General features: G+C 55.0%; 34 protein-coding genes and 1 tRNA gene (1 of these 35 running past the window's edge). 16 read left to right on the top strand and 19 right to left on the bottom strand.

The annotated features are described in order from the left end of the window. On the bottom strand, positions 1–120 hold the 5' portion of the coding sequence (locus tag WA354_RS22540; RefSeq protein WP_472815271.1) for a HAMP domain-containing protein. 6,186 nt of this gene lie to the left of the window's left edge; 120 of the gene's 6,306 nt are visible here — the first part of the coding sequence; its start codon is at positions 118–120; its stop codon lies off the left edge, out of view. A 327-nt stretch (positions 121–447) separates the two neighbouring features. Here WA354_RS22540 and WA354_RS22535 point away from each other — a divergent pair, with 327 nt between their 5' ends. Then, a complete protein-coding gene (locus WA354_RS22535) occupies positions 448–1,209 on the top strand; it encodes a WecB/TagA/CpsF family glycosyltransferase (RefSeq protein ID WP_472815270.1) in 762 nt (253 codons plus the stop codon). A gap of 126 nt (positions 1,210–1,335) precedes the next feature. Here the strand turns inward: WA354_RS22535 and WA354_RS22530 are convergent, their stop codons facing one another. The 7 genes from WA354_RS22530 to WA354_RS22500 form a co-directional block, all read right to left on the bottom strand. Next, positions 1,336–2,637: an MATE family efflux transporter gene (locus WA354_RS22530; protein ID WP_472815269.1), complete on the bottom strand. Its 1,302-nt coding sequence runs from the start codon at positions 2,635–2,637 to the stop codon at positions 1,336–1,338. Between the two features lie 75 nt (positions 2,638–2,712). Next, positions 2,713–3,387 carry a class I SAM-dependent methyltransferase gene (locus tag WA354_RS22525; protein WP_472815268.1) on the bottom strand — a complete coding sequence of 225 codons (675 nt, stop codon included), beginning with the start codon at positions 3,385–3,387 and terminating at the stop codon, positions 2,713–2,715. A 45-nt stretch (positions 3,388–3,432) separates the two neighbouring features. Further along, positions 3,433–4,755 (bottom strand): O-antigen ligase family protein, encoded by a 1,323-nt coding sequence (locus tag WA354_RS22520; protein WP_472815267.1) that lies wholly within the window; start codon positions 4,753–4,755, stop codon positions 3,433–3,435. A gap of 27 nt (positions 4,756–4,782) precedes the next feature. Then, positions 4,783–5,814 (bottom strand): polysaccharide biosynthesis/export family protein, encoded by a 1,032-nt coding sequence (locus WA354_RS22515; RefSeq protein WP_472815266.1) that lies wholly within the window; start codon positions 5,812–5,814, stop codon positions 4,783–4,785. Beyond that, positions 5,807–8,161, bottom strand: coding sequence for a GumC family protein (locus WA354_RS22510; RefSeq protein WP_472815265.1), 2,355 nt, complete (start codon positions 8,159–8,161; stop codon positions 5,807–5,809). Before WA354_RS22510 ends, WA354_RS22515 begins: the two co-directional genes overlap by 8 nt. A 109-nt stretch (positions 8,162–8,270) precedes the next feature. Beyond that, entirely contained in the window at positions 8,271–9,476 is a 1,206-nt protein-coding gene (locus WA354_RS22505) for a glycosyltransferase (protein ID WP_472815264.1), read from the bottom strand. Between the two features lie 125 nt (positions 9,477–9,601). After that, a complete protein-coding gene (locus WA354_RS22500) occupies positions 9,602–11,086 on the bottom strand; it encodes an exopolysaccharide biosynthesis polyprenyl glycosylphosphotransferase (RefSeq protein WP_472815263.1) in 1,485 nt (494 codons plus the stop codon). Between the two features lie 472 nt (positions 11,087–11,558). Here WA354_RS22500 and WA354_RS22495 point away from each other — a divergent pair, with 472 nt between their 5' ends. Next, positions 11,559–12,827 (top strand): GH39 family glycosyl hydrolase, encoded by a 1,269-nt coding sequence (locus WA354_RS22495; RefSeq protein ID WP_472815262.1) that lies wholly within the window; start codon positions 11,559–11,561, stop codon positions 12,825–12,827. Between the two features lie 49 nt (positions 12,828–12,876). Here WA354_RS22495 and WA354_RS22490 read toward each other — a convergent pair whose 3' ends face one another. Beyond that, positions 12,877–15,519, bottom strand: a complete 2,643-nt coding sequence (locus WA354_RS22490) for a choice-of-anchor D domain-containing protein (RefSeq protein WP_472815261.1) — start codon at positions 15,517–15,519, stop codon at positions 12,877–12,879. A gap of 323 nt (positions 15,520–15,842) precedes the next feature. Between WA354_RS22490 and WA354_RS22485 the strand changes: the two genes are divergently transcribed. From WA354_RS22485 to WA354_RS22440, 10 genes are all read left to right on the top strand, one after another. Continuing rightward, positions 15,843–18,035, top strand: a complete 2,193-nt coding sequence (locus WA354_RS22485) for a hypothetical protein (protein WP_472815260.1) — start codon at positions 15,843–15,845, stop codon at positions 18,033–18,035. A 91-nt stretch (positions 18,036–18,126) separates the two neighbouring features. After that, on the top strand, positions 18,127–18,708 hold the full coding sequence (locus WA354_RS22480; protein ID WP_472815259.1) for a hypothetical protein: 582 nt from the start codon (positions 18,127–18,129) through the stop codon (positions 18,706–18,708). 26 nt (positions 18,709–18,734) lie between these two features. After that, positions 18,735–20,168: a nucleoside/nucleotide kinase family protein gene (locus WA354_RS22475; RefSeq protein ID WP_472815258.1), complete on the top strand. Its 1,434-nt coding sequence runs from the start codon at positions 18,735–18,737 to the stop codon at positions 20,166–20,168. After that, positions 20,162–21,307, top strand: coding sequence for a phosphotransferase family protein (locus tag WA354_RS22470; RefSeq protein WP_472815257.1), 1,146 nt, complete (start codon positions 20,162–20,164; stop codon positions 21,305–21,307). The genes WA354_RS22475 and WA354_RS22470 overlap by 7 nt, the downstream gene beginning before the upstream one ends. Positions 21,308–22,654: 1,347 nt before the next feature. After that, on the top strand, positions 22,655–24,568 hold the full coding sequence (locus WA354_RS22465; protein ID WP_472815256.1) for a right-handed parallel beta-helix repeat-containing protein: 1,914 nt from the start codon (positions 22,655–22,657) through the stop codon (positions 24,566–24,568). 245 nt (positions 24,569–24,813) lie between these two features. Beyond that, entirely contained in the window at positions 24,814–26,073 is a 1,260-nt protein-coding gene (locus WA354_RS22460; RefSeq protein WP_472815255.1) for a glycosyltransferase family 4 protein, read from the top strand. Between the two features lie 237 nt (positions 26,074–26,310). Continuing rightward, positions 26,311–26,712: a hypothetical protein gene (locus tag WA354_RS22455; RefSeq protein ID WP_472815254.1), complete on the top strand. Its 402-nt coding sequence runs from the start codon at positions 26,311–26,313 to the stop codon at positions 26,710–26,712. A 128-nt stretch (positions 26,713–26,840) separates the two neighbouring features. Beyond that, positions 26,841–28,091, top strand: coding sequence for an efflux RND transporter periplasmic adaptor subunit (locus tag WA354_RS22450; protein WP_472815253.1), 1,251 nt, complete (start codon positions 26,841–26,843; stop codon positions 28,089–28,091). Beyond that, positions 28,092–31,280, top strand: a complete 3,189-nt coding sequence (locus WA354_RS22445) for an efflux RND transporter permease subunit (RefSeq protein ID WP_472815252.1) — start codon at positions 28,092–28,094, stop codon at positions 31,278–31,280. It abuts the gene before it with no gap. A gap of 6 nt (positions 31,281–31,286) precedes the next feature. Further along, positions 31,287–32,726 (top strand): TolC family protein, encoded by a 1,440-nt coding sequence (locus WA354_RS22440; protein WP_472815251.1) that lies wholly within the window; start codon positions 31,287–31,289, stop codon positions 32,724–32,726. A gap of 19 nt (positions 32,727–32,745) precedes the next feature. On the opposite strand, the gene WA354_RS22435 is transcribed toward WA354_RS22440, so the two are convergent. From WA354_RS22435 to WA354_RS22415, 5 genes are all read right to left on the bottom strand, one after another. Next, entirely contained in the window at positions 32,746–36,018 is a 3,273-nt protein-coding gene (locus WA354_RS22435; RefSeq protein WP_472815250.1) for an error-prone DNA polymerase, read from the bottom strand. Further along, positions 36,011–37,516: a DNA polymerase Y family protein gene (locus tag WA354_RS22430; protein ID WP_472815249.1), complete on the bottom strand. Its 1,506-nt coding sequence runs from the start codon at positions 37,514–37,516 to the stop codon at positions 36,011–36,013. The genes WA354_RS22435 and WA354_RS22430 overlap by 8 nt, the downstream gene beginning before the upstream one ends. After that, positions 37,513–38,337, bottom strand: a complete 825-nt coding sequence (locus WA354_RS22425) for an ATPase domain-containing protein (protein WP_472815248.1) — start codon at positions 38,335–38,337, stop codon at positions 37,513–37,515. The genes WA354_RS22430 and WA354_RS22425 overlap by 4 nt, the downstream gene beginning before the upstream one ends. Positions 38,338–38,513: 176 nt before the next feature. After that, on the bottom strand, positions 38,514–39,872 hold the full coding sequence (locus WA354_RS22420) for a tryptophanase (RefSeq protein ID WP_472815247.1): 1,359 nt from the start codon (positions 39,870–39,872) through the stop codon (positions 38,514–38,516). Positions 39,873–39,885: 13 nt separating this feature from the next. Beyond that, on the bottom strand, positions 39,886–41,226 hold the full coding sequence (locus WA354_RS22415; protein ID WP_472815246.1) for an AGE family epimerase/isomerase: 1,341 nt from the start codon (positions 41,224–41,226) through the stop codon (positions 39,886–39,888). Between the two features lie 251 nt (positions 41,227–41,477). On the opposite strand from WA354_RS22415, the gene WA354_RS22410 reads away from it, so the two are divergent. Beyond that, a complete protein-coding gene (locus tag WA354_RS22410) occupies positions 41,478–42,449 on the top strand; it encodes a hypothetical protein (RefSeq protein WP_472815245.1) in 972 nt (323 codons plus the stop codon). A gap of 395 nt (positions 42,450–42,844) precedes the next feature. Next, positions 42,845–44,029, top strand: coding sequence for a hypothetical protein (locus tag WA354_RS22405; RefSeq protein WP_472815244.1), 1,185 nt, complete (start codon positions 42,845–42,847; stop codon positions 44,027–44,029). Positions 44,030–44,136: 107 nt separating this feature from the next. Here WA354_RS22405 and WA354_RS22400 read toward each other — a convergent pair whose 3' ends face one another. From WA354_RS22400 to WA354_RS22385, 4 genes are all read right to left on the bottom strand, one after another. Then, positions 44,137–45,849, bottom strand: a complete 1,713-nt coding sequence (locus WA354_RS22400; RefSeq protein WP_472815243.1) for a mechanosensitive ion channel family protein — start codon at positions 45,847–45,849, stop codon at positions 44,137–44,139. Between the two features lie 37 nt (positions 45,850–45,886). Beyond that, positions 45,887–48,604, bottom strand: a complete 2,718-nt coding sequence (locus WA354_RS22395) for an MGH1-like glycoside hydrolase domain-containing protein (RefSeq protein WP_472815242.1) — start codon at positions 48,602–48,604, stop codon at positions 45,887–45,889. 662 nt (positions 48,605–49,266) lie between these two features. Beyond that, on the bottom strand, positions 49,267–52,713 hold the full coding sequence (locus WA354_RS22390) for a TonB-dependent receptor (RefSeq protein ID WP_472815241.1): 3,447 nt from the start codon (positions 52,711–52,713) through the stop codon (positions 49,267–49,269). A gap of 478 nt (positions 52,714–53,191) precedes the next feature. Beyond that, positions 53,192–53,281: transfer RNA gene (locus WA354_RS22385), tRNA-Ser, on the bottom strand. A gap of 200 nt (positions 53,282–53,481) precedes the next feature. Between WA354_RS22385 and galA the strand changes: the two genes are divergently transcribed. Next, a complete protein-coding gene (galA, locus tag WA354_RS22380) occupies positions 53,482–55,998 on the top strand; it encodes a beta-galactosidase GalA (RefSeq protein WP_472815240.1) in 2,517 nt (838 codons plus the stop codon). A gap of 102 nt (positions 55,999–56,100) precedes the next feature. Here galA and asnA read toward each other — a convergent pair whose 3' ends face one another. Beyond that, positions 56,101–57,240: an aspartate--ammonia ligase gene (asnA, locus tag WA354_RS22375; RefSeq protein ID WP_472815239.1), complete on the bottom strand. Its 1,140-nt coding sequence runs from the start codon at positions 57,238–57,240 to the stop codon at positions 56,101–56,103. A gap of 259 nt (positions 57,241–57,499) precedes the next feature. Here asnA and WA354_RS22370 point away from each other — a divergent pair. Continuing rightward, positions 57,500–57,671, top strand: a 172-nt coding sequence (locus tag WA354_RS22370) for a glycoside hydrolase family 78 protein (RefSeq protein WP_472815274.1), incomplete at its 3' end; no start/stop codon positions are given.

Genomic DNA, 57,671 nt, shown 5'->3' with positions numbered 1-57,671 from the left:
GGTTTTGAGGCTCTGCAGGATGGAGGTCAGACACTCCGACATCGGTGGTTCCAACGCGCTGATTGGGTACCGGTTATCTCCATCATGCCCGCTTAGGGGCGGTTCAATGGTCGTCGACAAGTCGGGTGCTCCTCGGTGGGATCTGGCAAATCAGCACTCGTTTTTAGAGCCACGGGCGCCTCCCCTGTTTACCCGTCGAAGCGCACGAATGCTGGATTGCAGCGAAAAGATAGATGCGTTCCCTCAATCGCAGGTTGCCTAGGTTGACTATCAGGCGGGATTTTCGCGAACGTCGGTCACGCGTCGCTGGGCCGCGATGAATCTCACGATCGAGTCGAACGGTGAGGACTTGACCCGCCCAACCGAATCCGCATCAAACATCATACATATGCGTATGTGGGCGATCTGCGCGTTTTTACGGCATTAGAACAGCCAAAGGAAAGGTACATGCCTAGCGTCCTGGGAGTAGATATTGCGGCCTCGAATTACGATGAGGTCGTGGAGAAATGCACCGCGTGGGCGCAGGCCCGCGAATCAAGAACCGTAGTGTTCGTTGACGCTCATGGCATCATGCAGGCTTACGACAAGCCGTCATTCCGTGCAGATATGAACTCTGCCGACCTGGCCAATCCGGACGGGATGCCCATAGTCTGGGCGCTTAGAGCTTTCGGTGCGCCGCAAGCGAGCCGGGTCTACGGGCCCGATGCGACGTTGGCTCTTCTGGGGGCCGCACAACAATCGGGCATTCCTGTCGGATTTTACGGTGCCAGTGCTTTGACGCTTGCGAAGCTTATCGTCGAGGTAAAGAGAAGATTTCAAGGGATCCACATCGCGTTCCAGATGTCCCCTCCATTTCGCCAATTAACAGACGAAGAGGACGAAGCCATCGTGCGCCAGATCGGCGATGCGGGAGTCCGCTGGCTTTTTGTCGGCCTCGGCTGCCCCAGGCAGGAAAGATGGATCATGGCGCATAAAGGGCGCATTCCAGCGGTGCTTTTCGCGGTGGGGGCTGCATTCGACTTCATTGCCGGTACCAAACCTCAGGCACCGCGCTGGATGATGCGCAACGGGCTGGAGTGGGCCTTCCGGCTTGGATCGGAACCACGCCGTCTCGCGGGACGCTATTTCAGAACTATTCCACGGTTCATGGCTTTGGTCGGCTACCAATGGTTTACGCGCAACGTCAGGCAGGCCGCAAAAGCCAGCTGAAGCAAATCGCTGACGAACAATGCGCTACACCCGCCGATCTGCAAGTTGGCTTTGAAACGGGGAAGAAGCAACGCGAGAGGCGCTTGCCTTCACGATAGACGGATCGCGGATTCGACTGTCCGTGTATCAGGACTTCAACTCGGCAGTGCCCGCAAAGAACTTGCCATTCGCAGCCGACGATACGCGCAACCAGGCGATCGCGAGGTAAACAAGATTGCCAAGTTGGCCACAGACGGCCGCCATCACGATTCCAAGCGCGCCGTAGCCGCGGACCATCGGATCGACGAGTGACATGCTCATCACCGCTGCGACGACTGACGAAATCAGAATGGGGCGCGTGCTTTCCATTGTGCGAAATAAGAAAGTGAGTTGCCGAATTGGCCACGCTAACAGAAAGTAAAGCATCTGGAGGTTTAATACACCCGCATATACGCGCAATCCATGGCCATAGAAAAAAGAGAGAAAACGGCCTGACAGAAAAGAAGCTGCCGAGAAGAGCAGAAGCAGCGCTACAAATCCGGCTGCGCCAAAGCGGAAAAGGAATTTTGCAGCTCTATGGATTCCGCCGCGCCGCATCTCTTCACCGGCGCGAATGGGCACGATGTTCTCCATCGCTTGGAAAGCGATGTTGACCGGACCGATTACATTCTGCGTAGCGCGTACTCCGCCGGCGGCCTGGGGTCCGGCAACGCTGGCGCCGACAAGCATGGCGCCCTGGTAGACGAGCCACTGCAACTGATTGGCAATTCCAAGATCGATGGAGAGACTGCGAATGCGCCGCCATGCGCTTTGCGCTTCTGGGCGGCGGCTTCGCAATCTCTCAAGCACTGCACCGATGACGAAAGCCAAGCCGGATGTGAGAGCGATGGCTCCAAACGCAGAGCCGACGGTGAGCCAATGCGTAGCCCACAATATTGTCAGCACCACAACTTGTCCGCCGTAGCTGACAGCGTCGTTCCAGACCGAAGACCGCGCTTTGCCAATGGTGAAGTAATAGCGACGAAGCCAATCCTGCAAAAGGAAGAACGCGACCGCGGCAGAGAAGGGAACCACAAAGCCGGGAGGAACGCCGCTGCGATCAACCGACATATAGATGACCGTTGCTGCGACGGTCGCCAGGGTTGCGATCGCGCAGAAGACGAGCTGTACACCATATACTCCACGAACGAAGTCGCGCCGCTCGTCGTCAGTCGCGCAGAGCGAACCGAGCGTGATCATGGGAGACGAGATGAAGCTGAGCTGAATACTATTTGCGAGAAGGAGGATGACGTAGGCAATGGTGAACTTGCCGAATGCAACGAGGCCAAGCCCGCGGACGAGGATTATCCCGGTCAGGAAATTAGATGCACTAACCAGAATCTGGTCGGCGACGGTCTGTGCGCTTCTTCCGCGTGAGAACTTCTGCAGCCGCAATCCTCGGAGCTTCACGAGCTCAAGGCCTCCGTTTGTCAATGACGATCGCGGCGGACCAGTCGCGTGGGCCGAGTGAGAGAGAATGCGTGGTCAAACCAGCAGTACTCCGATTCCCATCGCGCCGCTACCCGTCTTGTGAATAAATTCGCTGTGCCTGTAGTTGGGCTTGAGCTCTTCCCACAAGCGATGCACCTCACGCGAACCGCCAGACTCCGCGATATCGTGAAAAGCTATTAGGCCGCCTTCTCGCACCAAGGGGGAGTACATCGTGAAGTCCGCTCGGACCCCCTCGTAGGTGTGATCGCCATCGATGAAGAGGAAATCGAGTTCGTTGTCCTTCAGAATATCTCGCACGACCTGCTCCGTCTCGGGCAGATGCGAGTCCTGGCGAAGAAGGAAAAGCGACTTCCCGTTGCGTACGAATTTGCGCAGCAGCGGCTTTTGCAGAGCCCCGTAAACCTTGCCCAGGAAACTGAAATGAAAATCAAGGCTAATAACAGTCGCATGAGGATCGGCAAGTTGGGAAAATACAAAGAGCGTTCCGCCGCGATAGGTCCCGATCTCCATGATGTACTTGCACTGCTGTGCCTTGACCATCTTCGCAAGTTCGAGAAATTCCGAGCGAATCTGCTGGGATTGGATGGCGGGGCAACCCAGGGAAATATCCACGAGGTCGGCAGGTGAGGCGGTCATGGGAATGTTATCGATGGTGCGCAACAGCGGTGGAACTGACGATAAGCTGCGAATTGCCTCTGCAACTGTCATTTAGTTTTCCTCGTATACTCTGGAATAAATCAAAATCTGCGCCGATTAACCGGCCGCCTGACGTCGCGGCTCAAGTGCGCCGGTCGACCACCGGACAGGTCTGGGTATAGTGGCAGGTGGTCGCGCGAGTTCTCGCACGAGATCAACATTGGTGATGATGCATAGGAAGATCGCTACTTCGTACCCCATCCACCCCAGCAGGCCCGTCGACATAATGGTCGTCATCCAGACGTGAATGATGAGCACGTAGGTCCCGGCAAATTCCGGGTGAAGATTCCAAGCGGTCCACGATCGGAAGGACGCTATAACCAGCAACGCGGTCCCAAGGAGGAAGCCGATGATCCCGAGGCCGGTGAGCACTTCAAGGAATCCGTTGTGTAGAGAGCTCATCTCTTCGAGATATAAGTTGCCGATGTGTGAGATGACCGTTTTGCCGCCGACACCGCCGCCGACACCAAGCAGAGGATACTGTTGGAACTGGCGGACTGCCGCGGTCCAGACGACCGTTCGACCGCTGAGCGTGACGAAACTCGAAGAGGCCTGGTGGCCCTGGAGGCGCGTTACGATTTCGGTAGAGAACAGGATCCCCATGATACCGACTCCGCCGACACAAAGTATGCCGATTACCTTCGATCGCTTGAAAATCACGAGGAGCACTGAGAGCAGGAGTATGCCAAACGAAGTGCGGCTGGCAGAGACGCTGAACAAGGCCAGCGCGTACAGAAGTTGGGGAAGCGCAACACTTCCTCGGAGACGATGAGCCTGCCACTCGGCAATCACAACAAGCACTAGCGCGCTGGCGACGTATCCGAGGCCATTCCCCGAAAGGAACGGAGCCTGCGCGGTTGTGCTGCTGATGAGACCTGGCCGGTTTTGCACGAAGGCGTGAAGACGAAAGCAAAAACCGATCACGGCCAAAGAACCCAGCAGGGACATGACAAGCAGAGTGATCTGGCGCAGACCTTCAATACGCGCGATTGCGTTTTGCCCGCGCGATGCTTCGAAAAACACCATACCGGCCAGCAGCAGTTCCGCGCTCTTGCCCAGGGTCTGTATGGGAATCTGCGACCACATGGTCGAAAGAAAATAGAGCCCTGCGAACGCCAAATAACCGAGGCGCAAATCCGTATCGCGCATGGGAGCCACGCGCGGCTTGAATAGCAGTATAAGAAAAGCAATGACAATCGCAGGAGTTCGGATGAGTAGAATTGCTGCCGCGCTACTGTGACCCGCACCTCCACCGGAGAGATCTTCCACCTGAAGCATCGCGCCCAACAGAAGGCAGAAGAGCGCGATGCCAGGTAATCCTGCGACGCTGAAGGCAGAGCGCCAGGATTTCAGATTCCAAGGAAAGACTGAGAATGCCATCGAGCTGTTCATTGATTGTCCAATGCCTTAATGTACGACGTAGATTGCTGCGGCCGAGGTCTGTCCAATAACGCCCATTGTTGAGCTGAGAACCGTCTTCATCTTGCTTACGGGGACATAGACGATGTCTCCAGCGGCCAGCATCAAGGGGGACTCTTTTCCGTCCATGATCTTTTTGTAGGACACAGGGATCTCAATCATCTTGCCGTCGGGCTGCTTTTGAACGACGCGGAGAGCGTCAACCTTAGCCTGCATGGACAGACCCTGGGCCAGTGAAACGGCCTGCGCCACGTTGAGTTCGCCTTGCTCCTGCATGGCGTACCCGCCGGGGCGATTGACTGCTCCGAGAACATATACAATCCCGGCACGCTTAACGATGACCGTGTCTCCCGGATGGACCATCACATCGCGGATTTCAGTCGCGTCGCCGCCCCTCGCGTAGTGGTACGACTTTGTTGGGGGATCGCCATCAGCACGCTTCACCTCGATTACGTTTCCGGCAAGGTTCGTTTCGCCGCCGGTCATCCCGATTACTTCGAGAAGGCTGTGTGGAGCGAGCAGTTCCACTTTGCCGGGATTCTGCACTTCTCCGATGACGGTTGCGGTTGTCGTGGCGAACTGTTGCACATCAATGCTGACTTGCGGGTTCTTGAGAATGCCTTGATCGCGGAAGGCTTTCTCAATAGCCGCCTTGGCTTGGACCACTGTATCGCCACTGACATGCACTGGCTTGAGGAAGGCAACATTCAGGTTGCCTTCATTGTCGATACGTACAGGGCCGGAAAAATCCGGCTCGTCATAGACAACAAGGTTCAGAAGGAACCCAGGTGCAAGTTTCAGGCTTGCGAAGTCCTCTGGAACACTGATAACCGAACCTGGACTGTTTGGATTCGACTGAGGCCTTGTCTCGAGCTGAGGCGATGGACTCTGCTGGGTTCCATTCGGCTGAACGGACTGCGCGAAGGCTGCGGGATGGAACGCGAGTGCCGGGACTATGAGGATGGCGGCCAGTGCAGCCTCTGCGATCGCGGGGGTGAGTGGATGCTTTGCGTTATGCATCGAGGTAGTCTCCATTTCCGTGGTGGCCATAGGCGTCGAAGTAGTCGATGGAGTTGGTATCAACTCCATTGAGCACAATGCCTACAGCGCGGGACCCGGTCATTTCGAGGATTGAGGACAGACTCTTGAGCACCGTGCGCGTCGTCTGTCGAGCTCGAACGACCGCAATGGTTGCGCCGAACTTCTCGGAAAGCACGCGCGCATCTGTGAGTAAGAGAATTGGCGGACTGTCTGCGATGATCAAATCGTATTCACCGGTGAGAGTGCTGAGTAGCTCATCGAATTCGTTGGATTCAAGCAACTCGGCGGAGGCGAGTGTCTCGGAGCCCGCAGGAAGCAGCGCCAGCGTGGGCAAGGTGCGATGCGCGTAAATACAGGACTGGACCTTTGCCTTGCCGATCAGCACGTCGCTCAAGCCTGGCGAGCAGGGGCGATCGAAGAAGTCGTGCAGGTGCGGTTTACGCATATCGGCATCGAGCAAAAGTACGCGCTTTCCCGCAAGCGCAAATGCGACCGCAGTGTTGTAAGCAACCGTTGACTTTCCTTCGCCGAAGAGGGGGCTGGTCACGAGCAGGGTGCGCAGGCGGCCGGACTGAGAAGCAACGTGTATTGCGGTGCGAAGTGCCCGGAAAGACTCTGCATTTGCGGATCGCGGATCGTTAATGAGAGGGCTGGTCTCGAGATTGGCACCGCCCACGGAGCTCAACCTGGAAGATAGGGAGCGCACTACCGGAGACGCAGGGATATTTCCCAGCATAGGCAGGCTCGCGCCGCTCTGCAATTGCAGCCCTACCGTAACGGTGTCATCCAAATGCTCGCGGACGAACGCCGTGGTTACGCCGGTGAACAGTCCAGCAATGAGTCCGAGAGCGATATAGAGTGGCGGATTGGGACGCTTGGGGACTGACGGCGGACGAGCCGGATCGGCGACACTGATGTTTGTGGCCCGGAGCGCTGCTTGAATATTCAGTTCCTTCAGTTTGCCGTAGAGCGAGTCGTAGAGCTGGCGGCTTGCTGCGGCTTCCTGTGAGAGGGACTGGAGCTTTACAGCGCTGATGTTAAGGTCGCCGGCTTGTTTCTGGGCTTGGTTGAAGGCTGCGCGAATGCCGTCTTCGCGCTGTGCAGCGAACAGATACTGCTGCCGCGCCCGTTCATTGATGCGCGAAATCTCTTCTGCGATTTGAGTGTTGACGGTGTCGAGCTGGCTCTTCGTCTCGATTAGGTGCTGGTTGTTCGGGCCGTACTTTGTGAGCATGTCGTTGTAGGTGACACGCAGGGCAGCCTGCTGCTGGCGGAAGCTGCGTAGAAGCTCAAGGCCAGCTCCTGATACTGCGCTTTCCGAGGCTGCGTTACTGAGGCCGGCATCTCCGGCATTGGCGGCAAGCGATGCCACGGCCTCGGGATCCTTTGTTTGGGTGAGTTTGTAGATAGCCTCTTTGGCAATGCGGTCTGCCTGCGCGGCCGTGAGTTGTTGATTCAAGGAGTCAAGCGTATCGAGGACGGGGACGTGAGTTGTTCCGCCTGTGCCGCCGGTTTCGCCGAGGGCTCCAAGCACCATGCCATTCAGTCCGGTCTGCTGTTCGAAAGTAGCGAGCTTGTCCTGGGTGCTTTCGTAGTTAGCCTTCAGTTCGTCAAGCTGGTCAGAGAGCCAGCGCTGGGCATTGGATGTAGCCTGCGAACGCGCCTCATAGGTTACATACTCCTGCACAATTGCGTTGGCAATCTGGGATGCGCGATTGGGATCCGGATTCAGATACTGCACGGTAATGAGGCGGGTATCCGGGGTATTCTCCACTTTCAATTTTTTCTGGAAGATCCCGAGGATCCGATCCCGGGTGTAGGGAGCCTGCTCCAACGGAAGCCCACGCTTCATCTCGTCTTCGATATGAGCGTTTGCGCCATCAATGTAGCCGAGCAGCGAGGGCTTGAACTTGAAAGGGGGCTCGTTTTCAAGATGAAGATCGCGGACGACTGCGAGCAGCACGTTTGGGCTTTTCAACACACTCATGTGTGTTGCGATATCCCCCTTGACGGCATCCATAGTGGAAGGCAGGGGATCGGAGTTCGCACGCAGGCTCGTTTCCGCAGCGTCAGTCTTCTGGACTTCGATAGTCGCCACGCCGAGATATTGCCGGGTCATAAGTACGCAGGCGATTAAAGCCAGCAAAGCGCCCAAGAATCCCGCGGCCCAGATGGATTTCTTGCGCTTTCTGATAACGCTCCAGATTCCCTTGAGCGACTCACCCTCGCCAAATTGGAAAGAGAAATCGTCGACCCGCTTTGACGCGGGTTGCGCCGGCACATACGGGGCAATCATGCCCGTGGTTGGATCGTTGGAGAGAGACATTGGCTGAGCGCCTCCTTTACTTACCTGGTCATCACTGATGACGAATTGAATAGTTCGTTCAAAACAAAAATTCGGAAGACAGTTGAGGGTATGTGCCTAATTCTAGGAATCATGTCCCTGCCGGGATGGGCCTTGAAGGCACCATCTTTCCGGCAAGCATCACGGAGCGGTAGATCGCGAGCAGAATCGAGAGATTCCTCTCGCCGGCGTAGTGAGATGAAAAACAATGGCGTGCTCTCGCGCGCATCTCTGGGAGCGCCCGGCGATGAATCAAATCGCGAAGGAGACTTCGCAAAGCGTTCGCATCTCCTGCCGGAAAGAGTGCACCCGTTTCGCTATCGGTGATCATTTCGGGGTAGCAGCCGATATGGGACGCAATGACGGGTGTGCCGACAGCGAAAGACTCAATCACCACGCGGGGCATCGCCTCGTACCACTGCGAGGGGCACAGCAGCGCTGCAGCATCGCGCATCAACTCGAGTACTTCAGCGCTGCTTTTCGGGCCGAGCCACTCCACGTTCGGCAACGCGGCGACGGCATCGCGCACTTCGCCCTGAAGAGGGCCGGTACCGGCGATTTTCAGGATGGGCAGATCAGGGGAATCTTTCCAGCAGTTAAGAAGGACGCGAAGCCCTTTCTCCTCGGTGAGTCTCCCTGCATACAGAAAGTGACCGCCTCGGCCAGTTCCCGCTCCGGGATCGGGGTCGATGAAATTAGGTTTCACGACGATCCTGTCGTCGGGCAAGCCGCCTTCGATCAGCTTGTTTTTCGCAAACTCCGTGAGGGCGATGAAGCGATCGATCGACCGGCGCCATGTGCCGAGCGAGGAGTGGACGAGCATTCCAGCCGTGGCTACCGCGCTTCCTGGACAACTGTCCCGGTAGCATGCGTGGGCGACGCCCGAAACGCGAAACGTCGTGCCTACGCAGTCTTCGCAGATGTGGCCATCACGAAACAGCGTCGCATTTATGCAGAGCAGGCGATAGTTGTGCAGTGTGTGGACGACAGGCACACTGAAGCGGGAGCAGATATTGAATATAGATGGAGAGATGGTCGGGAACCAGTTATGCACGTGGACGAGATCAGGTCGAAACTCAGCCAGAGTCCTTCTAAATCTGGATAGGGCGGCAGTCGGCAGGCCAAACTGGGCTGCTGAAACCTGGATCTTCGAAACGAGCCCTTGAATCGCATCGTTGTCGGCATCGAAGCGCCGAACCTCGATGCCATTTCCGGCAAGGAGGCGAACCTCCGCATCGACCACGGCATCCTCTCCGCCACTCTGCTGATATCGATTGTGAACCATCAGAACTTTCATGTCTTCCTGTGTGCCTTCTGACTGACTACATCGACGCTTGAACTGCGATTCGAAGCCGTTTCCATCAACCGATCCGACCTACGCGCAATGATGAATTGCGATTGAAGTTGCTCTGAACTTGTTCATTAGATCCCTTTTGCGGCATACACCAGGGTGTGGAGAAGGATGGCAACATCCATCAGCACAGTTCGGTTCTGGATGTAATAGAGGTCATACTCAATCGATTGGTGAATCGCGTACTGCCGGTCTGCGCTCAACTGCCAAAGCCCGGTGATGCCTTGGGGTACGGTGAGTCGCGTTGCTTCCCAAGGACCATATTCCTCGGTGATGAATGGCATTTCCGGCCGAGGGCCAACGAGGGTCATGTCGCCGTTGAGTACGTTGATGAGTTGTGGAATCTCGTCGAGACTGGTCTTGCGAAGAAAGCGGCCGACGCGTGTGATGCGTGAATCAGTATGCTCGTTCGGAGAACGGGCATACTTCGGCGCGTCGACCTTCATGGTGCGAAACTTGAGGATCTCGAAAGATCTTCCATCCTGACCGACGCGAGTTTGCCGGAAGAAAACAGGTCCTTTTGATTCGCACCGAATGGCAATTGCAAGGAGGGCCCAGATGGGCGCGCTCAGCAGGATCAAAATGGAGGAGCATGCGATGTCGATGAGACGCTTGGTAATTTTGTAAAAGTTGCCTGGATCGTTGGGTTCAGTGGTTGCAATGAAAAGCCCATCCATTTCCCATACGCGGGTGGGGCACTTGTTGGCGAGAATTTCCTGATCATCGACAAGAGACAGCGTGCAATTAGCAGATTGAGCGACTTCTCTGAGAGTCTTGAGCGCGTGATCGGAAATACTGGAGTCGCAGACGAAAACGTCCTTGATCTTGAGGCGGGTGAGCATTTCTACACTCAGAGCTTCATGAAAGATGGGGCGGGAATCGCGCTGAAAGTAGTCGTAGCTGTAGATGGCGTCGCTATGCTCACTTTCGCTGGCAACGAACCCCACGGGTTCGATGCCCAGCATCGGCGAATGGAGCGCCCCGGTGAAGAAGCGGCGGGCCGTGCGACGTGAACCGTAGATGAGAGAACGCCGTTGCGACAGGGCCGGAGCGATCCGTTGCCTGACAGCCTCAAGCACCCATACTCGTCCAATCGCGAGTAGTGCTGTGCCGCAGATCCACGCACCAAGCATGGCCATGCGCGGAACGGGGTACCTGGCGACGATGCACAACACCAGGGTAACCATGACTGCCTTAATTGAGACGCGGAGCACGGTCTCTGTTTCCTTGACATGCAGGAGACTGCAAACACGCGGATAGGCGTTGTCGCTCTGCAGAAGGCAAAGCACAAGGCCGGTGTACATTAAGGATCCGATAAGAAGGGATTGCGTGCTCAGTTCAAAAGTGTGTGTGCGTTGGAACAAGTGGCCGATTGTTCCGCCGACGATGGTGCCGGCGACGAGAAGCAGAATGTCTGCAGCGATCCGAACCAAAGGGACAGAAAGTGCCGAAGGGGACCAGTCGTTTCGTGCTCGTGCGTGAATGACAATGTCGATTGGAGTTGGTTCAACCCGTTCACTTCCTTGGGGCTGATACGGAATTGCTTTTGTGTTCATCCACAATGCCTCAAACAGTCAGTTGGCGAGTCTTGCATTAGCGGCAAACAAAAAGATGGAAGTATGATTCGAGTCATGCCGAATCGCAGGTCTAGCTTGTTCATTCAAGGGTCAAGCTCAATGTCGCCTCATTTGCGTATCGGCTAATCTAACTAGTCTTTCGTACGAACCAACCGGAAACGCACACAGCATCGATCTCGTACGCTGAGGGCAAAAATCGATAATCAACATCCATAGCCCCAAATGAGGCGGGAGGCGAATAAAGGATTTGATGCGAACAGAACACAAGGGTTTGATAGGATGCGAGGAAAATTACAGGAAGGTAAATGTGATGAATGCATTGGAATTGAGCGTGCGGAACGCGTCGGACTGGGAACCTCCGCCAGAGGGAACAGCAAAGAGGAACTTCGCGGCATCTTAGTGGTTGGCTTCGAATGGAAGCAATTCACGCATCAACAAAGGAATGAGAACTATGGGTGCAGGACTCGTCGTAAAGCGCGTGGGATCGCTTGCTGCCGGAATAGGCATGTTTCTGCAGTCACATGCAGTTGAGGGATTTATGGCATCGCATTCGGCGAGATCGGCAGAATTGAGGTCGGCCGGTTTCGCGATACAGTTCGTGGGCATGCACACTCTCTCGCCCACTCGTCATTGGCCTGCGTTGCGCTTTGGAAGCATTCGGCCTGCAGGAGCGTCGTGGGGTGCCCTCGAGCCGGCGAGGGGGCAATTTGACTGGCACTCGTTGGATACCTGGGCCGCGGAGGCCCAGAGCCATCACGTTCAGCTCGACTATGTATTTGTGAATACCCCGCGGTGGGCGAGCACGCGTCCTGACGAAGCGTGCATCGGCAAGAAAGTTGGCTGTGCGGCTCCGCCCAATCTGGATGACTGGGCTGAGTTTGTAACGGCACTTGTAACTAGATATCGAGGCAAGATTTCGAGTTACGAGTTATGGAATGAGCCGAATGGTTCAGGGTTCTGGACCGGAACTCCGAAGCAGATGGTTGAGCTGGCGGCACGAGCGTATCCAATCATCAAGTCAATTGATCCTTCGGCAATCGTTACAACGCCTGCTGTATCGTCGTCGGGGTGGCCGCTTTCACACGACGCGTGGCTCGATCAGTATCTTGCCGCGGGCGGCGGGAAGTTTGCGGATGTAATTGCATGGCACGGCTACGCAGGGAGAAACGATCGCCCTGCACTTCCTCCGGAGGGGCTATCGGAACAGATTAAGGCGCTACGCAACGTACTTGCGAAGCATGGTCTGAGCCAGTTGCCGATCTGGAATACGGAGGGAGGCTGGGGGAAGGACGCACAGCTGCCCGATCAGAACGCGCAGGCCGCTTTTGTGACGAAGTGGTTTCTGATCAATTTCACTAATGGGATCGCTCGCGCCTATTGGTATCAATGGGATAACCCCGAGTGGGGTACCCTGTGGCGCGAGGGAAGCGGTATGACGCCTGCTGGAAAGGCTGCTGAGCAAGTGGTTGACTGGCTCGACGGTACCACAGCGGTTGCTCCATGCCGGGAAATGCACGGTTCATCAATATGGGAATGCGAGCTCGTTAAGGGCAGCACACTTTATCGCGTGGTGTGGAGCGCGGATGGCCAGGCATTCTTCAACGATGTTGACGGTGTTGTCGCGGTGACACTCGAAGATGGCTCGAAGCAGGCCACCGATCATCAACCAATTCCAGTGACATCGCGACCGATTCTAATCGAGTACGCGGGAACAAAATGAGTCGGAAGCTTGCGGTCGGCCAAGAGCCGCAAGCTCCCGTCAATCAGACTCACTTGAAAGCAATGGCCTGAACTGAGTATGGAGGAACATCTATGGTTGCGGTGCGACTAGCTCCCTGGGAAGTAAATGCTATCGGAGTCGAGGTGATCTCCGATCCGTTTTGAATCTGATACAAAGTGCCCTGCGTATCGCTGAATCCCGGATTGGCGAGCGTTACCGAGATTTGTGGATACGAGGTTGAGGTCGGATTGATGATAACGACCGAGTCCTGTGTGGATGTGAAGAAGGCGGTGGTTGCCAGACCTCCGCCGCCCGTCGGAGTGGAAATGCTCTTCGCCATATATCCCCCCCCGGCCAAACTGAGATAATCATTCGCCCCGAAGAGCTGATAGGCGTAGTACTGCGGATAGGGGACCGGCGTTGCACCGGCCGAATACAGACAATCCATGTTCGTGTCGTGGACGCCGATCAGGCAGAAGTACGGATAGGCGTTCCCCGCGAAGTAGTAGAGCTTGTCGGGTACGTGAGCGCTGCCGTTGTAGACAGAATCGAGCATGTCCGTAACGTAAAGAGCATTCCACACCGGGGCGTAGGTGCTGTCGTTGCGGCAGCAGTCTTTAAAGAATGCCCAGTTGGAATTGTACTCAGTGACATAGACAGGCGTCTTGGCTCCGCCAGGCTGCTTGCCAAGTGCGACTTGGGCCAGAGTCTTGTTGTAATTCGCAAAGGCGCCCGTACTTGGATCCTGCGTCATTTCGTACAGCGACGGGACGCCAGTGTACCGATCCCACTGCGCCTCAAGCTGGCTTTGGCCAAAGATGTACTGGTGATAGCTGACGAAATCGACGTAGGGGGCGGTAGAGGCGCTCGTAAGCAGCGTAGAAATCCATAGCTGCGAATATCCCGAGAGCACAGGGCCTCCGATGCGGATTGTGGCCCCGTCTTGGGCGGCCTGCGCCTTCATTGCGGGCGCTGCGGTGGCGTAGATGTTCATGTATGTGCCCATCTGGTTAACGGTCGCGCACATGCCGGTGGCATTTGGCTCGTTCCAGATTTCGTAATCCTGCACCACTCCCGGGAACTTGCTGTCGAAGTGCGCGACATATGAAGCGGCGATCTGTGCCCACTCGCTGATGTTCGTAGGTGCTGCGAATGAACTGCCGGCACACTTGCCAGAGGTTGGCTGCAGCCATGTCGGAGACTGATTGAGTTGGATGAGCGCGTGTTGCCCCGTACTCTGGAGAGCTTCGATCATGGAATCAATCTGAGTCCAGTTGGGAGTTTGCGTGGCGTAGACGAACGTGATGAGACCGGACAGCCGAGCTTCGGTAAGGCCAGCCTGCGTCAGCAACTCACGATCTGAGGTTCCACGAAGTGCCTCGCCGCGTCCGTAGCCGAACATACCGGCAGGAACAGGGGCGGTGGTTTTGGCGCGGGAGTTAAAGTCGGCCGTGATGGCGGTGAACGTCGTGACTACTGCACCGCTGGTCTTGTTCAATCCGGAGTCCGTAACCCTCACCGTATGTTTTCCAGGAGTTGGTGGAGCGGTATAAACACCGTCGTTGGAGATAGTGCCAATAGTACTGTTCCCACCGGCGATGTTATCTACCGTGTAGGTGACATTGCTGACAGGCACCAGACATTGCTGTGCCTGAAAGGTCTGGTGGCCCCCCGTCGGAATCGAAGAAACGAATGGGTAGATCTCGAAAGTGGGACTGTCGTTAACAGAGATTACGGACAGGCCGGAGACAGAGCTTGACGCCTGACTCACCGCCTTGATGGTATGAGAGCCCGCATAGGGCGGAGCGGTATAGAGTCCCGACTGGCTGATGGTGCCGACCGTGGAGTTTCCGCCAGTAATGTTGTCGACCAACCAATTGACCGCATTATTGCTTTCACTGGTGACTACGGCAGCGAATTGTTCTGTCCCCGATGGCAGTACACACGGCGCGGAGGGTGTAACCGCAACGGCTGCGGGAGGAGTGCCGGATATCCCCGTGCCCTGCAGCGGAACAACGATCGGGCTCCCGGCAGCGTTCTCGGCGATGGTGAGATTCGTTATGCGTTTTCCGAGGGCTTGGGGATCGAATCTGACCTGTATGGTGCAGCTGGCGCCCGTGGCAAGCGTTCCACCCCCCTGGCCATTTCCGCAGTTTGTTGTGAACGGGTAATCGGCAGACGATGTGATGGAACTGAATGTCAGAGCAGAGCCTTTGTTGGTAAGCGTAACCGCCTGCGGCGTGCTCGGAGTCGAAACGATCTGATTGTAAAAGTAGATTCCGCCGACCGGCGGTGCGTAACTCACCGTGGACTTCACTCCATTGCCAGTGAGCGAAATGAGCTGGGGAGAATTGCCTGCGCTGTCCGTGATGGTCAAGCTCGCAGAGTAATACTTCACCGTGGTCGGGCTGAAGGTTACCGAAATCTTACATGTCTGGTTAGGTGCGAGAGTTGTCCCGCAGTTGTTCGTCTCGGAAAACGGAGCCGGAAGCTGCATGCCAGAAATCGACAGCGAACCGGTCTGATTGTTGTCGATGGTGACCGTCATCGGCGCACTTGTCGTTCCTATCGCGGTGTCAGAAAAGGGAAGGAGCTTGGGGCTGACGTAAATGTTTTGTGCTCTCGCGGCAAGACTCGATGTGAGGAGAATCGAGAGACATAGCCAGAGACGAAAGCAACGCATATTCCGCATGAGGCACTCCGTAGTCAAGATTTGAAGACTTATGTATGCGCGGGCGGCGGTACGGGGGTAAGTTTCGGCAATCTTCGCGGCACGCGTTACATCTGAATAGCCGATTTGCTGCTCTCACTTTGATGCAGACAGTTGCGTGCGAAGTTGGCTCGCCTCCGCATTCGAACGAGATGGGCGATGATCTTGGTCCGAACTCGCCTCACGCCCCGTCAGAGCAATCTTTTTTTCGAATTCTCGCATCTGAAATGATTCGTCCCCGGTTTTTCACGGTTGAGTTCTCTGCTGTACAAACCAGATGTTTTCCAGAAAGGCCGATTTCGAAAATGAAAGTGTCTCGGATTGGTTTCCTGGTTCTCTTGATGTTCGCTGCAGGCTGCGGCGGGTTCAAGGGCATCGTTACCCCAACGCTCAGCGCAATATCCCCTGCGACGGTGATGGCAGGTAGTCCCGGATTCACGCTGACTGCGACAGGTTCCAACTTCATCAAGGGCACACAGATCTTATGGAATGGCGTGGCGCAGGCCACGACCGTTCTTTCTAACACGCAACTCTCCGCAACCATTTCAGCCGCGCAGATCGCGAATCCGGGGACTGTTGCGATCCGGGCGATGAAGCCGGACACTACAACCTCGGGCGAGATGACGTTGACGGTCACCGGCGGCAGCGGTTCGCAGACGTTCAGCCTTACCTCAATCAACCCCTACACGGTTGCGGCGGGGAGTGCTGCGCTCACGTTGACGGCTACAGGTGTGGGATTTGCAAATGGCGATTCGATCACGCTAAACGGCGCTGCGATCTCCACTACGTTCGATTCAGCAACACAAGTGCACGCCACCGTGCCCGCTACAAGCTTGGCAGCCGCATGTACGATTCAGGTGGCAGTGCAGGATGCAAGCAAGAACTCGACGAATCAACTTCCCTTCATCGTCACGGGCGGGACTGCAGGCACTCCACCCACGCTGACTTCGCTGAGTCCGAATACTTCCTATAACAACGTCCCTTCTGTGGCACTGACCGCGAATGGTACGGGGTTCGTGAGCGGCAGCGTGATTGTCTGGAATGGGACTGCGATGCAGACCACCTTTGTCTCGTCAACAGAGCTGACGACGACCATCCCCGGCACGGCGTTGACGATGGCCGGTACAGAAAATGTGTTTGTGCTGAACCCAGACAGCACCGTTTCGAACACTCTTCCCTTCACCATTACCGTGAATCCTGCAACGACTCCAACGCTCACGAATATCAGCCCAACCAAGACCGCGGTTGGGAGCGCCGGGTTTACGCTGACGCTAAACGGAACGAATTTCGCGCCGGGCTGCGTGGCATATTTCGGCACGGACGCTTTGCCCACGACCGTCGTCAGCGATGTACAGCTTACGGCGCAAGTGCCTGCGTCGGATTTGACCGCGGTTGCCGAGGTTCCGGTCACAGCCAGGAATACCCAGTCGAATGCATCCAACCCGATTCCGTTCCTGGTTGGAATGAATATCTTCTTCGGCGAAGTCAACGACCTGCTGTGGGATCCAGCGCGAAATATCATGTACATTTCGCAGCCGGGAACATCGAGCAAGAACCCCGACACGGTCATCGCTATCGATCCCGTTTCCCTATCTGTGCAGTGGACCTACTCTCCAGGCACGGGAAGCGAACCCGACCATCTCGCCCTGTCGGCAGATGAGAAGTATCTCTATGTAGGGCTGGATGGGAACGGAACCGTGGAGCGATTGGATTTGGGTAATCAGCAGGGAGTGCCAGACATCAGCATTCCCCTCGGCACGGACTCAAACCTGGGGCCGTATTACGCGATGGATATTGAGGTTGACCCCGTCCAATCCACAACGATCGCGGTTGCGCGGGGAGTTCCACCAATCGTCTCGATTGTGCAGGCGGCTGGCGGCGTAGCAATCTACGACAACGCCACTCAGCGCGCGTCGGTCATCTCTCCGACCACCCAGGCTGGAGACGTGTTGCTCGACACGATTCAGTGGAGCCTTGACGGTACGGCAATCTATGCGGCTAACAACGAGAACTACGAGGGAGACTTCTACCAGCTATCGGTGTCGGCGAATGGAGTCGCTCTTGTCAGCGACCATCCTAACTTCTTCCCCGTGCCGAACCTGCGCATCCATCTCGATCCGTCTACGAAGTTGCTCTATGGGGACGATGGCCTGGTCGTGAATCCCGCCACCGCGGCGCAAACCGGCAACTTCGTTTCGTCGGGCGTCATGGTCACGGATGGAACTCTCGGCAATGCCTATTTCGTCGGTCAGTCTGCCACGGACATCCAGACGGTGGCATATGAGGTTGAGTCTTTCAATCTGAATAAATACAGTCCCGTTGCTCAGCTTTCCCTGTATCAGGTCAATGGACTGCCGCAACATATCGTTCGGTGGGGATCCGATGGGCTTGCGTTCGCGACGAAGAAAGTGACAAATTGCGTGGTTTCTCCGTGCACCATCCAGGACGGGCGCATGTACATCATCTACGGGCCGTTTGTTACCCAGACCGCGCCTTGATTGGCGTCTGACTGGAGGAGGGCGACTGGCGGTTTTGTCCTTCAGAAGGTTCTGAAAAGGTTCTGCAATCGAAAAAGTTCAGGAGTAACGCGTGATCCAAAAACTGTTAGTCCTTGGCAGTCTGATTCTTGGTTGCGCGTGGGCCCACGGGCAGGTTGAGGACAGTGCTACCGCGGGCGTCGTGCCATTGTCGGTCGGTGGCACTTTCAGTTTTTTCGACGCCAGCTATCAAGGCTACAAAACTTCCGGCTTAGGAGCATACATCGACTACTCCCCACTGTTTGCTGGAGATATTGGAGTAGAGGGAGAAGGTCGTTGGCTGCGATTTGGCGGCCCGCAAAGTTTCAGTGAATCTACCTACCTCGCGGGGCCTCGCTACCGGTTCTACAAGAGCGACAAGTATCAACCTTACGCCAAGGTGCTCGTCGGAGCAGGCGAGATCAACTTTCCTTACGACCTGGCTCATGGCGGATATTTTGTATTGGCTCCCGGCGGGGGAATCGACATCGCCTTGAAAGAACACTGGAAGTTCAGGGCGGATTACGAGTTCCAATTTTGGCCGAATGCACCTGGTATCCCAGGCATCCAGACAGGATCCGTGTATCCCAATGGAGTGAGCATTGGATTCACGTACAGGCTCTTCAGGTCTCGCTACGTGTTTCAACCGCGCTAGAGCCCGCAATCCGAATCGGAGGACCAGTGAGTTTGCAAGACCAGATCGCAATCGATTCCGCAAGCAAACTTTGTGATACGGCACAAGTCAAGGCGAATCTTGCGCGTACTCTGCTTGCGGCCCTGACCAATGACTGCAAGGCTTACTGTGTGCTTTCAGGCTACGATCATCTGCCCGACTCGTTCGATACGGACATCGACTTCATGGTGGATAGCGGAGATTTTGATCGGATGCCCCAGATCATCGAAGGAGTGGCGAAGAAATCCAACTCGAAGCTATTTCACACGGTTGGACATGAACTGAGCGCGAGGTCATATTCACTTGGGTTTCAGGCGGGCGAGCGGCTGATCATTGTTCAGCCCGATGCGACGGCGGACTATCGCCATTTTGGTTTGCTGTGGCTGCGTGCGGACGAAGTATTGGCGGGGCGGCGGCAGCATGCGAATGGTCTATGGATACCAGCGCCACCGCATGAATTCGCATACTACCTGATCAAGCGCCTGAACAAGCGCACTTTCGATGCGCAACACGGCCTGAAGCTTCATCGCCTCTACCTTAAGGATCCAGCCGGCTGCGACAAGATGATTGCGCGGTTCTGGAAAGGAAGCAGCCGGACTTTACTGATCCGGATGGCATCCACCAACGATTGGGTGAGGATGGAGTGGGGCCTGGAGTTTATCCGATCGGAGCTGATGCGAAATTCGGAAGAGTCGTTGGTGACTAGGATGGCCTCAAGCCCCCGCCATGCAATTCATCATCTGCGGCGAATGATGATGCCCACAGGTGGCTGGATCGCGATCATGGGACCGGATGGCGCGGGGAAATCAGTGGTGATTGATGCGATCCAGCAACAGTTCAGATTCGCGTACGACAAGGTCAAATGTTTTCACCTGCGGCCGAAGAGTTTGCGGCGGGGGGCGGCGACGCAGCAGGTCGTGACAAATCCGCACGGCAAACCTCCACGCAGCCCTTTGCTCTCAGTGCTCAAGATCCTGTTTATGATGGCGGATTATTGGCTTGGGTATGCGTTGCAGATTGCGCCGGCAATGCGGCGTTCACAGCTGATTGTTTTCGATCGTTATATCTACGATCTTCTGGTCGACAGCAAGCGGGTTCGATATGGCGGACCTCAATGGCTGCTTCGATTGGCCGCGTGTCTCGTTCCTCATCCGGATATGGTGATTCTTCTCGATGCCCCGCCGGATGTACTGTGGGCCAGAAAACGGGAAGTTCCCTTTGACGAGGTCATGAGACAGCGGGACGAGTATTGCAAACTCGCGCGCAGCCTTCCTTTCGCCACCATCGTGAATGCCGCACAACCGCTTTCTGATGTTATTCGCGACGTGGACTGCGCCATTGTAGAACACTTCGAGCGACGTACGAGGGAACGGCTTAGATCGAAGGTCGGGGCAGTTCAGACCGATCATGCGCGCGTTGAAGCTCCGCGGCCGCAATGCTGATGACTACTGAGCCGGCTTCTCAGCTAACGGCGGCGGAAGTCGTGGCACGCAGTTTTTGCGAAGATGAATCCGTCGGCGCACGCCAGCGGGAAGACTGTAGCACGCATGTCATCTCGCAAGGAGCAGAGCCCCGCTGGATCATCATGGGGAGCCCAGGCAGTAGCTTGCCCGTATTGCGTAGCTGGGCGCCATGGAAGACGGTGTCGCGTTTGAGGTGGAAGGCAGTGCGTATCGCCGCCGCTGTGAATGCGCTTCCGATGATGCCAGGCGTGCGGAACGGCGTTGTTCGCGTCGATACATGCTATTGGCGATCGAATCTGCAATGTTTTCCGAAGGAATGGAACGCGGTGATCCACGTGGGCAACCCGTCGCACACACGGAAAGCAATCCTCTTTCTGATTGAGAGCGGAAAGCAGGTGGTATGCGCGGCGAAGATTCCACTCGCGGCAGACGCCAGTCAGGCCATCTTCAACGAGGCGGAGATGCTCAGGGTTTTGCGGCGGCTTGATTACCTGCCGAGGGTTCTATACGAGGATCGCAGTCGAGGAATTGTGGCGCAGTCCTGGCTGCATGGTAACCCGGTTTCGCGCGGATTCACAGAGGCGCATATCGAACTCCTCAATTCATTAGCCTGCGGCGATGGCGTTTCGCGTGTTTGTGATTATCGTACGGAATTGGCTTTGGGGTTCGAATCATCAGATCTTCCCTTCGATAGGTCGGTGCTGGCGAGAGGCATGGACCTGCTCGATTGCGATCTGCCACTTCGGCGTTTCGTCGAGCACCGGGATTTTGCGCCGTGGAATTTGAAATGGATTCGCAAAGGGGTCTTGGGGCTCCTCGATTGGGAGTGGGCCATTGCGGATGGTCTTCCATGGCAGGATGCTTGCCGCTTCTTCTATCTCGATGATGTGCATTTTGGAGGAGCTGGCCGAGTCTGGGAGTCGATCAATTCAAACCACCTTCTTGCGAGCTATCGTAGTCGGTTTGATATTCCGCCTGCAGTTCTTCCCGCTCTCACTATGCGGTACCTGCTGGGAGAGTTATTGATGGAGTGGCGGGGCGGAAATGCGTGGCTGGCCTCGTATGCGTTCAAGCAGATTCGGTTTCTTCTTGACGCGGTCTCTCCAATTCAAGCTTGAATTGGCAATCGCTGTTCTCAGACGGTCGGCTGCAATTGTCTCCCGACCTGGGCAAATTGACTCACTCTTAACATTCGCCAAACCATCAAGTTAGTCGTGTTCGTGTTGGCTCGCGCCCATGCGGAAGTAATCTTCGACAGGCGGGAGCAATTGCCGTATCCTACGCTCAGGTTCCTTAAGTTGTGAACAGACACTGAAACGCGGTTTGGCGTGCAGACACTTGGACGGCAATTATGAGCGTGCGGCAATCCAGCACTACTCGAAAGAAATCAGCACGATTCCGGCAATTTTTTGTTGCAGGGATGCGACATGATTTGTATGATGCACGCAAGGCCTCACCACGGGTTCCCAAGCACGATCTGATCGCAACCGCAAGAGCGATCATACTGATTGCGTTCGCAGGAGGAGTAATTTGGTACCTCCTATGGACATTAGCCATCAGTTTTATGGGAAGACGATAACCCGAGAAGCCAGCAAGCCCGCACGACATGCAAGAGAAAGACGGAGATCGCATCAGCTCGTGTCATGAGCATCCGAGCGATGTGATCAATTCCGAACTGTATTGTTTATGGTGCCATTAGGCCTATTGTGTTCTTGTTGCCAAACCCTTGCGTTGAGCTAAGTATCGAGGCTGATTGAAAACGCCACCTGAACCCCTGCGACGGTGGTGCCCAAACAACATAGCCCCGAGCACTCTGCAAGGCACGTCTTGGTTAATTTTGAGCACCGAAGAGGCATTTGTTGCGCACTAAATCGACCCTTTTTGAACGCTCTTTCGCGACGCTGGGTTGCTCCGGCAATAATGGGCGTACCGGTTTATCAATCCGTTTCTTCCTGTCTATAAATAGATGCACTAAGTTGCCTCTTGCAGAGGCGCAAAAGCAAAATTATTTCTTCGTGCAAGTATCTTCCCCAGAGCTTCGCACAACAAGTTCGCGCTTTATACGGCCTCAATTGACACCTGCGGATTTCTGTCCGATTCGAGCAGGATATTCGCAGTTGCAGGTTTCAGCAGAGTCGCGGAGGAATCGCCTTGGCGACTCGTGTTCCGTGGCCGGATCGTTGAGCAGACCGGTAAACTCGCGCGGGCTTCGCATCAGCCTCACAAAGACTTCCCCACAACAAACTGATCCTCCGGCAAGGTAGCGCATTTTGATCTGGCCCCCGGGGGGGCTATTGCACCATTCGAATCTGGCTGCCTTGGCTTGAACCTGCTTTCCGGACGGAGATCAGGAAAGCACCGCGCGTTGCACGGGGCGAATGAAGATCCCGGACCTTCGCAGACGGGACATTACTAACGCTGCTTTAACCGTTGTTCCAGTTTTCTTACCCGCAGAGGCTCTAAAAATGCACTTTTCAAAGACTGTTTCCGTATCCATCCTCCTGGCTCTGGCTTTTGCTGGAAGCCGCGCGTATACCCAGGCAAGTGTTACCGAGAACCAGACGGCATATGTTTATGTGAACGGTTCGACCGGATCGAACTCGAATTCGGGTTCAAGTTCCTCGCCGCTGAAAACTATTCAAGCTGCAGTGAACAAGGCCAACACAAACAATCAAAAGAAAATCGGGACAAAGATCATCGTCGCGTCCGGAGTCTATCGGGAATCGGTAGTGGTCAACCCCGTTTACGCCGGGTCAACGGTACCACTGACGATCCAGGCATCAGCGACTGGCGGCGCCGTCATTGCGGGTTCCGATGTCTTGACTGGTTGGACATCAGTTTCAGGGCATCCCTATACCTACTACCATTCTTGGAACAACAACTTCGGATATTGTGCAGTGCCCTCCGGTTGGCCATCGAACTTTCCCAGCGTGGCTCGACGCACCGAGATGATCGTAGTAAACGGCGTCGCCTATACGCAGGTGATGTCAGAGTCGCAGTTGCGCGGAGGAACTTTTTTCGTAGATGAGGCGACTAACCAGATTCTGGTGACCGTACCCTCGTCGACAAGCATTTACAGTGCGACAGTCGAGGCTGCAGTTCGAGACTCAACCATCACGGTGAATTCTCGCTCGAATGTGGTGCTTCGCGGATTGGTGTTTCGCCATGGAAGGACCTGCATCAATCAGAGTGCGGCAAACATCAACGGAAGTTCAGAGGTGCTGCTCGATCGTGTGCAGGCAAACTGGAACGCTTGGGGCGGTCTGGCAGTCAATTCCAGTTCGCACATTACGGTGCAGAACTCGATTGCGAGTCACAATGGAGGCGTAGGATTCCAAGGCTACAAGGACCAGTACGCGCTCTTCAGCTACGACGAAAGCGACTTCAATAACTGGCGTGGCGCGCAAGGGGCGCTCTACAACTGGGGCATGGGCGGAACGAAGCTGATGCTGATGAGGGATACGACCGTTCAGGACCACTATGCGTATGGCAACCAGGCGCAGGGCCTCTGGTTCGACACCGACAATAAGAATATTACTGTCAACAATGCCACCGTGGCGGGAAGCATCATGTCGGCCTTGCAACTCGAGGCAAACGAAGGCCCGATCACCGTCGAGAACAGCCACTTCTGTACAAGCCTCGCTGGAACAACTGTTCTGAACAACGAGAAGCTGACGATGAAGTACAACACCTTCTATAACAATGGAGGCTTCGGACTGTACCCCGGCGAGATATTCATTGCTGGTAGAGCGGGAGGTCACGTCATTTATGACTGGCAGACCGGTCAGTATTACAACCTCTATACCAGTGGTACCGTATTGACAGGCAACAACTTTCAAAATGCCACTGCCGGTCAGGTCGTATTTGGAACATACTTGAGTGGGTCGGATTGGTCCACCTTCGCCAACTCACTTGTAGCGAGTGGCAACCACTGGTACGACCCGAACACCTCCTATTCCTTCAAGCTTCCCAGCAATCATATTGTGAACTTCTCTGCGTGGAAGAGTTCCGTGGGGACCGACTACAGCTCGAACTGGGCATCCGTCTCTTCCGCTAGCGCGTGTGCGATCCCAAGCCAGAGTTATAAGGACTTCGATGTGAATGTGGATCAGACGAGCTATTCGATGTCATCGGGTCACTTAACTGCCGCGGCAAAAGTTGATAACTATGGCTGGGGAACAGTAAGCCTATCTGTAAGCGGTCTGCCATCAAATGTTACCGCATCTCTGAGTCAGTACAGCGTGTACAACGGAACGCTCAAGCTGTATCTGTCAGCCACACAGTATGCGGCGAATCAGACGGTCCCGATCACGATTTGGGCTATTAGCGGCAGCCGAGTGCACTCGGTGACGTTTAACGTGCACATCGTGCCAGCCTGACTTCGAACCGTCACCGTTCTTAGATCGAAATGGCCAAGGACTCCCAGGCTGAGCGCTTGGGAGTCTTTCTTTCGGACAAGCGCAAAGCAGTCGAAGCTTTGCGGAACTGCGAGCACAAAGGCCTTTTCTTTCACCGTTTACAGCGGAATCCGCATCCAATTCTATACGTTGTCGAATACGCTCAATGACGCAACCTTCGGCTGTTCACCAGGTTTAGCCGGGCACGGTTTTCAGGACGCCAGGGTATGAAGGTTCTCTTGTCCGCTTATGCTTGCGAGCCAAATAAAGGCTCTGAGCCCGCCGTCGGATGGAACTGGGCATTGGCCCTGACGCGGCGCGGTTACGACGTTCACGTCATCACTCGCAGCAACAACCGAGTGCCGATCAAGCAGGCGCACATCCAGCCGGACTCGCGACTGACGTTCCACTACTGCGATCTTCCTCGATGGCTGCGATTCTGGAAGCACTGGCCTGGCGGTATCTATGTCTACTACCTGCTCTGGCAGATCGGGGCCTATCGAAAAGCCAAACGGCTCCATGCGACAGAGCGGTTCGATATTGTGCAACACATTACGTTTGTCTCGTATCGACAGCCCTCCTTCATGGGAGGACTTGGCGTTCCGTTTATCTTCGGGCCAGTGGGTGGCGGGGAAGCAATGCCAAGGCAATTTCGCAAGTCTCTCCCATTACCTGGCAAATTGGCGGAATCGCTGCGCGACACAGGCAATCGGCTGATTAAGTTCGATCCGTGGATGCGAAGCACATATGCGCGCGCGCAGGTCATCGCATGCACAACTGGCGAAACACTAGCTGCAATTCCTGGCCGATTTCGCAATAAGTGCATTGTGCAGCGCGCAATAGGAATAGATCGTCCGGACTGCTCCGCCGCCGCCCCAGAGGTACAGCGGACATCGAAGCCTGTGCAACCTCGATACCTATTCGTGGGGCGACTACTTTATTGGAAGGGATTGCACCTGGTACTCCGCGCTATGGAGCAGGTGAAAGCGGAGATTCCTGACATCAAGTTGCGTGTGATTGGAGAGGGGAAGGATCGGAGATGGCTTGAGCACGTTGCGTTGTGCGCGCATGTTGCGGATATCGTCGAATGGGTGGCAGGAAAACCTCACAACGAAATGGACATCGAATATCGAGACAGCATGGGCCTTATCTTTCCGAGCCTTCACGACTCGGGAGGCATGGTCGTTCTGGAGGCACTGGCCGCTCGTCTACCGGTGATTTGCCTGGATTTAGGCGGCCCCGGTTCGATTGTCGATTCATCGTGCGGCTTCTCATTGAAGGTCGGATCGAAATCAGAGCGCGAAATCATCGAGGAACTTGCGTTGAGCATCCTTCGATTGGCTAGGGAAAAGGATTTGCGGAACTGCCTGGCGCAGGGGGCCCGAAACAGGGCCCGTGAACTGACTTGGGATGAAGCCGTTGATGGTATTTACTCAGAGCAGTTGATGGCAGACAAGATTGCGGAAGCGTATCCTATAAACATCTGATACTAAATGCTTTGTGCGAACTATCCGGCGCGAGCGAGGCGCGAAAAGTATCCCAGTTGGTGTCTGGGCGGGAATCGGCGACGATACCGCTCCCGTTAGCGCGGCTTTGTTTTTGCGGCCAATTCATGAAAGGATAATTGTGATGGGCAAACCTCTGCAGGGTTTGTTCTGTCAAAATGGTGCACCAGCTGGGTGATTCCCCTGTGCTCAGTTACAACGCAAGCAGATTCAGGACTAGTGAGCGAAATCTCTAAATCGCACCACTCCTCAACCCGACTCTCCATGCTTTTGGTGATGCTGGGGGTGTGCGTTTTTTTTTGGGGGCTCGGCTATAAATTATCGTTGTACGACTTTCATAGAGCGAGCATTCATCGAATTCCAGAAGCAAAGCTCCTGTCCCGCAACGAAGATCCGGATGCGACCGATAGTGTTCGGCTTTGCCTTGCCAAGTCAGAATCGTCCCAGCAGACCTCCGCGTACACCTTCATGATTTTCTTTCTTTTGGCAGGCGGTATTGCCGGATTGAAAGCTGGATGGGACAGACAATATTTTGGGTTTCTCAAGCCATGGTGCTTGTGTTCTCAGGCTATTCTGAGCGCATTATTCGTTAAACCTCCTCCGGCCATCTCCGGGCTTTAATCCCATATTCAAAATCCAAATGTTAATTCCAGGCCTTATCTCCTGGAGTGGGTGATCTCTTCAGAGCGGTTGCGCGATTGATCGATCGCTGACGCCACATAGGACCTCAAGAAAAGGTGTAAATCTACATGCGAAAGCTGCCTTGTTTCATTTTTGCATTCACGATCATGCTGGCATCCGCGCTGACGTTTGCCGGATGCCACTCTGGGGCCAAAGGTTCCGATGCCAACGCGGCGGAGACGCCGTCAGCCACGGTGGTGGCAGTCGCGAGAGGCTCAATTGTGCACAAGTTGAATCTGGCTGGTCAGTTTCAGCCCTATCAGGTGATCGATGTTCACGCGAAAGTTTCCGGCTATATCCGCCACATCTACGTCGATATAGGCGATAAGGTGCACCAGGGCCAGGTGCTGGCGATCCTGGAAGTGCCGGAGTTGGACGCTCAACTCCGTGGAACTGGCGCGGAATTGGCTAGGAGCAAAGACGAGATCACGCGCGCCGAGCATGAGGTGTCGCGAACTGAATCGGAACATTCAGCACTTCACAATGACTACAAACGTCTAAAGCAGGCCTCAGCCTCACAGCCGGGATTGATCGCAGAACAGGAACTGGATGACGCGCAATCGAAGGACCTGGCGTCGGAAGCACGCGTAGATGCCGCTAAGTCCGCCCTGGCAGCGGCAAAGCAGCAATCAGAGGGGGCCAAGGCCGACAATGAGCGGGTTGGCGATCTTGCCGATTACACAAGGGTCACGGCCCCACTTGATGGCGTCATCATCTGGCGCTATGCAGATACGGGCGCGTTGATTCAGGCCGGCACCTCTTCCGATACCCAGTCTTTGCCAATCGTGAAGCTCTCGCAAAGCACTCTGCTTCGACTGCGTTTACCCGTGCCGGAAGACGCGGTCGAGTTTATTCATGAGGGAGCCACAGTTACGGTCAACGTGGATGCGATACACCGTTCGTTCGAGGGCAAGGTGGTGCGCTTTACGCGCAATTTGAATCTTGCTACCAGGACAATGGAAACGGAGATCGACGTCGATAACAAAGATCTTTCGCTCACGCCGGGAGAGTACGCCAACACAACCATCGAACTCGAACGCCACGACAATGTCTTGACGGTTCCGGTGCAGTCGGTGATTCGGAATGGCAGCCAGCAGTCGGTCCTGGTAGTGGATGCGTCGCATCACGTTCAGACACGCAACATCGTGACAGGGCTGCAAGGCTCGAACCTTATCGAGGTGAAATCAGGCCTTGCGGAGGGCGACCTCGTCATCACCGGCAATCAATCAAACTATCAGCCGGGCGAAAGCGTGATGACGAATCTCCAGCCTAGTACTGCCTTGGATATTGATGAAGAAAAGTCGGGGGGGACAAAGTAGATGCCAAAGTTTGCATTGAAATATCCCTTCTTCATCATCATGGTGTGCCTCGTAATTGTGGTCCTGGGCGTCGTGAGTATCGCCTCGATGCCGGTGGACCTGTTTCCGCAGATAGACATGCCGGTAGTGGTCGTTGCGACATTCTACTCAGGTATGCCTCCGGAACAGATCGAGGCCGATATTACTGACACGTTTGAGAGATTCTTCACACTTGGCAACAACATTGATCACATTGAATCGCGCTCTTTGACCGGAGTGAGTCTGATCAAGATTTATTTCCAGCCCGGTACAGATGCGAATGCGGCTCTCAGTAACATTTCAAATCTAGCCATGGCGGATCTGCGAAGGTTGCCGCCCGGCACTTTGCCTCCGGTCGTTCTGGGAATGGACGCATCGAGTCAACCTGTCTGTCTCGTGACTCTGAAAGGAAGGGGGCTAAACGAGACTGATCTGAAGGATCTGGCGCAATTTCAGGTGCGCAACCAGATTGCCAGCGTGCCCGGAGCATCTGTGCCGCAACCCTTTGGCGGACGCTATCGGCAGATCATGGTTTATGTCGATCCACTGAAGCTTGAGGCTCACAATCTGAGTCTCATGGACGTGGTCCGTTCGGTAAACGATTCGAATCTGATTCTACCGGCCGGCGATGTAAGGATCGGACCCAAAGACTACAACATCTATGCCAATAGCCAGGTGCCGACTCCTGAACAGATCAACGACCTTCCGCTCAAGTCCGTTGGAAATTCCTCGGTGCTCGTCGGCGATGTAGGGAAAGCGGAAGACTCGGGGACGCTCCAAACCAACATCGTTCGCATTGATGGTCAGAGGTCGGTATATGTTCCTGTGCTGAAGCAGGGAGGCAACAGCAACACCATCACCATCGTGAACGGCATGAAGGCCGCGATTAAGGACCTGGTGGATATACCATCCACTCTCAAGACAGCAGTTGTATTCGATCAATCGCAGTTTGTTAAATCAGCACTCAGAAATCTCGGCAATGAGGGCGGGATCGGCCTGGTGCTGACCGCTTTGATGATCCTCCTTTTCCTTGGAAGCATCCGCGCTACGTTCGCTGTTCTCCTGTCCATTCCTTTGTCAGCCCTGGCCGCCTTTATCTGCATTCGGATCGGCGGTGGATCTATCAACACAATGGTCCTTGCCGGTCTTGCGCTGGCTTTTTCGCGCCTGATCGATAACTCAGTAGTGGTGCTCGAGAATATCTTCCGACACTTGGAAATGGGGGAGTCACCCCAAGTGGCGGCAGAGGCGGGCGGAAGGGAAGTGCAGTTACCCGTGCTGGCCGCTACCTTCACCACTGCAATCGTCTTCTTTCCGGTTGCGCTGCTCTACGGAGTGAGCCGGTACTTGTTCACGGCTCTCGCTCTCGCAGTTGTCTTTTCGCTATTCGCTTCTTACATCGTGGCCATGACCGTCGTACCGCTATACTGCGCACGATTTATCAAGCCTTCAGAAGCGCATGCCTCGGAGGAAGAGGAAATCGATGCGGAAGGTCAGATTGAGTTTCGAAGAGAGGTGAAGCTTTCCTTTTTCGAGAAGATCGTTCGCACTTTCAATCACCGCTTTCAGCGCATGCTGGAGCTTTACGTGGTTGCAGTGAACCGATCGATTTTGCGTCCCGTCGCCAGCACAGTCGGAATTCTCGGCGCGGTGGTGCTGACTTTTGCTCTCTTTCCGCTCCTGGGGCGAGCCTACTTCCCGCGGACAGATCCTGGACAGTTTGTTATCAACATCAAATGTCCTAGCGGGACGCGACTCGAATTGAGCAATAAGTACGTCGCACAGGTGGAGAACGAAATTCGTCAGGTTATTCCCGATCACGACCTGGACATGATTGTATCCAACATTGGCATCACTCCCGATCTCTCTTCTATTTACACCAGTAACTCCTCAATGGATACAGCGTTTGTGCAGGTGAGTCTGAAGGAAGATCACAAACTGGGTAGTTACGAGTACATGAGGCGTGTTCGCAAAAAGCTCGCAAGAGATATGCCGACGCTATCAACCTACTTTCAAGCCGGCGGGTTAGTCGACTCGGTCATCAACCAGGGATTGCCCGCGCCAATCGACGTACAAGTCAGCGGAAATGACATGGATCAGTCTTATGAAATCGCCAACCGGATTGCAACTAAAATCAGGGGTTTAAAGAATGTAAGCGATGTTCTGATTCCACAGAACCTTCGCTATCCCGGTCTAGAGCTGAGCATTGATCGCGAACGTGCAAGCCTCATCGGCCTGTCGCCAAAAGAGGTTGTGGACAACGTGATTACCGCGCTCACGTCGAACGGAATGATCGCGCCCAGCTATTGGATCGATCCGAAGACCGGAAACAACTACATGCTTACGGTTCAATATTCCGATAACAAAATCGGCAACATGAGCATGGACGACTTCAAGCAAATCCCTTTGCATGCAGCGAACGAGGTGGATTACACGCCGTTGAGTTCCGTCGCAAATATCGCGGAGATTAATACACCGACCGAGGTGGACCATTACAAGATACGCCGAGTGATTGACGTCTATGTAATGCCCTCGACTGAAGCTCTTCAAAAAGTCAACCAAGAGGTGCAGGACGTAATTGATGGCACCAAGACGCCTGGAAATATCCGTATAACGGTGCGAGGTTCCGTCGTCAGCATGAACGAGTCGTTCAAGCGATTCGCAATTGGCTTGATCCTTTCAATCCTCCTTGTCTACCTGATCCTGATGGCGCAGTTCGCATCCTTCCTTGATCCATTCATCATTCTCATGGCGATTCCGCCGGGGTTGGCGGGTGTGCTGCTTATTCTCCTTCTAACCGGCAGCACCATGAACATCATGTCCCTTATGGGCGTAATCATGATGGCCGGAATCGTCGTGTCCAACAGCATTCTCATTGTGGAGTTTGCCGGTCATCTTCACGAAACAGGTCTTTCAATTGCGGAGGCAGTTGTCCAATCGTGCAGAATCCGATTACGCCCCATCTTGATGACATCGCTGGCGACGCTTCTCGGAATGATTCCCATGGCGCTTGGTCTGGAGGCCGGAAGCGAACAATATGCGCCATTGGCTCGAGCAATCATCGGTGGACTTGGCGTGTCCGTTGTCCTCACGGTCTTCCTTGTGCCCGCAGTGTACTTGATCGTTCACGGTCGCAAGGATAGACAGATTACGGCAGAGGGAGAGGCATAAGCAGACATGACGATTCGATTGAAGACGCCCATGCGTTGGGCAGCCCTTGTATTTCTGGCAATTCCTTTCACTGCTGATGTAATTTCCCAGACGGCTCGTCATCGCGCAGAGATTCCGGATGCGCCCCCGCCCCGATTGATTGCTGAGGCTGGAGCACAATCTACCTCTTTCGGCGGTGCGTCCGGTACTCAGGCCCCAGGTGCTCCCTCTTCGGGAGCGATGCAGCGACTCACGCGAAGCCAGGCCGAGCAGATGGCGCTCAAAAGCAATCCCCAGGTCACAGTGGCACGCCTACTTGCGCTGGCACAGCACCAGGTATATCGAGAAAACAGGGCCGCGGAATTACCGACTGGTACTGCAGCAATAACGGCAGTTGAAGCGGAAGATGCTAGTCGCATCTCCGCAGGCGCCCTCACGGCGTCGCGATTGTTTACGCACGCAGGCGCAGGCGGGGGATTTTCGCAACTGCTGACAGATTTCGGCAAGACTAGGAATCTGGTGGCGTCCGCGGCGCTTCAGGAAAAGGCGCAGACGGCGAATGCGGTGGCAACCCAATACGATATTGTGCTTGCAACCGACCAGGCGTTTTATAACGCCCTTCAAGCAGAAGAAACGCTCAAGGTAGCTCAGCAAAATGTCATGACCCGTCAGACTCTGCAATCGCAGGTGAACCAGATGACTGTGAACAAACTCAAGTCGACGTTGGATCTGAGTTTTGCCAATGTGAATCTGTCGCAGGCTAAGTTGCTGGCTCTCGATGCGCAGAACAACGCGGATTCAACGATGGCGGCTTTGGATGCCGTACTGGGGCTCGATCACCAGGTGACGTTCGAACTGGTTGATGACGGTGCGAACGCTGAACAACCGCCCACGGATATTGACCAATTGGTTCAGGCGAGTTTAAAGCAGAGACCTGATTTGCAAGCTTCGCAATTCAGCCAGCAGGCAGCTGTCAAGTTCAGTCATGCAGAGCGTGATCAGATGCTTCCGAGTATCACGGCTGCCGGGACGGTAGGCACCGTGCCAATTCGTCCGGCGCAGTACTACACCACAAACTGGTGGGGCGGAATCGGAGTGAATGTAAACATTCCCGTCTTTAACGGATTTCTCTACACTTCGCAGGCAAAAGAGGCATCGCTCCGCGCCCAGGCAGCCGCCGAGCAAACGAGAGATCTACGGGACAGGATCGTGCGCGACGTGCGGACTGCATGGCTGGCGGCGAATACTTCGTACCAGAGAGTCAGCGTCACTGTGGAACTGTTGCAGGAGGCGAATCTGGGACTCAAGTTAGCGCAGACACGCTACCAGATGGGGCTAAGTTCCATTGTCGAACTGAGCCAGGCCGAGTATCAGCAGACAGATGCAGCGATCGGCAATGCGAATGCGGAATATCAATATCGCATGGCGCTGGCGACGCTAAATTATCAGATTGGCTCAACACCGTAAAGGGACAAGGGAAATGTTGTCAGTGGAAATCATGTGATCGCATATCGGCCGTCGTAATGTTGATAGGCTTTATCCGGCAAGCTTTGACGTGGATTACACCGTTCTGTTTCTGCAAGGTGCCTTCTATCGAAAGAAAGCGGTTGCGCGTAACGACGACGCGATCTCGCTCGAATAAATCAGGAGTAATGATGACGTTCGCAATTCCCGTTTCATCTTCGAGAGAGAGGAAGACGAATCCCTTTGCCGTACCCGGACGCTGACGTGCAATGACACAGCCCGCGATCTGAACGAATCGGTTGTTGGTGCCGCGCGAAAGTTCATCCGCGGAAAGAAAGCCTGCTCGCACCAACTCGTCGCGGTGATAGCTCATCGGATGCGGACCGCAGGTGAGCCCGCTGCCGGAGTAATCTGCGGCAAGACGCTCGTCAGTGGTCATCTTTCTCAAAGGCATAGATGCGCTGCCCGTGCCGCCGGCTCGATCTGCAGTCGCAGCTCGCAAGAGAGGGCCAACTGGTCGACCCGCCTGCTCTACCTGCCAAAGAGCGTCGCGCCGATGACTTACCTGGCCAACGGAATTCAGTGCCCCAATCTGCGCCAATAAAACCAGATCTTTCCTGTTCAATGCAGGGACTCGCCGCGTCAGATCATCGACAGAGCTGAATGGCCCATCGGCGTTGCGTGCAGCTAGCAATGCTTCGGCGGATGATTGCCTGAGTCCTTTAGCATAGTTAAGCCCGATGCGAATAGACAGACTCCCGTCAGGCTCATGCTCGATGGAACATTGCCACTCGGATCGTTGTACGCAGACGGGATGAACTCGCAATCCGTGCCGCTGCGCATCTTTGACAAGCACGGCAGGGGAGTAGAAACCCATGGGCTGGTTGTTTAGCAACCCACAAGTGAATGCTGCCAGGTAATGAACCTTGAGATAGGCTGAGGCATAGGCAATAAGTGCAAAACTGGCAGCATGAGATTCCGGAAAGCCATACATGGCAAACGACGAAATGCCCTGCACGATGCGGTCCTGCTCTTGCTGGCCGATTCCGTTGTTTGTCATACCGGAACGCAGACGGCCTTCAAGGTCGCGCATTCTCTGCATAGAGCGGCGCATGCCCACTGCACGACGCAGTTCCTCGGCTTCAGAGCCGGTAAAACTTGCTACAACCATCGCCATGCGCAGCAACTGCTCCTGAAATAGCGGAACGCCCAGTGTTCGCTTCAGAACCGGTTCGAGCAAAGGATGCGGATAGGAGACTTCTTCCTGGCCCTGGCGACGGCGCATATAGGGATGCATCATTTTCCCGACAATGGGACCGGGACGAATAATTGCAACCTGTACAACGACATCGTAGAAACATCTAGGCGCATTATGAGGAAGGGAAGCCATCTGTGCACGGCTCTCAACCTGGAACATGCCAACTGTATCTGCCTCGCAGAGCGTCTCGTAAACAAGTTGATCTTCTGGCAGAGAAGCCAGGTCTACTTCTTTGCCGTAGTGACGTGGAATCAATTCGAGAGAGTCTTTGAGCGTTGCCATCATTCCCAGGCCGAGCAAATCGACCTTGATAAGTCCGAGGTCAGCACAGTCTTCTTTATCCCATTGCACAACGGCGCGACCTGGCATTGATGCGCGTTCGATGGGGACGATACGATTCAGCATGCCTGCGCAAATCACCATTCCGCCAGAATGTTGTCCAAGATGGCGAGGGAGATTGTACATGCGTGTGCAGAGTTCGAGATATTTCGCAATGCTGTGGTGGCGTACATCGAACCCTGCCTGATCAAAATGCTTAGCCATCGTGTCGTTGGCGCCGCGCCATTCCCAATGACCAACGAGGCTGGATAGCTTTGAAAGCTGTATCTCATCAAACCCAAGCGCTTTTCCTACTTCACGGGCAGCGGAACGGCCGCGGTAGGTGATCACATTTGCAGTCATCGCAGCACCTAACGAACCATAGTGCTCGTAGATGTACTGGATGACGCGCTCGCGATGATCACCTGATGGAAGATCAAGATCGATGTCGGGCCATTCGCCCCTACTATCACTAAGGAAGCGCTCAAACAACAAATCCATTCCTATAGGATCTACCGCGGTGATTTCAAGGGCGTAGCATACGACCGAGTTCGCAGCCGAACCCCGCCCTTGCACCAGGAATCCATTTCTCTGGCAAAAACAAATGATGTCCCAGACGATGAGGAAATAGCCGGCGAATCCTAGCTTGGCTATTAACTCAAGTTCATGCTGCGCCTGCTTGCTAGCTCTCACCATCAGTTTCTGTTTTAACTGAGTTGCATACCGCTTGCGAATGCCATCCTCGACACGCTTTGCAAGAAAACTATCCATGCTTTCGCCGTCAGGTACAGGGTAATGCGGAAACTCGTATCCAAGATTGTTCAGCGTGAATTCGAGGCGTTCACTCACAATTCGAGTATTAGCAATCGCTTCAGGAATATCGCGAAAGAGATTGGACATTTCGCGTGCCGGGCGCAAATGGCGCAAAGAAGTTCTATTCAGTAGCCGCCCGGCATTATGGACTGTGGTGTGGTGGCGAATGGCAGTAAATATGTCGAGGAGTTCGCGATCATCCCGCTTGGCATAGCGCACACCGTTGGTCGCAATTGTCGGTAGACCAAGACGCGATGCGATGTCGAGCAGTGCGGCGTTACGGCATTCTTCTTCCCGTTCGCAGTGGCGTTGGAGTTCAACATACACGTTGCTCCGTCCGTAGATGGATGTAATTCGATCGAGTGCCTTGAACGAGCCGGCCTCTCCGTCGCGATTGAGTTCAGCAGCGAGAGGGCCTTCTTCACCACCTGTCAGACAGATCAGGCCCGACGAAAATTCTTCCAGATCATCGAATGTCGCTGCGCCTTCAGCTTTGGTTGGCTCGCGCATCTTAAAGCGCGTAATCAACTGGCAGAGATTCTGATATCCGACTTGCGATTCGCAGAGCAGAACGATGCGAGGAGGTTCATCGGGGTGTTGGTGCGGAAGCCACGCATGAGGAACAAGTTTGTTACCGAACGATGAGACGGCAATCTCCGCGCCGATGTGTGCCTTCACCTGGTTGTGCTTTGCCGACGTATGAAAGCGAGCAACACCGTAGAGTCCATTTCTGTCGGCCAGTGCCATTGCAGGCATTCCGATTTCGACTGCGCGTTCGATGTAGGATTCAGGTTCGGACGAACTCGCGAGAAAACTGAATGCACTCGAAGCATGCAGTTCTATATATTCTTCCGTGGCAGAGAATGCAGACGGGCTGCAGACTGTTTTGCCCTGACTGTCAATCATAGAGCGCATCCAATAGCCACTTATGATTCAGGTTGTCATGTGCGATAAGGCAGCCAATGGTTTCCCCATGAGTGTTTGTGACAATTAAATCCCACTCTTCCAGATCCCATTCATTGACAGACCACCAGCAACCACTTGTATTCCATGGGCCATAGGCAATCTGCACATCGTAGCGATCTGCTCCATCACGAAATGAAGCAGGCTTTTGAGAATGGACCTCTACGAGAAGCGGACGAGGTGGGCGCATGCGCCGCAGCGAAATACGAACCGTTGAGTCCATGCAAAGAGATGACTGATCCGTTATGGAGAAGTGTTCCATTGCGAAGCTTCCACTGCGATGTGTATCACTCAAGACAGCAGATCCAACGCGATCGTCGCCAACTAATGCTTTGAGTCGTGCGAGAGTGACATCGAGACGTGATGGCTCAGGTGTCTGTGGTGCGAAGAGCCCCATTTGCACCTTGCTTCTTTGTCCTGCCTCTGCGATCAATGTAAGAGAAGTTATGGCAGCCTGCGGCGGGTGTGCGGCCATCTCAAGCTGAAGCAGTTTAAGCAGGAACTTGCGATCGCTGGAGGGGATGGCAGGTCGAATCGCGCGCTTGTAGATGGGCTGCTTGTCAAGGCACATCTGGACCGTGATTGTTGCCAAGGACAATGCTCTTGCAGCTGCGCGCGATACAAGATTGTTGATCATGTTTGCGCCGATGAAGAGCAGGGAATCGAGCTGTTCTACATGGGTTTCGAGTTCGATGTGCTCTTTTAGTTCAAATCTCGCTTCAATGGGCTGAAACGTATGTTTAGCCATGCCGCGCGCGAGTTGTAGCCAGAGCTTTGCCCGCTGTCCGAGACGCGTAATGAGCTCTTCTTCAGGCATTTCTGCAAGATCGCCAAGGGTATTAATTCCCCAAAGCACAAATGTTTCGTAATGCGCATCATCGAGGCGCACTGAATCAATCGGAACTGTGGCAAGTGATGCCGCTTCCTTGTCTTCGGGAATGACTGTTATGCCTCGCGCGTATTCGGCCTTGATGCGCGCGGTGTCGAAGTTATGACTCACTGTAACGGATACGCGAAATCCTGCGGAGATGATTGCAGCACGAAGGCGCAGAGCCAATGTTGCTGGCGGCCCAAACAAGCGTTCCGTCCCTGTTATATCGAGTACGAAACCGCAGGAGTTTTCAGCGAACGTCTCTTCGATGCGAGGGGAAAAGTGAGAAATACATTCAAGAAGAACTGACCTTGCAGCACGTTCGGTTTCGATTGAGCGCGATAACACGCATACTTTGTTGACTTCTTCGACTTCGAGGCGCGACATGCTGCGTACGATTCCGCGCTTGCGGGCCTGCTGATTAAAAGAGCAGACACGCTCCTGTGGCGCAATACCATCGAGTATGGCAATGGGCTTTGAGCGCAGATCTGGTCGCATGCGGAGGATCGCCTGGGCAGGAAACTCAGCTGCATGAATTGCTGCATAGAGCGAATTGGATTTCTGCGTCATGCGCGCTTATCGGAATTCCAGGTTGCTGGTGTCGACCAGGTTGCTGGCGCTGTCCAGGTAGAAGCCGGTGGCTTGCGGTCGATATTAGTGAGTGGCGAAAAACGCACGTGACCACGCCGTGCACTGCAGTTAAAATTGCGGATCACAGTAGCGGCAGAGTCATCGATGTTATCGGGCAGGCACTCTAGAACTACCGCGGCGCTGGACTGTGCGTACGCCGCTTTGCCAAGCACGACCAGGCTGCAACGTGTGCGATCAGCCGCCTGCCGGAAACGGAACCATGTCGCCAGCGGAATGCGACGGCCATGTTCGATGGCTTCATCGGCCAGGTCGAGGACGATGGTTGCGAAACCACCTGCCTGCAATAGCAAATCTGTGGCGCGTATCGCCTGGTCCAGCCGTGACCAGGGTTTTTCTTTATCCTGCTTTCCGGTAGAGGAAGTAACGCGCGTTGCAGAGGAAGGCTTATCGAAAGGCGCATTTCTGCATCGGACCCAGAGCAGATGCTTGAGGTTTATTCCATTTGCTGCGGCGGATTCCGGATCGAATGAATCGTTCGCATCGATCAACGCACAGACGCTGCCTTCCTGCATGCGACGAGCGAGAAATGCAAGAGTGATGGTGGTTCGCCCTGAGGATGCAGGTCCGGTGATTTCACTGATCGCTCCTATGGGCAATCCCCCATTGAGTAAATCGTCGACGGCAGTTATACCGGTAGCAGCTACATCGCGAATTGTTCGAGCAGTTGGTGTAAGTACGGAAGGGTAGCGATGCTGGAAATCGCTCTCGATCTGTTGGCGCAGTGCGGCAGAGGAAGGCATGGCAGAAAGGCTATATTCGCCTTTTGTTCGCCTATAGAATCATGCAACCGAGTGGCGGTTGTCAATCCTGTCCTGTGGGAATCGATCAAAAAAGTATTGAGGATTCAACTTAAGCATATCGTCCCTCAAAATCACTTTGTTTGCTTAAAGATATGTGAGCTAAATAAACAAACACCTTAGCTGCATACTGGTGAAAGATGCGCAGTGAAGTGGCGAAGGAAAGGCGCTTCATAGGTCAGGCGCATCCCCTTAATCCGGTCGCGATTCTTATAGACCTCGATAATCACCTCGACAAGGTAATCGACATGACTTTGTGTGTAAACGCGGCGCGGCATCGCCAGACGGACCAGGTCCATCTGTGCGGCTCCTGCAAACATTAAAGTGCCAATCTCCACGGAACGGACGCCGCCTTCGAGGTACAACTCAGCAGCCAATGCGACACCCGGAAATTGATCCACAGGGATGTGAGGCAGGAAGGCACGAGCATCGATGTAAATCGCGTGGCCGCCTGGCGGCTGGACGATGGGAACGCCGGCTTCGGCGATGTGGTTGCCGAGGTATGCTGTCGACGCAATCCGGTAACGCAGATAATCCTCCTCCAGCGCTTCCTGAATTCCAACAGCGATTGCCTCGAGATCGCGGCCTGCGAGTCCTCCGTAAGTCGGATATCCTTCGCTCAAAATCAGAAGGTCTTTTTGTTGCTGTGCCAGCAGATCATCGCTGGTGCACAGGAATCCACCAATGTTGGCCATGCCATCTTTCTTGGCCGACATGGTGCAGCCATCGCCGTAGCGGAACATCTCCTGCGCTATCTCCTTAGGAGCCTTATCCGCATATCCCGGTTCACGAAGCTTGATAAACCAGGCATTCTCCGCGAATCGGCATGCATCGAAATAAAGTGGGATTCCATGACGCTTGCAGATGGCGCTGACCTTCCGCACGTTTTTCATTGAAACGGGCTGACCACCGCCGGAGTTGTTGGTTACAGTGAGCATCACGAGGGGAATGCGCTCCGGGCCGACACGGGCGATCAAGGATTCAAGCGCGGCAACATCCATGTTGCCTTTGAACGGATACTGCAACGACGGCTGTCGGCCTTCGGGGATGAGCAGGTCTACAGCTTCGGCGCCCACGAACTCCACGTTGGCGCGCGTGGTATCGAAGTGCGTGTTATTGGGGACGACGTCGCCTTTCTTGCACATAACTCCAAACAGAATGCGTTCTGCCGCACGTCCCTGGTGTGTGGGAATGACGTGCTTGTAGCCCACGATTTCGTGGATGGAGTTGCGGAAGCGATCGAAACTTCGGCTTCCGGCGTAGCTCTCATCGCCTTCCATAATGGCGGCCCACTGATGCGTGGACATGGCGCCGGTTCCTGAGTCTGTCAGCAGATCGATAAGCACGTCGTCTGCCGGCAACAGGAAGAGGTTGTAGTGTGCAGCTTTCAAAAGCTCTACGCGCTGCGCACGTGTAGTCCAGCGGATTGGCTCGACGCTCTTGATCCGAAATGGCTCGATGATGGTTTTTACTGGCATGTCACGCCCAATTCTAATGCTCCGCTGCCAGTTTGCGCAGACGAGCACTCACATTCCAGAATGCACGTCCATCGTGGTAGGCAGCTTTCCAGATTGAGCCTTTGTCCTCGGTGGCAGGCGCGCCATTGGCGCTGGTCAGGTTGTAGTCGCCATGAAACCGTCCATCAATTGTGTGATTCTGGATGAAGGCCCATTGCTCCAGGAACCGCTGGAAGTACACGCCATCCTGCTTACCATAGCGCTCGTGCATCATCAGCAGCGCATTCAGGCCTTCCACCTGCACCCACCATTCCTTCATTGTGTCTTCGGGTTTGCCGAAGGTGGTGCCCTCGCGAAAGAAGCCGCCATTCTGATGGTCCCACCCGTAGGCAAGTGCGTGGTCGACGAGCATCCGCGCCATGCGCTCGGTATTTTCGCCGGCCTTCTGGTGAAGAGCTTCGTCGGTCTCAAGCATCAGGTAAGCGGTCTCAACGTCATGTCCGTAGGAATCGTGGTCGGGGATGGGTTGCCACGCGTTGGTGAAATAGAGGTTCATTACACCGGGCTCCACGCAGATCTTATCGCGGACGATGGCGAGCAGTTCTTCGAGGCGCGAGCGTAGTGTTGGATCAGGCCAGACTTCGTACAGTTGAGTGAATGCCTCAAGCAGATGGATGTGCGTATTCATCGACTTGTAGTTGATGGGGCCGATAGGATTTGTCGCCACAGTACCGTCGGGGACTTTCGGTATGATTGGCGTTCCATCGCGTGTGAGCCATTCAAAATAGCCGCCATTTACCGGATCATGAGCGTGCTTGTCGGCCCAAAGAAACCCATCTTTCGCTATCTGCAGCGCCTTGGGATCACCGGTAGCCTGGTACGCGGCTGCGGCACCGTAAACGCAGAAGCCAATGCCGTAGAGTTCCTTCTCGTCGCCAAAGGCGGAAGTGATTTTGCCGGCGTCGTCCAGTCCCCAGAAAAAACCGCCATATTGTTTGTCCCACATCACGTCGGCGAGAAAATAGACTCCGTGGTGAACGATCGGAATGAACTGGTCTTTGAGTTCAGGCTCGCGCATCACCACCTGCGCTGCTACCCATGTCATGCGTCCCTGAAATACGGAGAATTTGCCGTCGCTCGGCAACTGTTGCCAGTCGCGCGCAAAGTGCGAATGAAAGCCGCCATGTTTCTCATCAACCGAACGGGGAAACCAAACCTGAAGAACGTCTGTGTGCAGCGTTTTGTCCAGTTCTGCGGCCAGTTTCAGATAGGATTCGCGTGTTGGCTGTGTGGCGCTCCGGACGGACTGCGAAGGCAACGGCTGTGCCAAGCACATATATACAAGGCAGATTAGCAGCGAAGCGAGACGCTTCATTCGACGGAGTCAACTCCTCGCGCGAATGCTACCACACTGAATCCGCAGGTCCTGAACTGAGTCAGATATTCGTACTTTGTTTGGATGTCATCCCGAGGGCAAGGGCAGCGGAACTTCGATGTCATCTCGCTCATTACCAACGAGCATCGTTTTGAAACTTTTGTGTGCCCATCTCGCATTCCAGAACTCTGCTAATCTAAACCCGTACACGGCATTGCACTGCGGTCGGCAGCTTCCCTGGAAAGAGGACTATGGGCACCCAGAAGCTGTGCACCTGCGACCAGACACGTCAAAATCTGATTAGGGTAGATATTGAACTCATCGATACTGTTAAGCAGCCCTTCGCCACGATTGTCAAAGACCTCTCCGGGGTTACTCACAAGGGATTCTGGTTGAATCCATTTCGAGGAATCCCACATGGCCCGAGCCTTTCGCGATTCGATGTGGTTTATCTGGACGAGAACTGCCGGGTTTTGGAATATGCCCGGAATTTTGCAGAAGTAGAGTTTGTGCCGATTCGCGCCCAGGCTGCCAGTGCGCTGATCTTGCCGACGCATTCCATCACTTCGTCTCACATTCAAGAAGGGGATCAGCTGCGGATTTGCAGCGGGAGCAAAGCTCTCGCTGGGTTCGACGAATCAGCGCCGCCGATCGAAGCGGCGGATTCATTTCGATGTTCGCGGAAAAGCGGACTTCTCGGTTCCGGGCTGCAGAAGCGCAACCATGAACTGCAAGTCACGAAAACGGAAACAAGTCAGCAAGGCGTAACTGAAGAACCGACCTCTCTGATGGTGAGGTTTCTGCGCTGGGTGTTCCCGCCTGCTTTGAGTGACCGCCGCCGTGACGAACGAATGCCTGCTCAAGGCATCGTTGCCTACCACTGGACTGGAGGAGCACCGCAGGCGTACCAGCTTGGAAACGTGAGTCAAAGCGGGTTGTATATGCTCACTGAGGAGCGTTGGATACCAGGGACCCGCATCGTGATGACTCTGCAGAGAGCGCACATCGGCGAGGCACACTCCGAAGACATCCACCCGGTGGAATCGCAGGTCGTTCGCTGGGGTGTAAACGGCGTGGGATTTGCGTTCGGCGAGTCGGGCCTTGTCGATCTGAATAGCGGCGAAATCGTGGAGGATCAAAAATTCGACCGTGTGGCATTCGAACAATTTCTTCTCCGCGCGCAGCGTCCTGCTTCAGGCGCGGCTAGTCCAGGGCCGCAGTAAGGCCAGCGGAAAGATCGAACTATAGTTTTGCGGCCATACGGGCATTTGGCCAAAAGACATACCACAGGCGGAGATGAGATAGCAGTTTCGATAGAATCGCTCAATTGATCGGTTGTTTCGGGAAACAATAGTGACGCTTCTCGATACGTGTGTTTCCGCTCGTCAAGAGAGGTGGAGACTGGTAGTTTTGCCAGTTTTTCTTCGACCAGCCTCCGGATATATTTGCCGTCTCTCAGTGGAATATTCAACACAATCCCGTATGTCCCTCGGAACCTTGGGCGAACGAACATCATCAAGCTCGAATAGGTACTCCAACTCCATCCGATGTCTTAAGCCGAAGTCTTCTCAATCAGAAACTGTGGCTGCTCACCCGGCTGTCTGCTGCGGAGGTTTCCATGAGTGAAGTTCGCTCTCCGCTGGCGGAGAGTTTTTCCCTGACGCGTGGAGGCCTTTTTTATCGGGTACAGCGATTGCTTGGCTTCGCCGACGAACGCTCAGGAGCCATTCGCCGGGTTCTATTTGGCATTGCCGTCACCTGGCTTCCGTTGTTGATTCTCTCCTTTGCTCAGGGAGTGGCTTACGGGAACCATTTGCAAATCCCATTTCTTCGCGACTTCGCCGTCAACCTGCGATTTTTGGTTGCCCTCCCCATTGTGATCGTTGTGGAATCGAGTATCGACGACGAGTGGAGACAACTTGTCCTCCACTTCCTGAGATCCGGGCTTGTGCAAGACCCGGAGTTGCCCGCTTTTGAAGCAGCGATCCGAAGAGTAATTCGCCTTCGAGATAGCATCGTGCCGGAGCTAATCTTGGCTGCGGTAGCGTGTTCGTCATTCCTGTTCCCTAAACCGGAACTATTGATGGAGAACGCATCGAATTGGCATACGATGGGGCCCGGTCCAAATCCCGGGCTAAGCCTCGCGGGATTGTGGTTCATCCTCGTCAGCATGCCATTCTTTCGTTTCCTCGTGTTGCGCTGGACATGGAGGATGGGCCTGTGGACGCTGTTTCTGTGGCGTACTTCAAGGATCGACCTTCATCTGGTCGCCACGCATAGCGACCTGGCGGCAGGACTCGGGTTTTTGGCGGAAGGCCAGTGGTACTTCAGCCCAATTGTTTTCGCGTTAAGTATCGTGATCGCCAGTCAAGCGGGAAATGCAATCGTCTACGAAGGAGCTACCCTTGCGGGAATGAAGTTCGCCCTCCTCGGCTTTGGAGTAGTCTCAACCCTGGCTCTGGCCGCGCCGTTGCTGGTCACTGTGCCGCTTCTTGTCAGGACCAAGAAGCGGGCCATCCTTGACTATGGCGCCTTGGTGACCAGGCATAACGAGTCATTCGCGGCTAAGTGGGTTGATGGGAGCATCCTGAAAGGAGACGGAATTCTGGGCGATCCCGATCCATCGTCCTTGATCGACCTTGCTAGTAGCTTCCAGTTGGTCCAACAAATGCATTACGTGCCGATCAATCGATTAACTCTAATTTATCTGGCCTTGTCTGCAGTGCTCCCCATGGTTGTCATGATGGTGCTGGTGACACCCGCCGAAAGTCTGATAGGAGCCGTATGGAAGATGGTGATGTGATTTCGAGAGCATGACGCGCACTAACGTCGCCTGGATGGGAGTACAAGGATTTCTCAGACCACTCTGGCGCGAGTGATTGATTCCATTGTTTTAGTTTAGCGCTGCTTTTAATTCCCCTTCCGTCCATACACTTGGTTTTCCGCCACAGGACTCCTTTCCAATTCTCCATCCGGTCGCATATAGAAGAGTTGTGGAGGTATGGCAAAACCGGCTCCCGAGCTTTCGATGACGTCGCCAATCTGGAGCAACAACTCTTCGCGCACCGCCACGAATTGCACGAAGTCGCGAGTCAGGACATAGCAAATGAGTTCAAACCGGATGGAGTGCGGTCCGTACGAGGCCAATCGTATGCTCGCCGTATCGGTTTCAAGACGGGGATTGTTTGCAAGCAAATGGCGAATCCCCTCAAGAATGGATCTTAGTTGTTCAGTGTTTGTACCGTAGCGTATTTCGAGGGTGGTGTTCACCTGGATCTTGCCGCGAGTCGCAAAGTTTTCGATATTTGACTGAGCCAGCGCACCAGCTGGTATCGACAGAAGTGTTTGTTCCGGCGTGCGAAGACGTACAGAGCGCAATGTGATGTCTTCCACGGTGCCCAGGCGGTCTCCAATGCGGCACTGGTCTCCCACCCCGAGGGCTTTATCGGCCACCAGGAAAATGCCGCCAAGAATATTCTCGACCGTCTTCTGGGCACCAAACGCAATGGCCACTCCGCCGATTCCAACACCCGCAAGGGCAGTCGTTGTATCCACCCCCAGAACAGTGAGAGAGGTGAAGATTGCCACTAAAGTAATTAGAACGCGCAGCAAACGGTTGGCCAGCAGAATGCCGGACTCCGCGCCAGTATTTCCTCCAAACTGAATTGTCCTGCGAGCATGCTTGAACCATAGCTTGCTGATGCGGAGAAGCATTACGGTCACGCCGAAGATCAGGAGTATGAGAGCAAAGCGGCCGAAGATCGTGCGTGCGGTGAGCGAGAGTCCCAGGGAAAAAAAGATGGGTAGCTCAACAAGCGTGGTGAGGATAACAATAGCCGGCCAGTTCACCTCCTTGTACAACGACTCAATTAATGCGCGACGCGGTCCGTCCTTTGCCCTCTTTTTCAGAATCCGGACAGTCACGTGGGAAATGAGCCAAAAAAGAAAAAAGGAAACTGTAATCGAGGCGATGGAAACGAGCCAATGCGCCAGAGGGATTGAAAACAGGTTGTGCGTGAGGAGCGGTTCCGGCATGATTCGATCAATCCAGTTCTCCTGGATTGCATCGAACAACTGCGGAACGTTGGCCAAAGTCTCGGAAGAAATCAACCAGATTTGGCCGGACTTCTCGTCGGGAACTCGCGTGAGGAGAACATCAACCTTCTGGTCGTCGATCTTCAGTGGCCCGACCCGCTCCTGGTCGATTGGCAAACCGTCCGTCACGGTTCCTTGCGGGGAATTGCTGATCAATGCTATCGGTTCGCTGAAGTAGCGGTTCATCAGCGCTTTGAGTTCCCGGGCCAGAGTCTCTGTTGAGGCCGCTTGCTTTTTCTTGATCTGAAGGTACTTGGCCGCAGTGACAAAATCGCTGCGATCTGCCGCTTTCACAAACCCTATGATCGTTCCCCTTGGCGTGCTGCGCCCGAGTGGGTCTTGTGCTTCTTCCTGGGGTGCGGGCGAAGGGGTAGCAGGTTTTGTGAGGACGTCGGGAAATTGGGCGGTCGCCGACAGCACCGCCGCGAACAGGCACAGAGCCACCCCGGCCAACATTCTGTGAAGGGGCCGTCCGCTGATTTTGCGCAGAGTTGCGACAAGGGACCAATTGGAACCTGCTGCCGGCATTGCCTTCAAATTCCTTGCACTCCAAATCCAAGGCGACTCATTTCGGCACGAGCGGTTCTTCTCTGACAAACGCATCTACCTTTCCGCCGGCAAGGAATTGAGCCGCATCAAGCCGACCGAAAAGATCAATCAATCCACCGACGAGACCTGTCCAGCCGGTCTGATGACTGGCACCTAAACCCGCGCCGTTGTCACCGTGAAAATACTCGTAGAACAAGAGGTAGTCCTTCCAGTGAGGATCCGTCTGAAACTTCTCGGTTCCTCCATAGACAGGCCGTCGACCAGATTTGTCCCGAAGGAATATCCGGGTCAGCCGGTTGGCAATTTCACGGGCCACCTCAAACAAGTTCATCAGGTTTCCTGATCCTGTCGGGCACTCAATCTTGAAGTTGTCGTCGTAGTAGAGGTAGTAGGACAGCAGCGCCCGAATCAGCAATGCGTTCACCGGCATCCAGATCGGCCCACGCCAGTTTGAGTTGCCTCCAAACATTCCCGTGTCAGATTCTGCCGGGAGATAGTTGACCCGGTACTCCTGGCCATTCACGTTGAATGTGTAGGGATGCTCGGCATGATATCGGGAAAGTGCCCGGATTCCGTAAGGACTGAAGAACTCGTTTTCGTCGAGAACGCGAGTTAGTATTCTGCGCAAGCGATCTGGATTCACCAGTGCCGCAATCCCGCGCTCGCAACATCCCAGATGCTGTGGGCCGGTCGGATGGATGCTCTCCCGTAGCTCAGGCATGCGCAACAAACGCTCTCTCAAAATTTGGTTCACACGCGGTAGGAGTTCGCGCTGCGATGGCTCAATTACGGTAGTCGCGAAGAGTGGCAGCAGCCCAACCATCGAGCGAACTTTGAGTCTCGTCGCCGTGCCATCGGGAAGCCGCAGTACATCGTAGTAGAATCCGTCCTCCTCATCCCACATCCCATCCGGTCCCATTCCGTTCATCGCATGGGCGATCAGAAGGAAATGGTCCGCAAACTTGATGGCTAGATCTTCGAAGAAGGTGTCGTGAGCTGCCAACTCGCAGGCGATCTCCAACATGTTCTGGCAGAACAGGCATACCCATGAGGTGCCGTCAGCCTGCTCCAGGTAGCCGCCGGTGGGCAGCGGTGCGCTGCGGTCGAAGACGCCAATGTTATCCAGTCCCAGGAAACCGCCTTCGAAAAGGTTCTTGCCAAAACGATCTTTTCGGTTAACCCACCAACTGAAGTTCAGCAGCAGTTTCGCAAAACACCTCTTCAGGAACTCCACGTCGCTTGTCCCCTTGAGGGCTTGCTCTTGCCGGTACAGGAAGATCGCGGCCCACGCGTGCACCGGAGGATTTACGTCACTGAAGTTCCATTCGTAAGCAGGGATCTGGCCAGATGGATGCAGGAAAAACTCCTGCAGCATGATTCCGAGCTGCTGTTTCGCAAAGTCCACATCGACAGTGGATAACGCGACGGTATGAAACGCCAGGTCCCAGGCGGCGTACCACGGATATTCCCACTTGTCGGGCATGGAGATGACATGCTCGTTGATCATGTGGAACCACTCGCTGTTTCGCATTTGCTTTGAGTTTGGGCGCAAAGGGTCCGCGCCATGTTCCTCAAGCCATTTGTCTACCTCGAATCCAAAATACTGTTTACTCCACAACATCCCAGCCATAGCCTGGCGCAAAACGAGGGCTTCATCGGCGTTCACTCGACTTGGCGTGACGCTACGATAAAATTCGTCGGCCTCACGCTGGCGAAGCTGCATCGTCTCATCAAAGCTGCCGAAGGGATCAAGAGTGGCAGAAGCTGCCAGATCAGTGAGTCGCAACCGGATGGTGGCTGTTTGACCTGGGCCCACGTTCAATTGATATTGTGCAGCGGCTTTTGTTCCGGTGCGCCCGGGATTCACGGCGTCCTTTTTTCCCTGGACCACATAGTTGTTTATGCCGTCCTTAACCCATGGTGAAGGATTCGAGGTTCCAAAAAGCCGCTGATTGTTTGTCTCGTTCTCCGTGAACAGCAGCGGAGCATCGCCCTCGCAGTAGAGCCAACGTTCGCCCAATTTGGCGTGGGATGCCGCTATCGCCGAGGACTGTTTGAAGGGTACCGCCTTAAGAATCGGCTTTGGAGTGTCAGGCCACCAGGTCCATGTGTTGCGAAACCAGAGGGTCGGCAGCACTTGCAGACTGGCCGCTTCCGGCCCCCGATTACAAACAGTGATCCTTATCAGAATGTCTTCCGGAGACTGTTTCGCATACTCCACAAAAACGTCGAAATAGCGATCGGCGTTGAAGATGCCTGTGTCCAGCAGTTCGTATTCCGGCTCAAAACGGTTGCGGCCTTTGCTCGTCTCGATCAAATCCCAGTAGGGATACTCCGCCTGCGGATACTTGTACAGATACTTCATATACGAATGTGTTGGGGTGCTATCCAGATAGAAGTAATATTCTTTGACGTCCTCACCGTGATTGCTTTCACTATTGGTCAACCCAAACAACCGCTCTTTGAGTATCGGATCCTTTCCGTTCCACAACGCGACACTGAAGCACAGAAGCTGCTTTTCATCGCTGAAACCGGCCAATCCGTCTTCGCCCCAGTGATAAGCTCGGCTTCGAGCCTGATCATGACTGAAATAGTCCCAGGCATTTCCATCCTTGCTGTAGTCTTCGCGGACCGTGCCCCACTGGCGTTCGCTTAGATAAGGCCCCCATTTTCTCCAGGGGATATTGGCTTCGTGAGCCTGCAGCAGTCTCACGTCCTCTGCATCGTTCCTCATATCTCCTCCAGGTATCTCTATGGCTCCCGGGAAACTTTTCGTGCTAACTCAGGAAATCCTTTTGCGCGACCCATGTCCCGAAGACGGTCAGCAACTAAAGTGATCTTTGCCGCGAACACGACCCTGTCGTTTTGTTTTTCTTGCGCGTTATCGGTCCCTACCCTGCACAATGTCGGGACAGGCGAGTGTAGAGCCCCTTGCCTCGATGATCTGGCGGGACTTAGCGCGAGAGGCTACAGCGGGTGGTGACGAAAAGAGCTATTCGTTCTTGAGAGTGAGATTCAAAGCGATCAGGGCCGACAAAACTAATGACGCCGGTCGAACGGCGCCTTGTTCAAGCATCGTTGGATACCACTCGGCGGGTCATGAGGCGATTGAGATGCTCATTACGGGCCACGCCGCTACATCAGAGCATGTGGCCGTCGCAGTTGCATACTCTCGTGCCCGAAGCTCCAGGAGGCACCCGAGAGCCTTATTAAAACCCCAAGCTAACCTTTCGGCAACTGTCAAACTTGACAGTAGAGATTGGACAGAGTTGAGTCTGGGGATGCAGGCATTCGCCAGAGGGTCGGTTAGATTAAGCATCTCAAGCAGCTCACGTGAAAAGGGCGCAGGGTGGAGCAACCTGGTCGCTGCGCACCCTGCGAGATGAAGACTGCTTATTAGAATCGGATCTTCCCGCCGAGCTCAATCCGCCGTCGATCAATACCGGAGAACACCGAGTTGGTCTGCCCTCCGCCGTTGGGGTTAAAAAGCGTGTTGCCGAACGAGCCGCCCGCATCCGCGAAGTTTCCAAAGTCAATATTCACGCCGGGGCTGCCGCGGTATTGGCGATTGAGAACGTTGTACGAAGTCGCCCGTATCTCGATTGTGAAGCGCTCGTTCAATTTGAAGTTCTTCAGCACGGCGAGATTCACGGTGTTGATGGTTTGGCCGCGCTGCTGGTTGCGCCCCCCGCCCGCGAAGGGAGTGCCGAAATATTGGGCAGAGACATCATCGTTGCGAATCCAGTGAAAGGCCTGAAGACTCGCAGGCGCCCCGGTATAGTAGTTGACGACTCCGCAATCGCTGGCAGTGGGATCGGTGCACTGACCGACTGCATCAATTGGCGCGTGGCGATTATTGATGATGGGCCGGCAGGTCGTGCCACCGGAATCCTGAGTTGGGTCGCACAGCACCGTGTCGGCCGCTGCGTTCTCGGTGACTGTATAAGGCTGCCCGCTGGCGTATCGCCACACAGGATTGATCTGCCAGCCGTTGAGCAACTTGCCTCCTGGAGAATCCTGCTTCAACAGCCGAGGCACCTCGTAGATCATGTAAATCGATGCAAGCTGCGGATAATCAAGTCCGCTTACGCCACGTTCGGCCTGGTTGAGATCAAAGGGGCTCTGGGAGAAGTTGGTTGTGTTTCCGCCAGTCCCAGTGGCGTAGATTTCGCTGACATTGTCGATATCCTTGCTCCATGTGTAGCTGATGCCGGCAGTGATACCGCGCCAATGTTCGATGTTCAGTCTTGATTGGAGCGAGTTGTAGTTAGAAAAGCCCGTGTTGCCCAGCGTAACCAGATTGGTGCGATTGCAGTCCACGTAACCTGCAGTCGCTCCCGGCGTGTTCGGTGTCGTGCATGGTGTGAGGCCGGCGGGAATTACATTCTGGAAACCCGCGGCGATCAGAGGACCGAGGGCGGGGTTCCCGTTTCGATTCTCGAGAAGTCCGACGCCGTGGTTTCCGAGATACCGCACTTCGCCCACGATATAACGTGTAAATGCCTGCTGAACCCCAAGGGACCATTGTTCGGTGTAGGGGTTGTAGAGATGAGGATCGGTGTTGGATTGGGCGCGGAATCCTGGATCGCCTCCGAGCGGAACCTGCGGATTGATGATGCCTCGCAGGGCAGCAGCTGATCCGTCCGACGGAATGCAGTCGTTGCAAGCCAGCAACGAGGCGAAGTTCACGGTGGGAGTGCTCTGCGCGATGTTCGCGAATGGATTGTTGAACGTGGCATCATAGCCGATATGAAAACCGCCGCGAACGACCAATGAATTCTGGCCATGAATCGCAGGCTGCCAGGCGAACCCGAGAACGGGCCCCAAATTTCGCTTAACCATGGGTAGTGATTGAACAGTCCTGAGACTGAGTGGCAGCGACGTATCCCAGAACGCCGTACTCGGGTTCGACTCACGGCTCGTGGTGTAATCGTGCAAACCGTTGATGGGCTGACTTTGAAGCTCGTAGCGAAGACCGAACGAGAGAGTCAACTCCGGCGTGGCCTTGAAATCGTCCTGAACATAAACCGCGCCGGCGTTGTACGTGAGTGGATAAGCGGAGGGGCCCTCGGCATACAGCGTCAAATTGGGATTGCTCTGGATAAACGAGTCGAAGCTTGTGAAGACGAAGAAGCCGTTCAGGTACGGAATGCCGTAGTCCGTCTCAGGGAAGTGGTTGAACTCGCCGCCAAATTTAATGGAATGCTTTCCCGCCTGCCATGTGGCATTGTCCTGGAACTGGGAGCTTTCGATCACCCTGCCCTGCGGCCAAAACTGGTTCTGCTCGCCAAGAGCAAGGTCAGTTGCATCGGCAAACGAAACGCGAATGGGGCATCCTGACAGGATCGAGCCGTCGGTGCAACCGGGGTAACCACCCCCGCCGAATTCCACGTTGGAATGCGAGTAGCTGTACCGCGCCTGGTTGAGGAATCGTTGACTGAACGTATGCGTCCAGTCCGCACCGACGTAGTGACTGGTTCCGCCGACGTTTACGAATCCCCCTGTAACGGCCTCGGCGGGTGAAAAGAAGTTCACGTTTGTGGTCAATGAGTTTTGATAGATATAGCGTCCGAAGATGCGATCCCGAGAACTAAGCTGGTAATCGAAGCGCCCCATCGCCTCAGTGTCGTTAAATGGCGAGACAATAAGCCGGCGTGCGGTGGCAAACTCGATTGGAACGCCGAGTACATCGACGGTGGTTGGCGCACCGAACGAGAGTTCGCCCGCCTTTACGCTGGCAGGACCAATCGCCGCCAGTGCAGAAACCGCAGAATTGTTTGGGAATGCCGTCTCAAGCTCCTGAATGCCGTCCGGCGTGGGGGTAATCAGGGGATTGGAAAAGGAGGGCGCGGAACCCGTTCGCGTGTGTTCCCACATGCCGGAGCCAAAATACCAGAGCTTGTTTTTCTTCAAGGGACCGCCCAGTGTGCCGCCCCAGCGATTGTCGACGTATCGCGGTATGGTCGGCTCCAGGCACCCGGTGGAGGGGCTTTGACCGGGAGTGCAATAGCCGAATAGTGGGCTCTTATCCTGGTTCGCAAGGGAGTCGGCCCAACTTCCGTTATAAAACTCGAATGCCGAGCCGTGGATCTGATTGGTTCCCGACTTCGTGATGTAGTTCACGACCGCACCGCTATTGCGTCCGTACTCGGCGCTCTCAGCAGTAATGACCTGTACCTCCGCGATCGCATCGGCATTCCCAAAAAACACGTTGGGGCCGCCGATATTGGTGTCGTTGTTGGCTTGCCCATCTAACTGGAAGTTGTTATTGCGATCGCGAATTCCGTTGGTCGAAAACTCTGCCCCATTATTGTTGGTGAAAACGTTGCCGCCTGAAGGCGCTACACCCGGAGTGAGAAGAGCGACGATATCGAAACCATTTCCGATCGGAAGATCTGCCGTCTTCTCAGTGTCGAATTCCTGGCTGATCTGTACGGAGTCGGGCTGCAAAAGGGCGGTTGCACCTTCGACGGTGACAGCGGAGGCGGATGCGCCGATCTTAAGCGAAATCGCACCGATCGATGTAGCCGTGCTGGCCTGTACAAGGACTTTCTCGATCTTGAATCCGGAAAACCCCGCAGCTTCAACACTCACGTTGTAATTGCCGACGGGAAGGCCAGGAAGGTGAAAGATTCCTGATGAATTCGTCGTGGTCTTCGCGACGGAATTGGTTTCGATCTGGACCGCCGTGACGGAAGCTCCTTGAACCACTGCTCCGCTGGGATCCTGCACCGTACCGGTGATAGATCCCGTCACAATTCCCTGAGCGCAGACGTTTGTGACCAGAAGGCATACTGCGAGGAGGAAGAGAAGACTCGCAGCTAGACGATGGCTGATTTGCATACCGACTCCTAAGCAATCCAATTCCACTTGAGAAGGCAGAATGCATGCCTGAAACCAATTGAGTCTTAATGGCAGAGCAAAGTGATGGAGAGCGTGTTGCAGGGACGAAACGCCTGATTACCGTGAGGAGTTCCTTGGCAGGGTTCGAAGCAATTTCATCTCTTCGCCCGCCTGCAATCCATGGAACCAAACGTAGGATGCAGTCGGGTATGAGCTTGCATATTGCGTGACGAAGCGACGATCTTTGTGGTTGAGGTGAGGAATTGAAGGGCCAAATCGCAGAAAGTAAGAGCTGCACATTCAAATGTGCTACAGAATCCTGTACGTCAGCACCGCACTCACTTCACGCGGGAGCAACTCGCCGCGGACCTCAGCAACTGACAGTTCTCTACGTTATCTGTAACGCTGGATCACAGGGACTGAAAAAGTTAACGGCAACCAGCCACGCTGAATCCAAGCCTCGGTCCCCGTAGATGTATGGCGGAGAGAGTGGGATTCGAACCCACGTTAGAGTTACCCCTAAACACGCTTTCCAAGCGTGCGCCTTCAGCCACTCGGCCATCTCTCCACTGGTGCGATCCGCCTCATCGAGTTTACCAAAGTCGGCCACCGGCGCGGTCGTGTGAAGGACAAATGAAAGCGTTTACCTGAACCAACGCGGTCCTGTATAGTCTCTTTGCTGGTTTCTCACACAAATCTGCTGCTCTGCATTGCGCACTGCGAATGTCAACGTTGCTGCCTGCTCTTTGTTGTGCCTGAGGTACATGCATGTCGACCCTTACTCGTCGTGATCTTCTTCGTTCTGCCGCTTATTCCAGCCTCGCTCTCTCCGCTGCGCCGTTCATGTCGCGTTCCGCTTGGGCGCGCACCGTTCTTCTTGCCGCAACAGCGGACGCTAAGCCTTCAGCCATCCTTCCGCGAGAACAACTTCTCTTCGACTTCGACTGGAAATTTACTTTCGGGAATGGAACGGATCCGGCAAAGGACCTCGGCTTCGGCAACGGACAAGGCGACTTCGCGAAGACGGGAGACTTCGAATTTGCGAAGGCAAAATTTGACGACTCGAAATGGCGCACGCTGAATCTGCCGCATGACTGGGCAGTCGAATTACCCTTCGTAAGAGATGAGGTGCAGAATTCGCACGGGTTCAAGCCGCTTGGGCGTCGCTATCCTGAGACGAGTGTTGGGTGGTTCCGGCGTTCCTTCGATATTCCAGAAAGCGATAAAGGGCGTCGTATCTGGGTCGAGTTCGATGGCGCTTTCCGAGACGTCCTGATATTTGTGAATGGTTGCTTTATCGGCCGCAATGACAATGGATACGCGCCGTTTCGATTCGATCTCACGGACTTCCTGGCATACGGCAAGAAGAACTATATCGTCGCGCGCGTCGATGCCAGTTTCGGGGACGGCTGGTTCTATGAAGGCGCCGGCATTTACCGGCATGTCTGGCTTACAAAAACGGACGCGCTTTACCTGGGCAAATGGGAGAGCTACGTCCGGTCGGAAGTAGCCGGGAACTCCGCGACGTTGATGTTCGGAACCATGGTCAAGAATGAAGGAAGGCAGGCGGAATCTGCCAAAGTGAAGTGGCAGATCATCGATCCGACAGGGAAGACCGTTGCGAATGCTGAGGCGCCCGCTCAATCGGTCGCCGCTGATGGTACGGTTACGTTCACCGCGACCGCGAAGCTACCGAGTCCTGCGCTCTGGTCTGTTGACGCGCCGAATCTTTATTCGGCGATCGTCACGGTCGAGTCCGGAGGCAAAACGCGCGATGCAGAACGGGTGAGCTTCGGCGTGCGCACGGCAAAGTTCACTGCCGACAAGGGGTTCTTTCTGAATGGCAAGTCGGTAAAGATTCAGGGCACCTGCAATCACCAGGACCACGCAGGTGTAGGCGCGGCATTGCCAGACAGCTTGCAGTGGTTCAGGCTTGCGGTGCTGCGCGAGATGGGCGGCAACGCGGTGCGCACTTCGCACAACATGCCGACTCCGGAGTGGGTAGAAGCATGTGATCGCATGGGCATGATGATGATGTGCGAAACGCGGCAGATGAGTTCCAATCCTGAGGGCATGGCGCAACTTGAAACGATGGTAAAGCGCTATCGCAATTCGCCGTCGATCATCTTGTGGTCCATTGGCAACGAAGAAAATCAAATGCAGGGACCGATGGCCGAGCAAGGCGCTCGCGTTGGCGCCGACATGGTGCGGTTGTGCCACGAACTTGATCCGACGCGCGTCGTCTCGGCCGCGGTCAATGGAAATAATAAACAGGGAGTTTCGGATGCCCTGGATATTCTCGGATTCAACTACAACCTGAAGCTGCCGGACGAGTACCACAAGGCACATCCGGATCGACCGATCTATGGGTCGGAGACTTCGAGTGCGATTGGTACGCGCGGCGTGTACAGTTCCGATCCGCTGCGCAACACGGTGAACTCTTATGACGGCGTCGTACCCTGGGGCGAGACTGCCGAGGAGTGGTGGAAATTCTACGGGACGCGCGAGTGGTTGGCGGGCGGCTTTGCATGGACGGGATTCGACTATCGCGGCGAGCCGACTCCTTACGGGTGGCCTTCGATCAACTCCCAGTTCGGCATTGTGGATATGTGCGGGTTTCCGAAAGACAACTTCTACTACTACAAAGCGTGGTGGGGCAAGGATCCGGTGGTGCATGTATTCCCGCACTGGAACTGGACGGGCAGAGAAGGGGACGAGATTCCTGTGTGGGTGTACTCGAATCTGGACGAGGCGGAGCTGTTCGTGAATGGCAAAAGCCTGGGCGGTCAGAAGGTTCCTCATCTAGGCCACGTCGAGTGGAAGGTGCGCTACGAGCCGGGCGCAATTGAGGCGCGCGGCAGCAAAGACGGCAAGGTTGTGCTCACGGATAAGCGCGAGACGACCGGGCCGGCCGCTTCGATCCGACTGACGGCGGACCGCACCGAGATCAACGCTGATGGCGAGGACGCGGTCGTGATCAAGGTTGAGGGCCTCGACAAGGATGGCCGTCTCGATCCGATTGCGAATAATCGCATCGCGTTCAAGATCACAGGCAATGGTGCGTTGATTGGCGTAGGGAATGGGGATCCCAACTGCCAGGAGAGCGACAAAGCCCCGAAGCGCTCGCTCTTCAACGGCCTTGCGCAGGTGATCGTGCAAGCGACCAAAGAGCCCGGCGAGATCCAAATTGAAGCACACAAAGACGGCTGGGGAGGCGCGAACTTAATTCCGGCGATCATCACGATCAAGACGAAGCAAGTTGAACTGCGTCCAGAGGTGGGCTAGGGACACTTTTCAGCTCTGAGTCTGCATCTCCCCCAGGTCGGAAATCAACCCGCAGTCGAGTCAAATGGGCGTGAGATGCCGGCTCGAGGCGCACGGGACTGTTTACTCCAGTACGAAAATCTCCTTCTGCGCGCACATCTCCTTAAGGATCTTTGGCCACACGGTGACGCTGACCTCTCCGAGGTGGGCTTTACGCAGGAGCAGCATCAAGGTGCGAGACTGTCCGATGCCGCCGCCGACCGAGAGTGGGATCTGGTTGTTGAGGATTGCCTTGTGATACGGCAACTGCAGGAAGTCCATCTGCTTTGACAGGGTGAGCTGCTGTTTCAGAGTTTCAGCGGTGACGCGAATACCCATGGATGTGAGTTCGTGGCGGCGCTTGGTCACGGGATTCCAGACGAGGATGTCGCCGTTAAGGCCATGGGTGTCTCGGCCAGTCTCAAGGTGGGTATCGGTGATCCAGTCGTCGTAATCGGCGGCTCGCATTTCGTGCGGATAGCCGTCGCGTAAAGGCAAGCCTATCCCGATGATGAAAACCGCGGGGTAGTTTTGCAGGATTGCCGTTTCGCGCTGCTTCCGCGGAAGATTCGGGTACATGTTGAGAATCTCTTCGGCATGGATGAAGGTCAGGTGTTCTGGCAGGTCGGGATAACGGGAGTCTCGCAGCTGCGGGAAAAGAGACTGGGCAAATCTTTCGGCGCCGACAATCACCTTCCAGATGTTGTTGACGATCGATTTCAGGAAATTCAAGTTGCGTTCTTCGGAGGTGATGACGCGCTCCCAGTCCCATTGGTCCACGTAGGCCGAGTGGTCATGGTCAAGGAAGTAGTCTTTGCGGACGGCGCGCATGTCAGTGCAGATACCTTCACCAACGCCGCAATCGAATTGACGGAGCGCGACTCTCTTCCACTTGGTAGCTGCCTGTACGACCTGGGCGTCGAGCGGATGGAGATCGCGATCGTTGGAGATGTGGAATTGAATAGGGGTGCGTGAACCGTCGCGATCGAGCATGTCGTTGACGCCGCTTTCGACGTCGACGATGAGCGGGACTTCGACCATCATCAAGTTGAGTTCCTTGCACAGGTTGTCTTCGATATAGCGTTTGACTTGGAAGATGGCCTGCTGTGTCTCCCGGGGCGTAAGGATGGAGCGGTAATCGCGCGGGAGAACGGTTTCCAGTTCTTTATAGTCGCCGATGCCAGGACCTGCCAGGTCGGCTTTCTTATCGAGGACGGTGGGCATGGAATCTCTCCTTTGGGGACGGTGTGCGGGCGGAGAGCTTCAACCGGGCGGGCAGGAATGGGCTGCGCCGCTGTGCAGTTAAGCTGCGCCGCGCAGGGCACGTCGACACCGGCAGAGATGGTCGACCCAAGACGCGCGGGACGCTGTGATTGCAGTCACGGGTCCTTGTAACCGCGGGGCGTCGTTGCGATCACCACCTCGAAGCAGGGTGATTGGGGCATATACTTGTCGTTTCATCACGATCAGGGGGCGAGAGCGCATGCGCACAATGGGTTGGGTGGGTGTGGGGGTATGTCTGGCGGTGTGTTTGATGGGGCGGGCACAGGGCGGCGCGTCGGGGCCGGTACATCTCCAGGTTGACGATATGCAGCACCCACTGGGGATTGACGATGCGACGCCGCGGTTTTCGTGGCAAATGAAGGATGGTGCCC

The sequence above is a fragment of the Occallatibacter sp. genome (genome assembly GCF_049802275.1).
In the GTDB taxonomy this organism is placed as follows: domain Bacteria; phylum Acidobacteriota; class Terriglobia; order Terriglobales; family Acidobacteriaceae; genus Telmatobacter.
Note: the sequence above shows the minus strand (reverse complement) of the source record. Positions and strands in the feature narration are given on the sequence as shown.

Coding starts and splice junctions, on each gene's coding strand:
- galA (WP_472815240.1), top strand. CDS start 53,482: ATGTCGACCCTTACTCGTCGTGATCTTCTTCGTTCTGCCGCTTATTCC.
- WA354_RS22430 (WP_472815249.1), bottom strand. CDS start 37,516: ATGACGCAGAAATCCAATTCGCTCTATGCAGCAATTCATGCAGCTGAG.
- WA354_RS22520 (WP_472815267.1), bottom strand. CDS start 4,755: ATGGCATTCTCAGTCTTTCCTTGGAATCTGAAATCCTGGCGCTCTGCC.
- WA354_RS22440 (WP_472815251.1), top strand. CDS start 31,287: ATGACGATTCGATTGAAGACGCCCATGCGTTGGGCAGCCCTTGTATTT.
- asnA (WP_472815239.1), bottom strand. CDS start 57,240: ATGCCCACCGTCCTCGATAAGAAAGCCGACCTGGCAGGTCCTGGCATC.
- WA354_RS22435 (WP_472815250.1), bottom strand. CDS start 36,018: ATGATTGACAGTCAGGGCAAAACAGTCTGCAGCCCGTCTGCATTCTCT.
- WA354_RS22510 (WP_472815265.1), bottom strand. CDS start 8,161: ATGTCTCTCTCCAACGATCCAACCACGGGCATGATTGCCCCGTATGTG.
- WA354_RS22465 (WP_472815256.1), top strand. CDS start 22,655: ATGCACTTTTCAAAGACTGTTTCCGTATCCATCCTCCTGGCTCTGGCT.
- WA354_RS22535 (WP_472815270.1), top strand. CDS start 448: ATGCCTAGCGTCCTGGGAGTAGATATTGCGGCCTCGAATTACGATGAG.
- WA354_RS22415 (WP_472815246.1), bottom strand. CDS start 41,226: ATGAAGCGTCTCGCTTCGCTGCTAATCTGCCTTGTATATATGTGCTTG.
- WA354_RS22420 (WP_472815247.1), bottom strand. CDS start 39,872: ATGCCAGTAAAAACCATCATCGAGCCATTTCGGATCAAGAGCGTCGAG.
- WA354_RS22485 (WP_472815260.1), top strand. CDS start 15,843: ATGAAAGTGTCTCGGATTGGTTTCCTGGTTCTCTTGATGTTCGCTGCA.
- WA354_RS22445 (WP_472815252.1), top strand. CDS start 28,092: ATGCCAAAGTTTGCATTGAAATATCCCTTCTTCATCATCATGGTGTGC.
- WA354_RS22490 (WP_472815261.1), bottom strand. CDS start 15,519: ATGCGGAATATGCGTTGCTTTCGTCTCTGGCTATGTCTCTCGATTCTC.
- WA354_RS22410 (WP_472815245.1), top strand. CDS start 41,478: ATGGGCACCCAGAAGCTGTGCACCTGCGACCAGACACGTCAAAATCTG.
- WA354_RS22425 (WP_472815248.1), bottom strand. CDS start 38,337: ATGCCTTCCTCTGCCGCACTGCGCCAACAGATCGAGAGCGATTTCCAG.
- WA354_RS22395 (WP_472815242.1), bottom strand. CDS start 48,604: ATGAGGAACGATGCAGAGGACGTGAGACTGCTGCAGGCTCACGAAGCC.
- WA354_RS22400 (WP_472815243.1), bottom strand. CDS start 45,849: ATGCCGGCAGCAGGTTCCAATTGGTCCCTTGTCGCAACTCTGCGCAAA.
- WA354_RS22470 (WP_472815257.1), top strand. CDS start 20,162: ATGCTGATGACTACTGAGCCGGCTTCTCAGCTAACGGCGGCGGAAGTC.
- WA354_RS22495 (WP_472815262.1), top strand. CDS start 11,559: ATGGGTGCAGGACTCGTCGTAAAGCGCGTGGGATCGCTTGCTGCCGGA.
- WA354_RS22450 (WP_472815253.1), top strand. CDS start 26,841: ATGCGAAAGCTGCCTTGTTTCATTTTTGCATTCACGATCATGCTGGCA.
- WA354_RS22505 (WP_472815264.1), bottom strand. CDS start 9,476: ATGAAAGTTCTGATGGTTCACAATCGATATCAGCAGAGTGGCGGAGAG.
- WA354_RS22405 (WP_472815244.1), top strand. CDS start 42,845: ATGAGTGAAGTTCGCTCTCCGCTGGCGGAGAGTTTTTCCCTGACGCGT.
- WA354_RS22515 (WP_472815266.1), bottom strand. CDS start 5,814: ATGCATAACGCAAAGCATCCACTCACCCCCGCGATCGCAGAGGCTGCA.
- WA354_RS22390 (WP_472815241.1), bottom strand. CDS start 52,713: ATGCAAATCAGCCATCGTCTAGCTGCGAGTCTTCTCTTCCTCCTCGCA.
- WA354_RS22460 (WP_472815255.1), top strand. CDS start 24,814: ATGAAGGTTCTCTTGTCCGCTTATGCTTGCGAGCCAAATAAAGGCTCT.
- WA354_RS22525 (WP_472815268.1), bottom strand. CDS start 3,387: ATGACAGTTGCAGAGGCAATTCGCAGCTTATCGTCAGTTCCACCGCTG.
- WA354_RS22500 (WP_472815263.1), bottom strand. CDS start 11,086: ATGAACACAAAAGCAATTCCGTATCAGCCCCAAGGAAGTGAACGGGTT.